The organism is Gammaproteobacteria bacterium (assembly GCA_035546635.1).
Classification (GTDB): Bacteria; Pseudomonadota; Gammaproteobacteria; order JAURND01; family JAURND01; genus DASZWJ01.
Map to the genome: position 1 here is coordinate 1 of DASZWJ010000006.1, position 57,671 is coordinate 57,671.

A 57,671-nucleotide genomic window follows, 5' to 3' on the forward strand; every position below is an offset into this window, starting at 1 on the left:
GTGCCCGCAGGGCGGATGAGAGGTAAGCTTGCAGTGGCTTTTGCGATAGTAAAGCCAACCCAAACTCACCCCTCATCCGCCCTCACGGGCACCTTCTCCCACAAGGGGAGAAGGAAAAAAGTCATGGCTGTAAGAGGTTGAAAATTTATTTATTCAACAACATCTGCTATGTGATCTATCATAACACCATATAAACCCTACCGAAACTTTCCTTTTCTTTACTAAAAAAGCCGCTATCACACCGCATAGTTAATAGCTATAATCCCTACTCAATTTCCAACTCTTTTTGGCACAGCCATGCTAAAACACCTGCATATCAAACACTTCACCATCATTACCGAACATGAATTAGAGCTATATCCAGGCCTAACCGTGCTCACCGGCGAAACCGGCGCAGGCAAATCGATTCTGCTCGATGCCTTAGGCATCGTGCTTGGTGAACGCGCAGACTCAAGACTAATCCAAAACGGCCATGAGCGCTGCGAAGTTACTGCCACTTTTGAGATCGACAACCTACCAGAAGTCCAACAATGGCTCCTTGATTCAGATTTTGATGATGAAAAAGATTGCCTGATTCGACGCATCATCAACCGCGATGGCCGCTCACGAAATATGATTAATGGACGCCCATGCACCGTTCAACAAGTACGAGAACTTGCGACACTATTAGTGCATATTCACGGTCAAAATCAACATTCTCTATTAGTAAAAACTGACTACCAACGCCAACTACTGGATCATTTTGCCGACCATGATGATTTATACCAATCCGTTCGCACGCTATATAACAACTGGCGACAACTACACCAAGAACAAAGCGCCAGCCAACAAGCCTATAGCGACCAAAGCGCACAGCTGGAATTGTTAAATTTCCAGCTGCAAGAATTTGAACAACTCGGTTTAGGCGAAGGTGAACTTGCCGCGCTCGAACAAGAGCAACAATGCCTAGCACATGCCGAACAGTGGCTGATATCCTGCCGCCAAGTAATGACTTTACTTGCAGAAGATGAACGCAGTGCCGTACTAAACGGTTTATATACCGCAAGCCAACTGTTAAAAAATTTTAATGAGGCCAATGCCAATTTAGCAGCAGCCAATGAATTGCTGCAACAAGCCATTATTCAAGCAGAAGAAGCCACTGCTCTAGTACGTCAATCTTTAAACACCATCGAGCCCGACCCAGAACGCTTAGCGGTCATTGATCAACGTCTGGCTTTAATCCAAGACTTAGCACGCAAACACCGCGTGCCACCTGAGGAGTTACTACAAAAACACCAACAACTGAACCAACAACGGCAACAATTAACTACCCAGGACGAACGCCTAGCTGCTTTAACTCAGCAAATCGCTGAGATTGCCACCCAATACAAAATTGCTGCAGAAAAACTCACCAAAAGCCGCACCAAAGCCGCCCAACAGCTCTCTACTGCAGTCACAGAACAAATGCGCTTGCTGGGGATGCAAAACGGCCAATTTAAAGTGCAGCTATCCCCCCACGATCCAAATAACCTGCACCCTCATGGTAATGAAAGCGTGGAATTTCTAGTCACCGCCAATGCCGGTCAACCCCTGCAACCCATCAACAAAGTCGCCTCCGGCGGTGAGTTGTCGCGCATTTCCCTGGCCATTCAAGTTATCACTGCCACCGCTTTAGCCTCTCCCACCTTAATTTTTGACGAAGTCGATTCCGGCGTCGGCGGCCGCACCGCAGAAATCGTCGGCCAACAATTAAAAAAACTCGGCACCAAAGCCCAAGTATTATGCGTCACCCATCTGCCCCAGGTAGCCGCACAAGCCGACCAGCATTTATACATTCAAAAACAGGAAAAAAATGGCGCGGTGGAAACCATGATTCAACCCTTAACCGCAGTGGAAAAAATCGCTGAAATTGCGCGTATGCTGGGAGGAGTAACTATCACTGAGAAGACCTTAGCCCATGCAAAGGAAATGCTGAGGTTGGAAAGTTAAGTTAAGCGAAGAATGACAGGCCTTATACACTCTTCCACAACCCTATAAAATGAGTTATCATCCCCAATCGTTTCTTGCAACACAGCTTCGTTATTCAGCCAGTTTACATCCCCAACGAACAGATAATCCCCATACCTCACGCAGCTGAATAGCTTCTGGATAATAACAATTCAACTGGATACTCCTATGCGCAAACTCCTCATCACATTTTTATGCCTCACCTGTTGTTTACTCAATGCTTGTTTTCTACGGCCCTATCAACCCAATATTCAACAAGGCAATATTCTAACCCCAAGACAAGTACAACAAGTACACCTCGGCATGAGCAAAGATAGCGTAGCAGAGCTACTAGGAACACCCGTACTCGACAACACCTTCGACGACAATCACTGGCCTTATGTCTATACCTTCCAGCGTAATGGCGGCCCTATCACAAAAAAACAACTGGATTTATATTTCCGTAATGACCGCTTAGTGCGAATAACTGGAAATTACCAATAGTTTCATAGCTACTCTCTTGTTTGAAAAACTGACATTTTTCCACCCCCTTTGAAAAAAGGGGGGCATAGGCCGGAAGCATTGTCATTCCCGCGCAGGCGCATAAGGTCCGGTAAAACTCTGTATCCCCTCTCCCCTTGTGGGAGAGGGGATATAGAGTTTTACCGAACCTAATGCGCGTAGGTGGGAATCTATTTCTTTCTGGCACAAAGCCAAAATTAGGATAGACTCCCACATGGGTTGGTCTCCTATTTAAGCTCTACTAATTAACAATGCTATTTTTGCGAGGGTTTTCTTTGTGCGGTTATTAAACCCGCATGCATGGATGTCTTACCTAATAATAAAAATTCGCAACAGGAGATACAACCATGTCAGAATCAGATAACGAAAACCCAAATTCTCAGGGTTCAGGGGATTCGAAGTCCGAAGTCCCTTCAACTCTGGAAAAACTTCGTAAAAAACCACAAGAAGTTAAGAATCTTCCTGACAAGACTACCTATGGCAAAAGAGACCGCTCAGAGTCAACCCTTTCAGCAATTACAGTTATAAGCGACGACCTTGACGATGAACAGCCCTCCACCCCAACTAGGCATAAAGAAACTACTTCCAACCAGTCTGAAGATAAGACGGATTCCAAAAAAGAAGTAACCTTTAGCACCCTACCAAACTTTTTTGCTGGTTTTACTGCCGAAGAATCTGCCGCTGAAGAAGAATTCGATCATCCCATTAGTCCCCCATCAATGGCTGATAGTCTTCACTCACCTTTACTAGCCTCTTCAACCATGGATTCTTTACCCCCTTCCAGCAGTGCAGACATAAAAACAACGAAAGACAAACCCACAACAGTTAAACAAATCCTTAACTTAACTCATGATGAAATCAATAAATTATTTTTCGATACCATCGAAGAAACCAAAGAAAACCCTAAAGCCAACAAATATTTATCGACTTTATTTGCACTTCTTATAGCTGCAGCACTCAGCGACATCAATTTTTCTCTCTGGCTGCGCGGCCATATCCAAGAAAATCTGATTTTCCTATTCTCAAAGGGCGGCAGCATTAACGACCTAGCACCGGAAGTTGTTGATGGTATTATCATTTTCTCCTGGATACTTGCGTCATTTAACTTGGCAGTAGACTTGCTGGCTGTTAATCCAGCCGAAGGCGCTTTTAAACTATTCAACAGCATATTGGATTGGTTAAATTCACCTTTTGAATTCAGCACTAGAAAGGCATGCCGCTTTATTATTGACGCCTTATTTTTTTACTCTGTCGGCACTTTTATCTCCTCTGCTGCCATGAATGGATTTCCAGAAACCGGCGTCAAACCGCTTGATACCGCTATAGAATCAGTCATTTTATTGCTGCAGATGCTTTATTTTGGCATGTTTTCCTACTTGCAATTTGGAAAACATTTAGATGCCGCAGGTGAGCTGCTTTTTTCTTTGGTCAGTCAAATTCTATCTTGTCTTGTCCGGATACCCGCCCCTGAAGCTAAAACTAAAAAAAGCCCACCAACCTTTGCAACAGCAGAAGAAAAATCAAAACCGTCGAACTTCGAAAAATTCCAGGAAATAGCAACTGTCATATCCATGTGCAGATTTCTAGGCAGTACTTACATCTTTAGAATCATGTCCGCCATGCTGCCATTTATTCAATTGCTGACGGAAAAATTTGGTATGTCAGACGGTATTACTAAAACAAGAATAGCGATTATAACAGCTGTTGTGAGTTTTATTGGGGCAGTGATGATGCGCACCAGACAACCATTACTTAAGACTTATAATAAAGAATTTTCGCAACTCAATCCTGAAGAAATTAGAAAAGCTGAAGTAGGCTGGCGCCAGCACTTTTCAAATAGCATTGTCGCCCTAAGCAGCGGCTGGTCCGTATACACGCTATTTTCTCACAACATGGATAAGAACAAAAAATATAGGATTCCTGTAGCAGTCACAGGAGGCTTGCTATCTACTGCAATCACCGGAAGCGCATTTCACAGAACCTCAAAACGCACAGCAGCATTAGAAGCCAAAAAGAAACAAGCAGCCTTGATAAACGAGTTTGCGACAAAAAATTCACGCTTACAACAGATATTGGTTATGGAGCCTGGAGAACTGTTTGATGAGGTTGTAAAAAAAGTCAAAACCGGCAGCAACTGGGCGAGTAGTTTCACAAACTTTATGGCTAGAGCTTCAAGATTTGTCGCATTTGGAAATTTTATTAATGAATCAGGAAAACCTCTTGGCATTAATATCCCCATAGATTACACCAATCAAGGAGCCGCTACAGTCTATCTTGCCACACCTATTGGCAAGAGTGATTTGGAGGCATTTGATGTAGAATTAAACGGTGAAAAACGTGAAGATGCTGACGGCCACATTCCTTATCTACAGGCAAAATATAGAATTACGGGTGGTGGACGTAATTTTTTATTACATCTTGCAACGCCTAAAGAACATTTCGAATTCCTGCCGACATTTAAAACCTATTGCGAATTAGATCCCGCGTCTCATGAAACTTATGAAAGATTCAAACAGTCCATATCTGAATTAGTACCAATCACAGAACAAAATGAAGATAATTTTATTCTTAAATTGCGAAAACACGCCAAAGCTGAATATGCCAAAACTATTCAAAGATTATCAGATTGGATCAGTCAGCCTGAAATGGACAAATTTATAAAAAGATTAAAAAGAAATCCTGAATTTTTGCCTTACATACAAACTTTTCAATCACCCTCTTCCAAACCAAATTTTGGCTTTATCGGCAAAGATTTTCCCATTTTAAAAACCCTGGAAAATAGGCTATTTCAATCCAAAATGGGTATATTGATTCAAGATAAATGGGAGGACAATCAGAAACCTGAAGATAGAAGAATGATTGATGATAATCAATACGTACAAGTTGGGGATTTTTCAATATCACAAGAAGCTTTAGATCTTATTGAAAGATTTGAAAAACGTTCTACCCTTGGGGTTCAGTCCCCTGTTTCGGAAAGGGAAAAAGACCCTCTTCTAAATAAAACATCTTCTACAATAAACGATTTATCTTCAAGTTCACAAAGATTTTTCCTCTCTTCTGAAAAAAACCAAGAGAGAAATGAAAATTCTACCCCCAACGGCATTGATGACAACTCACTGAGAAAAATGGAGGAAGGCTTAGGAGAATCTAATAACAGCCATGAAGAAGAAACACAAAAGCAAGAGAAATCTACCTCTGGAAGATCACATTGGGGGTGCATTGTCAGCTAATAACTATGCGGTTAGCAAAAGAGTCAATCTTAGCACTGTACTCCTCTTATTGAGAGAGACAGTACTTAAATTAAGATTAACACCTATAGCCAACCCAAATCACTCCACCGTCACCGATTTCGCCAGATTACGCGGTTGGTCTACATCATTGCCTTTAAGCACTGCCGCATGATATGCCAATAACTGCAATGGGATGGTATAGACAATAGGCGCAATAATGTCGCCTGATGCTGGCATAGTAAGCAGCGTCGTTGCTTCCGCTCTGGCAAATTGTTGATCTACATCACCAAAAATAATCAACTGACCACCACGCGCACGCACCTCCTGCAGATTGGATTTTAATTTCTCCAACAAACTATCCTGCGGTGCTACCGCAACCACCAACATACTTTCATCCACCAGCGCCAATGGACCATGTTTTAATTCACCCGCTGGATACGCTTCAGCGTGAATGTAAGATAATTCTTTCAGCTTAAGCGCGCCCTCCATCGCAATCGGGTATTCTATACCACGTCCCAAAAACAGCGCATGCTGTTTTTCCACAAAACGTTTCGCCAAATCAGCAATTGCCTTATCCAGCGTGAGCGCTTGTTGAATATGTACTGCTAGTGATCGCAACTCTCTGACAATTTTGGCTTCCATATCCGCACTTAGTTTGTAACGCCGCCCTAAGGCAACCGTTAACAACAATAAAGCGACTAATTGCGTAGTAAATGCTTTAGTAGATGCCACACCAATTTCCGCCCCAGCTCGGGTTAACAGCGTGAAATCCGCTTCGCGCACAAGCGAACTCTCTGCCACATTACAGATTGCCAATGTACTCGCATAGCCCATTTGTTTCGCCTGACGTAGCGCGGCTAACGTATCTGCCGTTTCTCCCGATTGCGATAACACCACAAATAAACTGTCCGGCTGTACCACAGATTGCCGATAACGAAATTCGCTGGCAATTTCCACCTGACAGGGAATTCCCGCCAATCCTTCTAACCAGTATCGACCTACCATACCCGCATGATAACTCGTGCCACAAGCAGCAATCTGCACATGTTTAATACGGTCAAAACAGGCTCGGGCGTCAATACCAAATGCTGCATCCAACACTTTGGTTTGGGTAATGCGTCCTTCCAAAGTATTATCAACCGCCGTTGGCTGTTCAAAAATTTCCTTCAACATAAAGTTTTGATAACCGCCTCTATCGATACCACTTTTATCCTGCGTAGAAATATGAATTTCGCGATCAACCGGTTGGCCTTTTTCATCGTAAATTTTGACGTTCTCTTGCTGTACATCAGCAATATCACCATCTTTTAAGAACATAAAACGCTCCGTCACCGGCAATAGCGCAAAACTATCCGAGGCTACAAAATTAGCATGTGGCGTCAAACCTACAGCTAACGGCGGTCCATTACGCACTGCGATCAAACGTCCAGGTTCACCCCGATGCAACACTACCAGCGCAAAAGCACCTTCCAATTGCTGTGCTACCAGACGCACTGCCGTTAAAAAATCATGCTGTTTTAAATAATGATGTATGAGATGCGCTGCGACTTCAGTATCAGTTTCTGAAGTGAATTGATAACCTTTTTCTAACAAAGACGATCGAAACTTATCATGATTTTCAATAATGCCATTATGTACAATGGCGATGTCGGCATGAGAAATAATCGGATGAGCATTTTTTTCCAGCGGCGCACCATGGGTTGCCCAACGCGTATGAGCAATACCGGTGTGACCGGAAATGGGATGGGCTTGTAATGCAGCCTGTAATTTAGAGACTTTTCCTTCTACACGAATGCGTTGAATCTCAGAATCCTCAGGATTCAATACTGCAACTCCCGCAGAATCGTAACCGCGATAAGCTAAGCGCTTCAATCCCTCTAAAAGAATGGGCGCCACATCCTGATTTGCTGCTGCTCCTACAATGCCACACATGGTGTTGCCTCCGTATAGTTTTCTCGTAATGGTAAGTAGTTAGTCGTTGGCGCGAAACTTAAAAAAGATATGTCATTCCCGCGAAGGCGGGAACCATCCCTATTCGGCTTTATTTATTTTAATATTAAAAAGTAAAGTTGCCTTATAAAAAAATAATTTTAAATATATACTCTGCCAAGGATCGATGGGTTCCCGCCTTCGCGGGAATGACACCCATTTTTTTGAATTTCGCGCCAGCAACTAGTTACGTTTTTTCAAAAGAAAAAAATTTCTCTTCATATGACTCAACGAGTCTAGTTAAAATTTCCAACTTATCCCCCTGTGGGGGTATTTGGTTTAGCATCAAATAATTCTTCAATTTCAGCCAATGTTTTTAAATAATCTTCGTTTGATTTAATCTGCATAATATCTACACTTCAAACTTTATTCCCTGCGCCAATGGCAATTCCCGTCCCCAATTGATGGTCGAAGTCTGACGACGCATATAAGCTTTCCAAGCATCCGAACCCGCCTCTCTGCCACCACCGGTTTCCTTTTCACCGCCAAATGCACCCCCAATTTCAGCGCCGGAAGTGCCAATATTGACATTGGCAATGCCACAATCGCTGCCTATTGCCGAGAGGAAATATTCTGCGTTTCTTAAATTTTCAGTAAAGATAGCCGAAGATAAACCTTGTGGAACAGCGTTTTGTATTCTAACGGCTTCGGTTAAATCTGCATAAGACATCACATATAAAATCGGCGCAAAGGTTTCACGCTGCACAATCTCCCAGTCAGGTTTTGCACGCACTAAAGTAGGCTCGACAAAATAACCCTCACCAGAAATAATACGACCACCATACAAAATCTCCCCGCCTTGCTCCCTTACTTTCGAAAGTGCAGATTGATAATTTTCTACTGCTGCTTGATCGATCAGCGGACCCATCAGCACATTGGGCTGTAATGGATCACCAATCGGAATTTTTTTATAAGCATGAATGAGTTTAGCGATCAAAGGTTCATATAACGATTGATGCACCAAAAGTCGCCTGAGTGAAGTACAACGCTGACCTGCCGTACCCACCGCGCCAAACACAATAGCCGGAATAGCCAGCTGCAAATCCGCCGATTCATCAATAATAACCGCATTATTCCCGCTCAATTCCAACAAGGACCTGCCCAGACGCTTGGCGACAATTTCATTGACTTTGCGACCCACCGGCACCGAACCCGTAAATGAAATCAACGGTAAACGGGAATCGGCAACAAATTCTGCAGCCAACGTATCATCCTGGGTGATAAATAACGAAAATACGCCCTCATGGCCGGCTCGCGCCATCACACGCTCGCAGATTTTCTGTACGGCAATCGCGCATAAAGGGGTTTTTGGCGACGGCTTCCAGATCACCGTATCGCCACAGATCGCAGCAATAAAAGCGTTCCACGCCCACACCGCCACCGGAAAATTAAATGCTGAAATAACGCCAATTGGGCCCAACGGCTGCCATTGTTCATACATGCGATGCAAAGCGCGCTCTGAATGCATGGTTTTGCCATACAACATCCGCGATTGGCCAACGGCAAAATCGGCCATATCGATCATTTCTTGTACTTCGCCATCACCTTCCTGTTTAATTTTACCCATTTCCAGCGCAACCAAAGAACCCAACGCATCTTTGTTAGCACGCAGTTCTTCACCAATAAGGCGCACCAGCTCACCACGCTGCGGCGCAGGCACTAAACGCCATTTTGCAAAAGCACGCACGGATTCAGCAATGACGGCCGCATAATCTTCATGGCTCGCGGTTTTTACCTTGGCAATCACTGCGCCGGTTGCAGGATTAATTGAAGATAGCATCTGTCCCGAATGCACAGGCAACCATCCAGAAATACCTGTGCTCACCCCTGAGTTTTCTGTGTCTAAATTGAGTTGTTTTAGTAAATTCATTGTGAATCCTTTACCAGTAAGCTATTTAAAAGATTACCCAACCTATAACCGGCCAATGTCAATTGTTCCGCTACAATAGCCGCTGCCTGCACACGATACTGCGCGGAGGGCTTGGTATTCGGTGCTAATTGATACACCTTTTCCTTAGCAATTGCATAGCATTGTGCTGTCCAATCACTGAGGGTCTTATCTTGTGCCTTTTCTGCAAAAACCGCCACAGGGTAGTGCTTTTGCAATTGCCGCGCCAAGCGCAGGACATTTTTATTACTTAGCGGATAGCGCTGACTCAAGGGCACAAGCCATATCGCACCTTCATCCCAAAATGCATGCAAATTGGTGACTCGGTTATCCTGAATCGGAAACAGATTACCGCCTCGGTCCCCTTGGGGAAACTGCCGACTTATCCGGTTGATGCAATGCAATGGCTGGTGAGCATCTCCAACCAAGTGTAGCACATAAGCTAAGCTTCTTGCTTTTTGCGCAGCTGAGGCTTGATCACTGCTCAAAATATTGACATTTTCTTGCAGACTGGAAAGGAGATTGGGAGTGGTTACTGTGATAACAGGGGTGGCGTCGATACGCCAAGGCGTATCAAGATAATGCCAAGAAGCAGATTCACCACCATCGCTTTGCCGCCACTTATCCGGCTCTACCGCCAAATATAAAAACCGCGACAAGGATGGGTAACCTTTATCATTGAACGCAGTTAAATGATCGACTCTACGCTTTACCTCGGGTGTCAGCTGCGAGTAGGCAATAGCGGCAATCACACGATGCCCGGTGGCATCCCAGGAAAAGGCTGGTAAAGAGATGAAAAGCAATGCGATCATGAGCCAACGCAAAAGATCGACATGGTTCTTCCAAAGTGAGCGCATGATTCGTATTTATCCAAAATCTTAATTCAGCAACGCGGCAACTTCATCCAATGATAAATCCAGCAACTTGGCAATTTCTTCTAAAGTCATGCCTTTAGACAACCACTTGCGCGCTAGTAATTGATGAGATGCATGCACACCTTCTGCTCGACCCATCGCTTCCCCGCGTCTTAGCGCATCACTGATTAAGGTTTTCTCCACACTGACTGCATCCCAATAACGATTATAGTCATCCAGTTCAACCGGCGTATAGGCAGCCTCTTCAGCCAATTCCAGTGCTTGCTTAATTTCAGCCACTTCCAACAACTCAGGCGGAACCTGATTAACCTTTTCATTTAGCTCCGAAATAAAACGCAACCATAACACCTGTAATTTTTTTTCCCGATAATTCTTCGCTCGAAATTTAGGCAGCTCGATAAAGATTAATTGTAAATCTTTAATCTCCACTTGTGGCTTCTCAACATTGACGATTTTATAGTGATGGTACCAATGATCTTCGTCAGGATCGAAACTGGTATTAATTAAGCCCAGACCATAAACCGGTTTGAGCAATTCATAATTCTCTCCCTTTTCCAGCTGGTGCACATAGGCTCTGCTGGCATTAAATAATAGACGCTGTTTAAAACTGGCAGCCCATTGAATTTGCATTTCAACGATAAATACCCGGCCTTGCTCGTCCGTGCATTTCACATCGACTACGGTGAATTTAAATGCGGGAATGACTGGAACTTGCTCATTGGCTAAATATTCCAAACTGACAATAAGACCCCCGGCCGGTAAGGGCAATACCGCGTTGAGGAAGCTTTTTAATATTTTTGGATTTTGGCCAAAGATTTTTTTAAACACGATATCTGTTTTAGGATCTAAATAGCGCGGCACAGGCGTCTCCCAGTGACTATCATTTGTTAACACTAGCAAAAAGGATTGAGTGGGGCAATACAGGGAATTTATTAATGGAAACTGGCAATGACGATAGACTGATTAAAGAAACCTTAAACAAGATATTGCTTTCAAGAAATATTAGGCCGATAATACCGCTTGCCTATTTTTTATATATAAATAGGCGCAACCCCCATGTGTTAGGGCACAGAGGGGGGTCACTTCCCGATAAACCACCTTGGAGGTTCATCAGACCATGTCATTTTACACCAAGACGCATCCGTGTCGCATTCCTTTTTGTACTCTTTGCCACTTTTCAAAAGCTATCTTTTGCCCTGGCCGGACGCCTGCAGCAAAACAACGTCGCTCCTTGAGTCAACCCTCAATGCCTGATGTATTCGGGAGGCGGGGCAACACGTTGCCGGCTTTAAAAACTGTGGGTTTAAGAACAATAGGCGGGGTAGATTGACGGAGGGTGGATTGATCGCGGGGCGTAATGCCTCAAAAGTGATACGCCTCGCTGTCGGTCTCATCCCTTGTCAGTTTACCTGCGCTAGCTGAACTTTATTTGAAGATTGTTTCTACAACTTCCGCAAATAAACCTTCTGCACTGAATGATCGCTGGCTTTTTCTAAAATGAGACGCGCACGCCGCTTAATCGGCAGTATATTTTCATGCAGATTACGCTCATTGATTTCCGTCCATATCTTGTCGCAAAACGCTAGAGCCTCTGACTCATCCCATTGCGCAAATTGATAAAAGAATGCTTCCTTGTCATCTCGCGCCTTAGCACGGAAAGTCATAAAGCGGTCTTTATACCACTGTTTAATCACTTGCGTATCGGCATCCACATAAATCGTAAAATCAAAAAAATCGGAAACAAACCACTGCGATTGGCTAGTTTTTCGCAGCTGCGGTACTTGCAGCACATTTAATCCTTCCACAATGACAATATCGGGTCTGTCTACCACCTGAAAAGTATTGGGAATAATATCGTAATGGTGATGCGAATAAACTGGCACATTTAAATTGGCTTTGCCGGCTTTTAAATCAGCAAGAAAGCTAATCAAGGCGCGCAAGTTGTAACTTTCCGGGAAACCTTTACGATTCAATAAATTATGTTTTTCCAAGGTGGCTGTGGAATAGATGAAGCCATCGGTAGTCACCAACACGACGTGCGGATGATTAGGCCAGCGCGACAACAATGCCCGCAGGATACGTGACGTCGTGCTTTTGCCTACGGCCACACTGCCAGCAATGCCGATCAGATACGGTACTTTCGGCTCAGGATGACCGAGAAAACGCGTGGTGACTTTATAAAGATCCTGGGTTGCTGCTACATATAGATTCAATAATCGTGATAATGGCAGGTAAATTTCTATCACTTCTTGTAGCGAAATCGGTTCATTTTGTCCTTTCAGCTCTTCAAGATCGGCTTCGCTCAAGGTCAATGGCGTATCTTGACGAAATTGTTGCCAGGCTTGCCGAGAGAATTGCAAATAAGGAGAATGGAGTTGGCTCATGGATTATTAAAAGTCGGTGTGCGGATTGCGGTGGCGATACTGATGCTCAGCATGGCCGAAAGCGTAAATAAAGCCAATGTGACCATGACCTGTAACTCGGAAGAGTTTGCATGAAAGAGATGAAACGGCGCCGTAATACCGCCTAAATAAATCACCGAAACCCCTAGCAACATAGTACAAGTTGCAACTTTGCCAAAATACTTAGCATAGACACAAAAAATTGCAAAAAATAGGATGGATAAAACCAAGCTGGGTATTCCCGCAGGCACAAAAAAATAAAACAAATGACAGATCACAATAACCACTGCTAAAATCGACCACAATCGCACTTTATGAAAATGACGGTACATAACATAAGGATCAAACACCAGACAAATTAAAGTAACACATAATATCCCATTAATTTGCGCTAGCCACCCCATAAATACCCAAAAGAACAAAAGACCGCTTAGACTTTTTAACACCATTAAGGTAAAAAACACATAACTGTACACAGCGCTGAGCACGGCGATTAAGGCGTAAAACTTCCATAGAACCGCATTGTTATATAGGGGTACGATTGGACCAATGGTGAGAAATGCGAGTTTACGCATCAAGTAAATGTAAATAACAAATATTAAACTTAAAAGAAGACTGATATCCCACGATAGGTGATTAGCCAAATAAGCAATTAGCGTTCCGGCGAAAATACCCAACAACAGGAAGTTCCCGCGCAGAAATATCGCCGCGAGGGCGGCTCCGGTAGTAAGCCACATGGGCGCAAAAAAAGCATTGGCAATAAGAAACTGCTGGCCACCATAAAATAGCAGGGTGCTGATAATAAATTCCAATGCGCGCCGCTTAAATATCAGACGATTGTATTCACTGCGAAATGAATGCAGGGGCAGAACGACATTTTTCTCTGCAAGAGAAGCTTTAAAAAGTGCTAAACGTTTTTCCAACAACATGGGGTTAAATATGTCCTTAATCGCGGATGATGAACTATATCAGGGGTATTTAGCAAAAGTCTATCAGGATACGCAGGCATTTTTCCCGTATTCGCATCACGAAAGGGAATCGCGCGCACAAACCGGGGTCTGCATTGTCTATGGTGAATTACTTTATTACAGCGTGAAGAAAGTTATCAAAGAAATGCAACACTCGCCCTCTGATATTTTTTTAGACTTGGGATCGGGGATTGGTAAGCTGGCTCTGCAAGTGTTTTTGGAATCAGATGTCGCAAAGGTCGTTGGCATTGAGGCGTTACCCATATTAGATGCCCAAGCGCAAAAAGTTGCACAACAGGTGGCCAGCGACTACCCGTTTTTTTGGGAAAACGGTCGAGAATTAACATTTATTTGCAGCGACTTTATGAAGACCTCTTGGATGGATGCGACGATTATTTTTGCTTGTTCGACTTGTTTCACGCCGGAATTATTAGAAATTGTCGGCAATAGAATTAACCAGGAGCCACAAGTACGTCAGGTACTGAGCTTGCGCCCGTTTCCGACGTTGAAAATGCCTTTAAGGAGGGTATTTACTGTAGAGGGTAACTGGGATACGGTTTTGTGTTTTTATTATCAGGTTTGATTGGGGGCTTTTATCTCTCTGGGCAGCACTGCAACCTCCTCTGGCACTGTATTCTCTCTACCGTCTTGACCGAGGAATCTCCTTGCAGGATGGGGGCTTTGTTGAATAAATGAGTTTTCTATAACTCCTCCTTCTCCCCTTGTGGGAGAAGGTGCCCGCTAGGGCATGAGGGGTGCGCTTAGATTGGCTTTTATAGCTACTGCAAACTTACCCCTCATCCGCCCTTCGGCACCTTCTCCCACAAGGGGAGAAGGGAATACAGCGCCTAGGAGTTTGATATCTAACCTGCACTATACTGCTGCGTATGCTTATGTGCATGCGTCAATTTAGAATGCTCCACTTTCTTTTTATGGCTCATTTTTTGATTCGCTACTGGTGTTGTTGTATTAGAGTTGGAGTCAGAGTTGGAATTCACATTGGAATGCGTAGTGGATACTGAAGAACTCGAAGAGCTTTTAGTGCCCTCATCTCCTTTATAATCATAATCCGTATGCCCTGTTGTCGTTGTTGACGTCGTGTCACTACCCGGATACTTAATCGCCGCCGGTGGAGTTTGTTGCGGTTCCCCCAAAGCATCAGGATTATAATTAGAAGGTGGTGCCGGTGTTTTTGGCAAAGTGTCAGAGGCGTATTGAATAGGTTTGGCGTTAAAATTAAATTTAGTAAAATCTATCGGCTTACCTAACCAGCCATTAACCAAATGCATATCGTTAATACTCAAAGTACCTGCCGCTTGCTTGAGAGCCAGGGTGCTGATGATATAACTATATTGATCGACAGCGTACTGTGTCTGAGCGCTGTATAAATTGAATTGCTGCTGCAACACATCCACAATCGTTGCTGTACCTACCGTGTAAGAAGCTTTGGTTGATGACAATGAACTTTCATTAGATCGAATGGATTGCAGGTCGGCATTAATTTTGCTGATGCCAGAAATAACCCCTAAAAACGATTCTCGTGTCTGTGTGGCCACATTACGGTAGGTTTGCTCACGTTGTGCAGCCGCTTCAGCATATTGCCATGCAGCTTGGTTAGTCTGTGCGGTGACAGTGCCGCCGGTAAAGACTGGCAGGGTTGCATTCACAGCAATGGTAGCAAGACGTGTCGTTTGAGGAACCAGGGTATTACCCACGCCTGTCCCAATACCCAATGGGTTGGCAGATTCATTATCATAGGCGTAACTTGCTTGCCCAGTAATGACTGGAAAATGTCCGGCGCGCTGCACTTTCACATTTTGTTGTGCGGCAATCATGGCATAAAAAGCCGACTGCAAGGTGTAATTCTGCCCCACCGCAACAGCCACCCATTCATTGATATCATTCGGTTCAGGCGTTACCAACGGTAAATTAATCTTGATCCCTGCTAAGCGCGTATAAAACACCCCAGTGATAGCACGTAATTCTTCCAGTTTATCCGCTACGGTATTCTGATTGACAATTTCCTGGGCAATCGCTAAATCATAGCTGGCTCGCACCTGCTCTACACCAGTCACGGCGATTAAACCGACTTTATACTGCTCTTGCGTTTGGTGTAATTGCTGCGCTAAAGAGCGCTTGTTAGCTTCTGTCGCCAACAACTCATCATAAGCCTGCAATACACTGAAGTACGCATTGGCTACGCGCACCATTAAATCTTGCAAAGCCGCATTATAGCTGGCAAAGGCTTGTTTAGATTGCGCCCTGGCATTTTGCAGTAATGCCCAGTCTTTATAATTAAAAAGCGCCTGATTGGCTGAGATGTTATATTGAGTTGAGGTATCGTAAAACTTTTGATTCCCTAAAAAATCGATATCTTCGTGTATGCGCGCCAAGTAACCTGTTGCCGTTATTTGCGGCAGCAGCGCACCGCGGGTAATCGGAATGAGCTCATAAGTTGCCAGATATTGTGCTTCAGCGGCCTTGAAGGTCGGGTCATAATTTAAGCCCTGCTGAAAGGCCTGCATTAAATCGACCGCGAAACCAGGCAATGACCAGGAGAATAAGCCTGTTATCAAAACAAAGCTGACTATGCGTTTATTCATAAAAACCTCATTGAACTTCCTGTCTCTTCCCCCCGCCTTTCCTTGTGGAGGGTTGTGCAGACAAATGCCACACACCTTGATAACTGCTCACCTTTGTTTAAAAGGACACGTCGTCCCGTCATCCATGACGGGACGACGTCTAAATAGGGAGTGAGCAATTACAAATTTTGTTACTATACGGTTAGGATGTTGAACTATCAATACATACAGTAGCATCACTCGCACCTGGTGCGCATATTACGACAGGAAAGAACCAAGGTAAACCTAAAGAGGCATCTATGAACAAAAATGATGTGAAAATACAGGAAGAATCGCTATTGCATAATGGCTTCATCCAGGTTAAACGTTATACTTTGCAGCATAAATTGTTTGCCGGCGGCTTAAGCGAATTATTTTCACGTGAATTGGTCATACGCCATCATGCCGCCGCCGCCCTACCTTATGATCCCATTTTAGACAAAATTGTTTTGCTGGAGCAATTTCGCGTTGGCGCGTTAGAAGATGATAATCCCTGGTTAATTGAGATTGTCGCCGGATTGCTAGAAGAAGGAGAAACACCCGAAGCGCTAGTGCACCGTGAAATGAAAGAAGAAGCGGGTTTAACCCCACGAAATATCCTACCCATTTTTAACTATTGGGCTAGCCCTGGTGCCTCGAATGAACACGTCTCTTTATTTATCGCCGAAGTTGACGCAAGGGGCGCTGGGGGCATACACGGTCTGCCTCACGAAAATGAAGATATTCGTGTATTGGTAGTTGATACCCAAGAAGCTTTAGAACGCATGCACCGCGGTGAAATTAAGAATGCTATTTGTCTAATGGCTTTATTATGGTTTCAGCTGCACAAAGACGAAGTCAGGGCTAAATGGCTAACACCAGAAAGACTCACGCCATGACCCAGCTCATTCAAATATCTGACTTACATTTATACGCCAATGCCAATAACTGTTTGGATGAAATCAACACGCAAGCTGCTCTTGAAGCAGTACTAGGACATGTCCAGCAACAGCAACCCGAATTGTTGGTGATGAGCGGTGATTTATCCCAAGATGGTTCTTTGTTGTCTTATCAGCGTTTAGCTAAAACTGTCTCGGCAATGCATTGCCCGGTTTATTGGGTTCAAGGCAATCATGATGATATCGACAATGCAAGTATTGGCTTAAAATCCACGAATTTATCTGCTGATCGCACGATTTTAATCAACGGCTGGCAAATTGTCTTATTAGACTCTACCGCACCCGGTCTAGACGATGGTTTTATCGGCAGCGTAGATTTCAAACATTTAAAGCAATGCTTGATCCGCCATCCTAACTTACCCGCCTTAATTGTTATGCATCATCCTCCAGTTGCCGTGGGTTGCTATATGGATGCCGTCAAAGTCATTAATGACCAACAATTTTTAACAAGCCTATATTCTTTCCCACAAGTGCGCCTGGTTTTATTCGGTCATATCCATCAGGAATTTCAGGCCATACATCAAGGCATTCACTTTCTAGGCGCGCCCGCCACCTCAGTACAATTTGTGCCTCAAGTCGAAAAATTCGCCATTGATACTTCTCTCACACCTGGATATCGCTGGATCAATTTACAGCCAGAAGGCAATTTTTCAACCGGCATCATTAGAATTTAGAACCATTAAAAACTTATTTAACAAAATCCTTAGTTTTTTTCTGCTCTAACTCTCAGCGATTTTCTTTTCCTACCAGGCACAGTAGAAGGATTACCCAGCACATAGCCAATCGGTTTTAAAGAGTCTATCTCATCGCAAATCACTTTCAGAATAGCTAAAATCGGCAAAGCAAATATTACACCAATCACACCCAGTAACATTCCACCAATAAACAAACCTAAAATAGCAGCGAAGGGGTTAATACTGACTTGGTTACCAATAATATTTGGCGTGATGAAATTTCCTTCTAAAAATTGCACGAACACAAATATCAATAATACGCCAATGGGGTACCACAAAGAATCCGTTGTTGCTAAAGCAAACAATATGGGCAATGTTGAACCTATCAGAATACCGACATAGGGAATAATCGTCAGCAAGGCTGCCAATACACCAAAAAATACCGCGTGTTTTATTCCCAATAACAATAAGCCAACCGTATTCAAAGTCGCCATGGTGAGAATCACTAGAAACAGACCGAGAATATATTTTCTCACCACGACTTCAACGCGGGCGACAACTGCCGTAACGCGCTTATGATGTTCTTTACGAAACAACTGATATAAAAACGATAATAAAAATGTTCGATAATAGAGGAAGAAAAATAGCGCCAACAGAAAAAGAAAAAACGCCGTAAAAAATCCCGCCGTCGCCGACAAAGTAGAGCTGAAAAAAGTCGAACTGTTTTTTAACAGTGATACCAGAGAACTTTTAATATAGGCAATCTGTTCTTGCGGCTGTATGCCAAATTGATGTGATGTCCATTGTTGTAATTTATCAAACAGGGAAGTGAATGTATTGACCAATGAATCCATATTGGAAGTGATACTGCCAACCTGGGTTGAAAAGAAAAATGATAGTCCGGCAAATAGGATTAAAACTAATAGAATAGATAATACTGTGCTCAGTGAACGGGGGATTTTCAGTCTCTCCAATCGTACACAAAATGGTCTTAGCAATAGGGCAAAAATGCAGGCAGGCAATAATGAATTAAGAATCGGTTTTGAAATGACCAATACGTAGCAAGTGAGTACTGTGCTGGCGAGGATTATGAAATACTTGATGAAATAGGGTATCTGATGGGCTGATGGTATATTTTTCATAGGCTACTCATAGGTCGAATGCTCGTTAGTTTATGGAATTCTCATCTTGTCTAGGATTGTCATCCTGAGCGTAGCGCACTAGTGTCCAGCATCCTCCTTCTCCCACAAGGGGAGAAGGAGGATGCCATCCAAAAAGTGGCTATTTCCCCAGACACTAATGGCGCGCAGCGAAGATGACAATTCTTTCTCGGGATGACAGTTTTCTCAAGCCACTGCCTGCGCCGTAATCGAATCTATCCCCACCTCAGGATCCACATCCGCATCATAATCCACAGTGCTAAAATTAAAACCAAACAAACGATAAAAATCATCGCGATAACCTGCAATATCCGTTAATTGCTCCAAATTTTCCGACGTGACCTTTGGCCATAATTGTGCAATTTCCTTTTGCACTTCCGGCGCCATTTCAAAATTATCCAAACGAATGCGCCCTTCAACATCCAATGGCTGAGATTGTGGCGCATAAAGATAATCATTAAACAGACGATGAATCTGCTCAATACAACCTTCATGTGTGCCATTTTGTTTCATGATTTTAAATAAAAGAGAAATATACAAAGGAACTACCGGTATAGCTGCACTGGCCTGTGTCACCAAAGCTTTATTGACGGATACCACCGCCCTTCCATTACGCGCGCCTAATTTCTGCTGCAGTTTTTGCGCAGTTAATTCCAAATGCTGCTTGGCTTTGCCAATCGCGCCGTCTTTATAAATGGGATGTGTCAATTCTGGTCCAATGTAAGTGTATGCTACAGTAGTCACACCATCCGCCAACAAATTCTCACGACCCAGAAAATCCATCCACATTTCCCAATCTTCACCACCCATAACTTCAATCGTTTCTGCCACTTCTTCAGGCGTTGCCGGTTCCAGTGTAATTTCCTTAACCTCACCGCGAAATGGATCAACCGTTTTACTGGTAAACGGCCGACCTATAGGCTTTAACACAGAAGAAAATACCTGACCGGTATCCGGGTGGGTACGCCTGGGAGATGCCAAACTATGAATCACCAGATCAACCTGCTTTAGATCACGACGAATCAAATCAGCTGTTTGCTGCTTTATTTCATTGGAAAAAGCATCGCCATTAATACTTTTGGCGTAATAATTATTCTGATGCGCAAGTTTTTCAAATGCAGCCGTGTTATACCAACCGGCAGTGGCTGTGCGTTTGGCATCGGCTTCACGCTCATAGAACACGCCAATTGTGTTTGCGCCTGCACCAAAAGTAGCTTGAATGCGGCTAGCCAGTCCATAGCCGGTCGATGCACCTATGACTAAGACATTCTTAGGGCCGCGCAATGCGCCCTGCGATTTAACATAATTACTTTGCTCTTCAACCGCCTTAAAACAGCCGACAGGATGCGCGGTTGTACAGATAAAGCCACGAACTTTAGGGTGTATAATCATGAGATGGATTCTCCGTTTATTCTAGGGTCTGTTGACAATTCTACTATGGCTCGCATAAACCCTAGCGAATTGTCAACAGACCCTATATTTTAGGCTGCTCTAGCCATAATAATTTTAAATAGCGATAATAACTACTTTCGGCACTGGATACTGCCACTATAAACCCGATACGACCATCCAGAAAACCACCCCGCACAAAATAGGCTTTAACAAATGCCCAGATAGCATGTGTCACGGCTTTAGTCAGGGAGGAGCGTTTTCCGTTTTGATAACGTATTTGCGCGCTCAAGGTGGTATAGGTATTCATCCGCTCCTGCAGTTCTTCTATGGTGCGGTAAGAATCATGATACAAATGGTGCTTTAGCTGACCGACGCGATTATCATCGACAACTAGATTTTCATGTACCACCTTTTCACTAAATCGTGCCTGTCCTCGACGAAATAGGCGGATAACTTTATCTCTGCCCACATCACCATGATAAACCCAATAACCTAGGTATTTGGTACGCCGCGGTATAGCAAAGGCATTAACTGATGAATCATTTGCAGAAATAGCTGCCATTATTTCAGTACACAACGCCTCATCAGCCCACTCGTCTGCATCAATTGCCAATACCCACTGACCCTGGGCTTTTTCCAGTGCACGATTTTTCTGCAGCCCAAATCCAGGCCAATCGGTCGTATACACTTTATCGGTATATTCTTGGCAAATCGCAACCGTATTATCCGTACTACCGGAATCTAAGACGATAATTTCGGAAGCAAAACGGACAGATTCAAGGCAACGCCGAATACGTGGTGCTTCATTTTTGGTAATGATAATTACACTTAAGTCGGGCGTGGCCATGAAGTTCCAGGATAGGTGACTAGCCAGCATTATTAGACAGGTTGGTAAAATTGTAAAGTTGTACCTGGAAGCGCGGACAGCTCACAGCAGGTATCGTCTTGGCATCCATGTCGGGATGACTACAAAGAGATTCTCCGCTTTTCAAGCACATGCTAAACTGTAAGTTTGCTTTATTCCCCGAGACTGATTCATGCGTGCGCTATTTATAAAACTCACTTCTATGGGCGACCTAATCCATGCGCTACCCGCCCTTACCGATGCCAGCCGCGCCATACCGGGCTTATCCTTCGATTGGGTGATTGAGAAAAGCTTTGCTGATGTCGCCAAATGGCATCCGGCGGTTAACAAAATCATTCCAACCTCCCACCGTAAATGGCGTAAAAATTTCTGGCAATCGCTTAAAAACAAGGAAATTCAAACATTCTTGAGTAGCGTGCGTGAAGAACGCTATGACCTAGTGATTGATGGGCAATCCTCCTTGAAAAGTGCTGCGGTTACACTCTTAGCCAAAGGCGTGCGTCATGGCCTTGATCGAGTATCTAGCCGAGAACGGCTGGTGTCTTTAGCTTATCAAAAGCGCCATTTTGCCCATAGAAACCTGCATGCGATTACCCGCTTGCGTTTATTATTTGCGGGAGCCTTCAATTACCCCTATCCCAATACCCCCCCAGATTATGGCATCAAGGATTACCCCTTTCCTGCCTTGTCTTTTGAGTTACCCAAACGCTACCTCGTTTTTGTACATAATGCCAGCTGGCCAACCAAAATGTGGCCAGAACAGGCTTGGCGCGAATTAGTGACTATCGCAGGAAATGCAGGTTTTAATGTGTTGCTACCCTGGGGCAATAAAGCGGAAGAAGAACGGGCGATGCATATTTGCCAAGGCTTGGCTAACGCACAAGTATTACCGTTTTGTACACTATCAGAACAGGCGCGAATTCTACTTGGTTCGGCAGGCGCGATCTGTAGCGACACGGGATTGAGTCATTTGGCTGCAGCATTAAATGTGCCAGCTATTACCTTGTACGGACCGACGAGCAAAGACTTAACTGGAACAATTGGCTTACATCAACAACACTTGGTATCCCCTTTTGTCTGCACCTTGTGCTATCGGCATCGCTGTCACTATGGCAATGAGGTACATGCTGAACCGTTATGCATGTTGGAAATTACACCGCAGCTGTTGTGGGATAGGTTTAAGGATTTACTCGCTTCTATTCAACCAAAGCCTCAGTCAAATCCCCCATATTAGCCCGCAACCCTGGCAGCGGCTCCAAACCAAAGCGCCGAGTAATCAGCTTTAAAATAGAAGTCGTATCATATTGCGTATGATCGACGAAACCTTTTTTAACATACGGTGAGATTAAAATCGCCGGAATACGTGTACCCGGTCCAAAACGATCGCCCTTGGGTGGCGGCACATGATCCCAAAAGCCGCCATTTTCATCATAGGTTATGATGATGAGTGTACTATTCCATAGCGGACTTTTCTGAATTTGCGCTACCAGATCGGCAACATGGGCATCTCCTTCCACAATGTTGTCCATTCCAGGATGTTGGCTAAATATGCCATCCGGTTTATAAAATACCACTTGCGGCAGAGTGCCTGCTTTGATTGCAGCCAGCAAATCCTGCAAATCTTTGAGATGTTCGGCACGAGCTTTGGTGCCTGGCGCATAGTTTTTAAAATAATTATACGGTAGGTGATGCGTGGAAAATTTCACCTGATGCGACGCTTTTTCTCTTACCTCTGCGGGTTGGCTATACTCCGCAACTGCCCGGTTGAAATCATTGGTATACCATGCCCAGCTGATGCCTTTCTCAGATAAAGCATCGCCAATGGTTTTAGCCGTCTGCGGTGGCAGCGGATATTGTGAAGGATCTGCAAAACGCGGGTCACCACCCGGGGCGGGCGGTATTTTACTCGGTTGATAAGGCGGTTGGACTGCATCCACCGCATACAAATCTGGCGTGATGGGTCCAGTACGACTAAAGCTCGGCGGACCATCCATCGCGCTACCATGAGAGAAAAATCCTCGCTTTAAAGTCACACCGTCATCTTCAAGCTTAGCAATTAATTTAGCAGGCGCACCTGGAAACTCTGGCGCACAAGCACAGGCTAGCCAAAAATGGTTAAGAAAAGAACCACCAAAAGCTCCCATAAAAAAATGATCCGCCAGCGTATATTGCCGCGCCAACTGCCATAATTTCATGCTGGAGCCATCATAGTAACCCATCACTAAACCACCTGCGTTTGAAGCAGCGGCAAAACGATTGTTTTTGCCATGGTTAATCTGTTCTTGATTGACATAAAATAGATGCGTCAGATCATGACTTGGCATGTTCAACGCTAAATTGTACGGCGGTGCATTCAATTGAAATGGGCGGTTGGGTAATGGTGGTTTGCCACTGAATGCTGGATCAATATCTCCCCTGCTATTCTTCCACACCGGCGGTAGCTGGCTAAATGGCTTGCCATCATTATCCACCTGCTGATATTGCGCGGGCGTTAAACCTTGTACACCCTCTGCACCAGGAAACAAGCCGTAAAGATTATCGAAACTACGATTTTCCAGATAGATAATAACAATATGATTAATTTTATCCAGCGTGTCAGCGTAGATGGTTTGAACAAAGCTGGTAAATGCTAGCAATAGCAAAAAAGATATTCTTAGCAAAGCTCACCTTGAATTTCTTAGGGGTGGGTATGGTAGCTTTTATCCATAAGATAAGCCATTTATTTCATCTCTAAAGAAGCCTCATCCCTACCAGACTGCTGAAAAGCGTATTTTTGGCTTTTGCCTGACAACCGCTAGTAAAAACAATTTTACTAAGCTAAGATTTTAATAATTATTTAATCACTGGTGTGTTTCCATGGCAGATCCAACCTCTCGCAAATATTCCGCTGAGTCTATTGAAGTCCTAAGCGGCCTCGATCCCGTCCGCGTCCGCCCGGGTATGTATACTGATACCCACAATCCCAACCATTTAGCGATGGAAGCCGTGGATAACAGCGTGGACGAAGCCGTCGCTGGTTTTGCTAAACACCTTGATGTCATTTTATACAGCGACGGTTCCCTGGAGGTGATCGATGACGGCCGCGGCATGCCCGTCGACATTCATCCCGAAGAAAAAATTTCCGGTGTGGAATTAATTTTGACGCGGCTACATGCTGGCGCAAAATTTTCCAATAAAGATTATCAGTTTTCCGGCGGCTTGCACGGTGTGGGTATATCTGTAGTCAACGCCCTATCCAAACGACTAGAGGTTAAGGTCAAACGCGATGGCAAAACCCATTTCATGTCATTCAAAGGCGGCGAACCTGATGCACCCTTAAAAGTGACGGGTACTTGTGGAAAATTTGAGACAGGCACCAGCGTCCGCTTCTGGCCAGACGCCAAATATTTTGATTCAGCCAAATTTGCTATTGCCCCTTTAAAATACCTACTACGCGCCAAAGCGGTGCTCTGCCCGGGATTAACTGTGCGCTTCACGCAAGAAGCCAATGGTGAAACTGAAACTTGGTTTTATGAAGATGGATTAAGAGATTACCTGGTAGATGCCTTAAGTGACAGCGTACGCCTGCCGGAAGAACCGTTTTTAGGCCAAGCCGCTGGCAATACCGAAAAAGTAGACTGGGCAGTCACTTGGTTGCCCGAAGATAGCGTGGTGGTCACTGAAAGTTACGTCAATCTCATCCCCACCATACAAGGCGGCACGCACGTGAACGGCTTCCGCACTGGGTTACTTGAAGCATTACGTGAATTCTGTGAAATTCGCAAATTATTGCCGCGCGGCATTAAAATATCCAGCGAAGATATCTGGGATCAATGCAATTATGTATTATCAGTCAAAATACGTGATCCACAGTTTTCCGGGCAAACCAAAGAACGTTTGACGTCAAGACAATGCGCTGCATTCGTGACCGGTGTCGTGAAAGATACTTTCAGTCTATGGCTGAATGAAAATGTGGCCGCAGGTGAGGCTTTGGCTGAGCTTGCTATTCAAAACGCACAGCAACGCAGTCGCGCCAGCAAACAAGTACTACGAAAAAAAGTTACGGCTGGACCTGCCCTTCCTGGCAAATTAGCGGATTGCACCAGCCAAGATTCATCACAGAGTGAACTATTTTTAGTAGAAGGCGACTCGGCTGGCGGCTCTGCCAAACAGGCAAGAGACCGAGAATTTCAGGCAGTTATGCCATTGCGCGGTAAAATTCTTAACTCCTGGGAGGTGGAGTCCTCACAAGTGTTGGCGTCACAAGAAATCCATGATATCGCTGTCGCCATTGGCGTTGACCCAGGCGTCGATGATCTGACCGGCTTACGCTATAATCGTATCTGCATTCTGGCCGATGCTGACTCCGATGGTATGCATATTGCGACACTCCTATGTGCATTGTTTTTCAAACACTTCTACCCTGTCGTCAACGCCGGACACCTGTATGTGGCCATGCCACCTTTGTATCGCATTGATATTGGCAAAGAGGTATTTTACGCGTTGGATAATGAGGAAAAACAGGGTATTTTAGATCGCATTGCCGCGGAGAAAAAGAAAGGTAGCGTGCACATCCAACGCTTTAAAGGTTTAGGAGAAATGAATCCCTCACAACTTCGCGAAACCACCATGTCTCCTGATACCCGCCGCTTGGTACAATTGCAGGTGAGTGACGATCAAACTCAAGACCTGATGGATATGTTATTGGCTAAGAAACGCGCCAGCGACCGGAAGCTATGGTTGGAGCAGAAAGGTAATTTGGCGGAAATTTAAGTTATATCAACCAAATAATCATGAAAAATATTTGAGCACTACTATTTTTTTGGCTAAACTCTCCTCATGTATATCAGCATATTTGAAATCTTTAAAATCGGCATAGGCCCCTCCAGCTCGCACACCGTTGGCCCCATGAAAGCAGCTCGCGAGTTTGTCGAGCAGTTAAAAAGTCAAAATATTCTGCCTCATATTACTGAAATACAAATTGCTTTATACGGCTCGTTAGCCTTAACCGGCCGCGGGCACGGCACTGACAAAGCCCTACTCATGGGATTATGCGGAGAACAACCCGATACCATAGATCCAGATACCATTCCTGAAAAATTGCAGAATATTCGCGACAGTGGCTATCTAAATTTACTTGGCAGTCACCGCATCTCTTTTTTTGAAGCAATCCATTTGCTGTATTATCGACAAGAAGTATTACCTAAGCACACCAATGGTCTTCGTTTTACTGCATTTTCCGGCAAAGATAGTATTGCCTATGCGCAAACTTATTACTCCATAGGCGGCGGTTTTATTGTAACAGAAGCACAGTTCGATCAGGCGGCCGCCCTGCAACCTGTACCTTACCCCTTCTCAACCGCTGAAGAACTGCTATCACTATGCCGTCAACACAACCTCAGCATCAGCCAATTGATGCTGGCCAATGAAGCGGTATTCCGTCCAGAAGCACAAATCCATCAAGCATTGTTAGACATTGCCAATACCATGTCAGCCTGCATCCACAAAGGCTGCTCCACAGAAGGTATTTTACCAGGCGGTTTAGAAGTGCGACGTCGCGCAGCGGCTTTGTATAAAAAACTTCTCGCACGGGGTAAACCTGGCAGCCATCACCCTGATGCGATGAATTGGCTAAATGTTTATGCCATGGCTGTCAATGAAGAAAATGCCGCCGGTGGACGCATAGTCACCGCCCCCACGAACGGCGCCGCCGGCATCGTTCCTGCAGTCTTGCAGTATTATCGAGAATTTTGTCCACAACAAAACGGCGAACAAGGCATCATAGATTTTCTTCTCACCGCCGGCGCCATCGCCATTTTATATAAATTACGCGCCTCTATTTCGGGAGCTGAAGTGGGTTGCCAAGGCGAGGTCGGTGTGGCCTGCTCTATGGCTGCAGGTGCATTGGCAGCTGTATTAAACGGTACGCTTGCGCAAGTAGAGAATGCTGCTGAAATCGGCATGGAACACAATTTAGGTTTACCTTGCGATCCACCCAAAGGTTTAGTACAGATTCCTTGCATCGAACGCAATGCCATGGGCGCAGTGAAAGCCATTAATGCAGCTTTCCTGGCACTCGCTGAGGACGGCCAGCATAAAGTTTCCCTGGATAATGTCATACAGACCATGCAACAGATTGGCAAAGATATGATGACGATTTATAAAGAAACTTCGTTGGGGGGATTGGCAGTGAATGTGCCAGAGTGTTAACCGTTTCTCACCCCTTTGAAAAAAGGGGGTGAGATCCACTTATTCCTCATCTGCTCCTTTTCCAGATTTTTTGCCATACCGGTGGCGCTTAAAACGCCATACCCAAAGCACAGGTCCTGACAGCATGAAGCCCACTGACAAGGCCAACCACACTAGCGGTGGATCAACCGAAATCAACACGAAAAATAACACCAACAGGATAATGACGATAAACGGCACACGGTTCTTGAGGTTAAAATCTTTAAAGCTGTAATAAAGCACATTGCTCACCATCAGCAATGCGGTAATGACGGTAACAATCGCCACCAATATACGCATACCGTGATTGCTTAGATCCAATTCCTGTATGCTCCACACCAAGCTGATAATTACCGCCGCCCCTGCCGGACAGGGTAGACCGCGAAAATAACGTTTATCACTGACGTTGGTTTGCGTATTAAAGCGCGCAAGACGCAAAGCCACACCTGCCGTGAAGAGAAATGCTACTAACCAGCCTGCTTTGCCTAACGTACTAAGCCCCCAGGTATAAGCCATCAACGCTGGCGCCACCCCAAACGATACCATATCCGATAAACTATCCAACTCAGCCCCAAATGCCGTCTGCGTATGTGTCAGACGCGCCACGCGACCATCCAATGTATCCATCACCATAGCAATAAATAAAGCGATGGCGGCATTATCAAAAACACCTTTCATCGCAGCCACAATGGCATAAAAACCCGCAAACAAAGCGGTCAAGGTAAACAAATTAGGCAGCAAATAGATGCCGCGCCCGCGTGGTAAGTCACCATTGTCTATACCCATGTTTAATCCTCTATTTTAGGCTTTGCCTTAATACCTCTGTTAGGGCATGGGTGTCAAGGGAGTTACAGTGCTTAACCTAAAGCCTACGCCACCACAATCACTAAGATTCTTACTCACCCACATTTAGGGTTATAATGCTAAACTGCATTTATCCACAAGGAAGAGATTTAGCCTCATGGCCAAAAGAAGGAGCAAGAAAACCAAGCAAACTGCGAAAAAAGGTTGCCTGCAAAAACCGAATTATCAGTTGCAAGATGAAAAGTTTTTAACCCGAACTGAAAATTTTGGCACCGGCTTGTGGAGTGCGTTGCGGATATTTTATGAATTTATGCGCGGCTTTTATGCCTTCAGGAAAGTAAACAACTGCATTACCCTATTTGGCTCAGCGCGTTTCCCTGAAACCCATCGCTACTATCAAACTGCCCGCACTATGGGTTATATGCTAGCCGAAGCCGGTTTAACCGTCATGACCGGCGGCGGTCCCGGCATTATGGAGGCCGCCAACCGCGGCGCCCAAGAAGCCCATGGTTTTTCCGTCAGCTGCAATATTCATCTTGCAACCCCCGAGGAAGAACTCGCCAATCCTTACGTCGATAAAAGAATCACTTTTAACCATTTTTTTGTGCGCAAAGTCATGCTGACCAAATATTCATCGGGATTTATTGCCCTACCTGGCGGCTTTGGCACACTCGATGAGTTGTTTGAGATGTCAACCTTGATTCAAACGCACAAGATAAAAAACTTTCCCTTAGTATTGATGGGATCAGACTATTGGTCACCCCTAGTCGATTACATACGCAAAACCCTATTAAAAAACGGCACAATCAATCCTGATGATTTAAAACATATTTTCCTCACTGACTCACCAGCTGATGCGTTATACCATATCATCGACACCTTAAAACGGATTACCACCCCCCCATGAAGGACCGTCACATATCAGAAACGGTTTTTTTAACCGGAGAAGCTTACTTCACAGCGCTGCTGACAGATATCGGCTTGGCTAAAACCAGCATCGATTTGGAAACCTATATTTTTGACAATGATGCCTTAGGGCAACGTGTGGCTGATGCTTTAGCTGCAGCTGCAAAAAGGGGAGTGCGTGTCAGGGTTCTCGTCGATGGCGCAGGAAGCATAGGATGGGGTGGGACATTGGCCAATGGGCTGGAAGCCGCCGGTGTTGAAGTACGGATTTTTCATCCTTTCCCATGGCACCTATGGCGATGGCCACGCATGATTACGCATCTGCCACGACTTTTTAAAAGCCTTTATTTCATTTTTCAAATAAATACTAGAAACCACCGTAAAGTCTGTATCATCGATAACAGTACAGTGTTTATCGGTAGTGCCAATATCAGTTTATGCCATTTAAGCGTTGCTGAAGGCGGCAAGAATTGGCGTGACACCGTCGTCAAACTGATTGGTGTTCGTATTGATGATTTACGCGCTGCGTTTTTAGCAGCCTGGCACCACACGGCCATTCAGGATCGGTTCCACAATATATTTCGACGTGTGGATACCCGTGCTATTATCCGCTTAAACAATACACGTCACCGGCGTCGTGTTTTATATAAAGATTTGCTACGACATTTATCTAAATGCAGAAAACGCGTTTGGATCACTAACGCCTATTTTGTGCCAGATAACCGCTTGTTAAAAACATTACTGGATCTAGCAGAGGGAAAAATCGATGTACGCATCCTGTTGCCACAAAAAAGCGATATTTTTATTATGTCCTGGGCATCATCGGCTTTTTATGAACGGCTCCTAGCCGCCGGCGTCCGAATTTTTGAATATTTTCCCGGGATGCTACATGCCAAATCATTGATTCTAGATGATTGGTTTATGGTAGGTTCCAGCAATTTAAATCATCGCAGTCTGTTACATGACCTGGAAGTTGATGTCAATGTCCGCTCACGACAATCTCGGCAAATGCTGATGGAGCAATTTATTGCAGACTTGGCGCATGCAAAAGAAATACAATTAAGCAATTGGTATAAACGCCCTTGGCATCAAAAACTGGTGGGTCGTTTGATATTGTATATAAAGTATTGGATATAACTTTATTTATGTCAGAAAACAATATATTAAAAATACTCACCTACAATATCCACAAAGGATTCAGCACGACCAGTTCGCGTTTCGTACTCCACCCTATTAAAGAAGCCATACACGAAATTAATCCACACATTGTCTTCCTGCAAGAAATACAAGGTGAACATACCAGTCATGAAATCACGGTAAAAACCTGGCCTAAACAATCACAATTTGAATTTTTAGGCGAACAACTCTGGCCTTATTTTGCCTATGGCAAAAATGCGATTTATGAAGTCGGTCATCATGGCAATGCGATTTTAAGTAAATTCCCATTTATCAGTTGGGAGAATATCGATGTCTCCCTACATGAACACGCCAGCCGCAGTGTACTCCATGGAGTATTGGAAATCCCCGGTTTTAACATACCCATTCATGCGATTTGCATCCATTTTGGACTGTTTAAGATAGAACGGGAAAAACAGTTGGATATTCTGTGCAAACGCATTGAAACGCATGTGCCCACTGGGGAACCCCTGATTCTGGCGGGTGATTTTAATGACTGGCAAAGCCATGCCAAACATTTTCTGGAAACGCATTTAAATTTACGCGAAGCATTTAAAGTATTAACGGGTAAATATGCCAGATCATTTCCGGTATGGAGCCCCGCTTTGCAGGTCGACCGTATTTATTTTCGAGGGATAGAGGTGTTAAACTGTCAACGTTTTACCAAACTTCCCTGGCGCAGGCTCTCTGACCATGCACCACTTTATGCGGAATTTGATTTGCAGCGATCGTAACAAAGTCGCCAACCTAAAATTCAAAAAATGCACATCGTCCCGGCATCTTCTCAATTTTAACCTCTCCCCTTGTGGGAGAGTTTAAAATTGGGTTAGTTGCTGGGGAGATATACTTTTTTTGAGTTTCGCGCTGCGCCAACGACTACTACACTACAGGCTTGAAGAGCTAAATTCTAGATGACGCTTTATACTCAGTTCCAGCAAACCTATTCCCGCTCACGACCCTATTTATTGTTAGCTGGGTACTTATGCCTGGTAGCATCCGCTTTTCTTTCTCCATTGACCATCAGCGGTACTGATGCCGCTATTTTGGCCGCAAGTGTTTTTTGCCTCCTTTCTGGCAAGCTTTTTATCGAATTCAAATTGATCCGCACCCATCCCATCACACTCAGCATTCTCATATTACTCGCCATTGTTTTTGCTGGCATGTTTTGGAGCATAGCCAGCTGGCACGATAGATGGGGTGCATTTCATAAATACCTGAAATTGGGCTATTTCATTTTGATATTACCGCTGTGTACAGAGCGGCGCTGGCGCGAGCACGCCATTAGTGCTTTTTTGCTGACGATTACCGTCACAGTTGCATTATCTTATTTGACCAAATATACCCCCCTACATCTGGGAAAAACCGGCTCCCCACAATTTATCTTTCACAGTCATATTGAAACCAGTTATTTTGTCGCTTTTTCTACTTATGTGCTTGTGCAACGCGCACTTTACGGTCAACATTACCGCTGGTTGTGCTGGTTGCTAGCCGCTATTTTTACCTTTCATGAATTTTTTATTAATGACGGTCGCACGGGTTGGATGGTTTATTTCGGGTTAATGATCTTATTTTTTATGCAACAAGCTTTAGCGCACCTAGATCGTGAAGCCGATCAAGATCAATATACCCAAGTCGCATTACGTAGCCTATTATTCGGAATCATCGCTATTTTGCTGTTGGGAATTCTTATCTATAATTTATCCGCATCCTTTCATAATCGTGTTAACTCCCTGCTGCCGAATTTATTGCCTAGCCATCATTCACAACAAATAAATGCAAAAGGACATGCCCTCCATAAACCTGATTTAAGGATTTCTTTTTTCAAATATTCTTTAGTACTAACTCGCGAACATCCGATCATGGGTATGGGGACAGCTTCTTTTCAAGCAACCTATAAAAAAACACCGGTTATTCCAGGCTGGGGGACTTTGAATAATCCACATAATGAATATCTGCTGATACTGGTACAAGGAGGCTTGGTTGGGTTAGGCGCATTATTGTATTTCTTTTATACTCAATGGTATGCGAGTTTTCGACTAACGGATGAACGGCACATTGCACAGGCACTTACCCTATCTGCTATGATAAGCTGCAGTTTTAATGCTTTTATCTATACCTCATCGACCGGACATTTTTATGTGTTATTTTTGGGGTTACTGTTTGCGCAATATAAACCTGCTAAAAACAAGGTGAATCTAAGTTCCTTTTTTAAGTAGTTTCTTCGCAAGGTTAGGAAAAAATTGACTCATGACCCTATCTTTAGCTTCCGTAAAATCCATTGCTTTTGTTATGTCACCCCGTTTGGGAGATGCATTGTTGGCTATGATTATAGTCAACAATTTACAACTAAACGGCTACAAGGTAACTATTTTTAGCAATTATCTTACTGGCTTACAGCGTTGGTTTCCCGGAATGCAAATAAAACCTTATCCTGATGAGAGCCAATGCCAAGCAGTGTTACAACCCTTTGATTTATTGCTGCATAGCTATCCAAGAGATGTTTTATACCAAGCCAATTCTTGGCATCCAAGGGTGGTGATCCTAGATCATTTTCCGCTCTATAGACGTCAAATCTCCATGGTTGAAATACAAGTTGCCGTATGTAAGGAATTGTTAAAACTTCCTTTGGTTGTGCGCGAAAATGGCCTAAACGCGCCTCCCGGGTTACAATTTCGAAAGAATTCACAGCGCATCATTATTCATCCTACCGCCTCTGAGTTTGCTAAATACTGGTTACTCGAGCGCTTTTGCACTATGGCCAGACGATTACAGGCTGAAGGTTATGACCCTGAATTTGTGGTCGCCCCTTCTGAAAAACCACAGGTTTCTATGCTGGAAAATCAAGGATTTCTCGTAACGGCACAACCTTCTTTAGACACCTTGGCACAATATATCTATGAGTCAGCTTGGTTTATTGGCAATGATTCCGGTATAGGTCACCTGGCATCTAACCTTGGCATACCAACGGTCTCATTAATGCAGCGGCGCAAAATTATGCAGCGCTGGCGCCCCGACTGGGCACCTGGAGAAGCTGTGCTCCCTTGGATGCCATTATTGCTGCGGCCACTTAAGGAACGCGCTTGGAAATATTTTATTTCTGTCAACCAGGTGTTGAGGGCTTTTAGACGGCTTAAAGTATCTGTAGCTGAAGAGCTTAACTCACTCTCTCACAAGAGAGGCAGTGCTGTTCTCACCCCCTTTGAAAAAGGGGGTCGAAGGCCGTAAGGCCTGAGGGGGGATTTAAAGAGTTTTGGGTGCGCAATATGGTGTGTTAGTACTCACTAGCTTTTTAAATCCCCCCGCAGGCCTTGCGGCCTACGACCCCCTTTTTCAAAGGGGGTGAGCCCCAAAACACACAAAACCACAAGAGAATCACCCATGCCCTGGCAACCCGACCCCTTAGATATTTCTGTACTCAACTTAGCTTTAGATGAAGATTTAGGCTCCCCTTGGTGTGATGTGACCACGGAGTTATTATTCCCTCTAGCCACCAACACCCAGCGCCACCAGGCAAAGATCGTATCCAAACATCCAGAACCCATCGCTATCTGCGGTATTGAATGGCTACGCCTACTCTTTACGCGGCTTTCCTCCCATTGCGATATTCAATCCAGTTATATAGATGGACAGCAATTGGTGCCCGGTGCAGAGCTCTTGACCATTACCGGAGATGCACAAACATTATTAAAAGGCGAAAGAACCGCACTCAATTATTTGCGCCATTTGTGCGCCATCGCCACCCTTACTGCTCGCTATGTAGATCGTGTTAAAGATAGCAGTTTAAAAATACTCGATACCCGCAAAACCTCGCCAGGACTCAGGCGTCTTGAAAAATATGCCGTACATTGTGGCGGCGGCGTCAATCATCGCATGGGTCTATATGACGCGATTATGGTTAAAGACACGCATGTGGACATGTCCGGGGGAATGAAACGCGTGATGGAAGTTTTACCTCGACTGAACCCCCAATCATTACCCGTCATTATAGAAGTACGCACCCGCCAAGAATTGGATGAAGTGTTTGCACTGGGACAAAAAAAAGTCAACCGAGTGCTGCTAGATAATATGCCTCTTCTGACCATGCAACATTGCGCTGCCGACTGCCGTGGTATTTTTGAAACTGAAGCCTCAGGCAACATTACTTTAAATACCATTGCCGCCGTCGCTGCTACTGGAGTTGACTATGCTTCTATCGGCGAACTAACTTATGGCGCCGGACAAGTGGACCTATCTATGCGCGGCTACCAAAATTATTCCATGAGCTAAACATGATGAACACCATTTCCCAACGCGGTGAACGCGAATTTTTTGATGCCTTAGTCATAGGCAGCGGTGTCGCAGGGCTGATATTTTGCCTGGAGCTTACCAAACTGCGTCCTAAAACCCGCATCGCATTAATCAGCAAAACCTCCTTTAATGAGTCGAATAGTTATTACGCCCAAGGCGGCATTGCCACTGTATTCAGTCAAGAAGACTCTATAGATCAGCATATCGCCGATACCTTGGCTGCTGGTGATGGATTAGGCAACCAAGAAGCCATTGCGAATATTATTGGAAAAGGTCAGCAATTTATCCAAGATTTACAGGATTACGGGGTTGGTTTTGATAAAAATGCCTTCGGCCAATCTGATCTAGCTCAGGAAGGTGGTCATTCACAACGCAGAATTTTTCATTGTGGCGATCATACTGGGCGCTCACTGATTGAAACGCTGACTACTCGTGTCAGACATCAAACTAATATTGTGATATTTGAATCACATGTAGCCGTCAATTTATTGCTTGAGAACACCAAACATCAACCTGGCGATTATGGCGAAATCGTGGGTGCTTATGTGTTGGAAGTCACTCGTGGTCTCATCCATACCTTTTTTGCACCAGTCGTGGTGCTAGCCACTGGCGGTGCAGGCAAAACTTATCGCTATACTAGCAATCCCGATGTGGCCACGGGTGATGGTGTCGCTATGGCTTACCGCGCAGGCGCTCGCGTTGGTAATATGGAATTTTATCAATTTCATCCAACACTGCTGCATCATCGACAGTGTCATAACTTTCTGATTTCAGAAGCTGTACGCGGCGAAGGTGGTTATTTACGCCTGGCGGATACGGGTGAACGCTTTATGACGCGTTATGCACCAGAACAGAAAGAACTTGCTACCCGTGATATCGTAGCACGCGCCATCTTCACAGAAATCGAGCATAGCGCCCATAATTATGTACACCTAGACATCACCCACCGCTCCCGAACGTTTTTAGAAAAACATTTCCCCAATATCTTTCATACGCTACTTAGTCTTAATATCGATATGAGCCAAGATAGAATCCCGGTAGTTCCTGCCGCGCATTATCTCTGTGGCGGCGTCTTAACCGACACGCGCGGCCGAACAGATAAACACCGGCTCTATGCCATAGGTGAAGTGGCCTTCTCTGGCCTGCACGGCGCCAACCGCTTAGCCAGCAATTCCCTGCTAGAAGCTGGCGTTATGGCGCAAGCAGCTGCCAAAGACTGCCTGACCTGGATTGAACAACCCATTGCAACTCGCACTTTGCCACGTGATTGGAACTCCCAAGGCGTCACTGATTTACGCCGCGCCAGTCAAATCAATGCGCATTGGCGCGGATTACGCGGCGAAATGACTTCCTACGCCGGTATTGTTAGAACAGAAGCCGGATTAAAGGATTTACTGCAATTAATCCTGGCACGCAGGCAAATGATTGAAGAATATTACTGGAAACATGTCATCACCCGTGACTTACTTGAATTAAGAAATATTATCTTGGTAGCCGAACTGATAGTCCGCTCCGCATTACACAGAAGAGAGAGCCGCGGTGGGCATTATCGGGAGGATTTTCCGCATAAATCAAGTTGCTTTGAGGAGACAGTTTTTCAATCTAGCGATGGGGTGTTGCTTAATATATAATTTTTGTGACTATTCAGCACATTGCTTGAAGTAGCACAAAACGGTCAGATTTTTTCCAAGATCTTCCCTAAATTTTTAGGGGCGAGGTTGGGAAAATATGGCTGTTTCAGTCCTGTGGTGAATAGTTACTAATTTTTAATATCTGTTATGGCCATGTTGGATATATTACGTGGTTTTGAGTCAAGGGACTGACAAAAACGAATCTGTTTCGGAGCGTATTTATGTCCCTTAACCCTTCCAACACTGAATTTGTTCTTCCCCAAACTCAACTCCAAGTACCAGCCGACATGGAATTATGTCAAACCGATTATCCGCTGGATTGGTACCAAAAAGAATTTATTCCTTATGCAGAGGAATATCTAGCACTGCCCAACCGGCAATTCCAAACCGTATTAGACTGGATGCAACCCTATGTCGCAGCCGCCCAACAACATTTTGGCGACTCATTGCTGCTGCTTGCGCATTATTATATGGGCGGTGAAATTGTCAAACTAATTGAACAGCTGGGAGGCTATATTGGTGATTCCTACCAGCTGTCAGTCATAGCTTCCCGCAAACCTGAAAAAACTATCATTGTTAAATCTGCCGTACACTTTATGGCAGAAGCTGTGAGCTTACTTGCGTTATCGCACCAGCAAGTTTTTATTACTAATCCTAAGGCCGGCTGCACCATGGAAATGTTTGCTAAAGATTTCATGGTGGAACCCGCATTTTTGGAATTAAACGCACGTTTCGGCGAGAAGAATATTTTACCTATCTGTTATATGAACACTTCAGGGCGCGTAAAAGCTTTAACCGGCGCACAAGGCGGCGCAGTTTGCACCAGCGGTAATGTCAGGAAAATTTTTGAATGGGCTATGACTCAACAAAAGAAAATCTTATTCATTCCAGATAAACATATGGGTGAAAACGTCGCCGGCTGGATCGGCATCACGCCGGAGAAAATCGCCTATTGGCCTTCCGGCACTGAAGGCGCGGATTACCAACTGGCAAACCAAGACCCTGCTACACAACAACGTTTTGATGAAGCACAGCTCATTTTATTTTCCAGTCAATGCGGCGTACATACTTATTATCAACCAGAAATGGTTGCTTATTGGCAAACCCAGGGCTACCACGTCATTGTACATCCCGAATGTAGGAAAACCGTGGTCGATGTCGCCGACACCCACGGTTCCACCGCGTTTATCTGGGATCATGTCATCTATGATCGAGCTGGCACAGCAAAATACGCCATTGGTACTGAAAACCACATGGTAGAAAACTTAAAACAAGCGGCCGCTGCCAAAGGCATTTCTGTCGTCAATGTAGGTAATGCGGCACTTTCGGACAGCAGTAACATGGGCTGCGGCTGCGCAACCATGTCGCGCAATGACCCGCCCCACTTGGTCGCATTACTCGATCTGCTGCGCCAGGGCAAAGCACCCGCTTACAATGAAGTCAAACCAGGTGATGTAGTCAATGAATTCACCGGCCGCCGCCAACGCTTGAGCGAAGCCGATCAGGCGCAGCTGGTTGCTCATGCAAAGCAAGCCTTACAGAATATGATTAGGATTACAGAAAACTGAAAATAGCGTCTCAGTTTTTATTTCTATTGGTATATTGACCTATAAGACTGATTAATAATGGAGACCCAAGAGCACATCCAGCAATAGTGTATCCAAACCGCTGAAGACCCAAAAATACCGACAATTGCCGCAATTACCATACCTGAAATAGCAATGCTCGCACTAAATATTTGGCCTCTTTTCTGTAGGACTTTATCTTCTTTAGCATTATTTTCCGTTAAGATATGTCTATGCTCAACTTCTTTTTCAGTCATTTTAATAATCCTGTCAGCAAAATCCGGGTGTATCTCGTTATATTTTTTTAATTCTGCTGCTGAAGGAATAGGACCGGAATATGCTGCAACCACATGCTGAGATGGTGAACAATTCCTATCTTTAGACTTTATTATATCTAGTGGAGCTTCTATATTCATATACTTCAATTTCTCTTGCCAAGGATTTTCTCATATCATTGCCAATATTTTCCCAATCTTTTTGTAGTCGTTGTAAATCAGTTTTACCTTGAAATGGATCTTCAACAGGAGGGGGTAACAAATTATAAATATTGCCCATGCCATGCATGAATGATGCCAGTTTATTGAATTTCATAATTAAATCTCCTTTTCTTTGCCAAAAATAATTGTAATATTTCCCAATAAATTCATTTATCAGTTTTAATTCGTATTTTTATGTATTTTTCAAACTATCACTTTTATCTTATACTGTCACTACCGTACACCTATATTTTTTCCATTACCTTCCCAAATCGCTTACAATACCCCAGAAACTTCCCAACGAGACTTAGATGGCCAACAAAAAATCTGATGAATTTAACTTTGAAGCCGCTTTAGCCGAGCTTAACCAACTCGTAGAGAAAATGGAGCGCGGCGGCATAAACTTAGAAGAATCGCTGCATGACTTTGAAAAAGGCATTAATCTGACTCGCCAATGCCAGCTGGCGCTAAAAACTGCAGAGCAGAAAGTTCAAATGCTGCTGGAAAAAAATGGCGAACTGATATTATCGCCTTACGAGCCCAACCTAGATGAAAACCAGTGACCACGTGGACTGAATACACCGAACAACGCCGCGAGCGAATTAACCAAGTGTTAGCGCAAGTTCTGCCACCCGCGAATCAGGAGCCCACACGTCTGCACCAGGCTATGCGCTATGCCGTATTAACTGGCGGCAAACGTTTACGCCCACTACTCGTCTATGCCACTGGAGAAACCTTGGGCGCAAGCCTAACTGAGCTTGATATCCCCGCTGCAGCTGTTGAATTAATCCATGCCTACTCCCTGGTACATGATGACCTACCCGCAATGGATGATGACGATCTTCGACGTGGCCAACCCACCTGCCACAAAGCCTTTGATGAAGCGACTGCTATTTTGACAGGCGATGCCTTACAAACGCTGGCATTTCAACTATTAGCAGACAATCAGCGCACACCCACAGAACAACGCCTCTTAATGATTAACTCACTTGCTGCAGCCTGCGGCTCGCGTGGCATGGCCGGCGGCCAGGCATTGGATTTACACGCTACAGGCAAACCTTTGACGCTAAAAGACATTGAAACACTATACCATTTAAAAACTGGCGCACTTTTTGCTGCCAGTGTGGAATTAGGTATACACGCAGCCAATCAAAAACACACTGAGTTAACTTCTTTACGAGAATATACAAAATGCCTAGGATTGGCATTCCAGATTCAAGATGACATTCTGGATATTGAAGGAGACCTCACCACTTTAGGTAAAATACCTGGAAGTGATGATAAACATGAAAAATCCACCTATCCAGTCATTTCCGGCCTAGCACCTGCTAAAGCACGTGTAGCATCTCTGCGAGCCGAAGCGCTGCGCCTGTTGGCAAACTGTAATGAAAACGCTAATATTTTGCAGGAATTAACGGTAAATATGTTGCGGGAATGATTGGGATATGGATATCTGTTAATGCCGCCACCTGCACTTCTTAAAATGACGAGACAGACTGAATGAGCACACCACCTGCCTACCCCCTCCTTGAGCAAATTGATTCCCCAGCCGACCTGCGCCAATTACCTGAAACCGAGCTACCCGCATTAGCAGCTGAATTGCGTAATTTCCTCATCAACAGCCTCAATCAATGCGGTGGCCATTTTGCCTCCAGTCTCGGCGCCTTAGAGTTAACCATCGCCTTACATTATATCTTTAACACCCCCGAAGACAGACTCATTTGGGATGTAGGCCATCAAGCCTATGCGCATAAAGTACTGTGCGGTAGACGCGATCAACTCCAGACCATCCGCCAACAAGCGGGTCTTGCACCTTTTCCAAGCCGCAGTGAAAGCGAATATGATGCTTTTGGCGTAGGACACTCCTCCACTTCCATCAGCGCGGCATTAGGCATGGCCATCGCTGCGAACCGCCTACAGCAGAACCGCCAAGCCATCGCCATCATTGGCGATGGCGGATTAACCGGCGGCATGGCATTTGAAGCGCTAAACCACGCTGGTAGTGTCGACGCTGATGTACTGGTTATCCTCAACGATAACGAGATGTCGATATCCAAAAATGTCGGCGCGTTAACAAATTACCTGGCTCGCATTTTATCTGGCAAAGTGTATAGCCATTTCCGCGAAGGCAGCAAAAAAGTATTGTCGCACCTACCATCGGTTAAAGCACTGGCCAAACGCACCGAAACGCATATGAAAGGCATGATAACCCCAGGTACTTTATTTGAAGAGCTGGGGTTCCACTATTTTGGACCCATAGACGGTCATGACCTACACATGCTGCTACCGATGCTGCGTAATCTACGCGACCTAAAAGGACCACGGTTGCTGCATGTGATTACCACCAAAGGCAAAGGTTATGCATTGGCAGAAGCTGACCCCATAGAATATCATGCCGTAAAAGCCGGTTTTAATATCGACACACCCGCAACACTTGCCCTTAAAACCACTTCCCCCCCCACTTACTCAGAAGTCTTTGGGCAGTGGCTGTGTGATATGGGCGAACAAGATCCTTGTTTAATGGCTATTACACCGGCGATGTGTGAAGGCTCCGGCATGGTGCAGTTCTCCCAGAAGTTCCCCAGACAATATTTTGATGTAGGCATTGCTGAACAGCACAGTTTGACACTGGCTGCCGGTATGGCCTGTGAAGGCTTAAAACCTGTGGTTGCGATTTATTCTACTTTTCTGCAACGCGCTTACGATCAATTAATACATGATGTCGCTCTGCAAAACTTAGATGTCACTTTAGCTATAGACCGAGGCGGCTTAGTCGGTGGAGATGGCGTAACCCATAATGGCAATTTTGACCTGACTTATCTACGTTGCATCCCCAACATGATAGTCATGGCGCCCGCCGATGAAAACGAGTGCCGACAACTGCTTTATACCGCTTACTGCTATAAAGGCCCAAGCGCAGTGCGCTATCCGCGCGGCGTAGGTCCTGGCGCACCCATTAATCCCGACATGCAGGCATTACCCATTGGTAAAGCAGAAATCCGCCGCCAAGGCGCAAAGATTGCCATTTTAGCCTTCGGCGCCATGCTAGAACCTGCACTGCAAGCAGCAGAAACTTTAAACGCAACCGTGGTGAATATGCGCTTTGTGAAGCCGCTAGATGAAGCCCTCATCAAAACCTTAGCGCTCAAATGTTCTTTATTAGTGACGGTAGAAGAAAATACGGTGTCAGGAGGAGCCGGCAGTGCCGTTAATGAATACTTAGCTGCCAATAACCTTCACACCCCCATACTCAACCTGGGACTACCTGATCGTTTTATCGAACATGGTAATCCCAAGCAACTACTCATAGATTGCGGATTGGATGCCAAAGCAATCCTTGCTGCAATTGAACAACGATTGATAACAATTCCTGCCGAAGTAATATGATTTTGCTTTTTGAAGCATAACCGCCTCCTGCACTTAATATAGTCAACGCAGGATTTTTCCTGTGACCACATCACGGATTTCTGTGGGTTGCAGTAACCCACCAACTTCACCTTGTACAATCACCTCCACTCCCATGGCAAACATCTTGTTTACCGAATCAGCATCTCTTGCGGGAGCTTGTCCTGTGATATTGGCACTGGTAGAAACCATAGGCCGAGCAAAATGGCTACATAGTGCACACGCAATAGGATGCGCGGTCACTCGCACCGCCACTGTCCTATGCTCTCCACGAATCCAATCAGGAGTTTTAGGAGATACAGGAAATAGCCAGGTAAACGGCCCAGGCCAGGTACTCAAAACTTTAGCCATAACCTCTGTTGAAACAGGTTCTACATAAGGAACTAACTGTTCCCAAGTTGCGGCGATTAAAATTAATCCTTTGGCAACAGGACGTTTTTTTAATACTAACAGGCGCAAAACTGCCTCCTGATTCAAAGGATCGCAACCCAAACCATAGACAGCTTCCGTGGGATAGGCGATGATGCCGCCATTCTGTAGAGCTTCAACAGCTGGGATAATATCAGTGGTTATTCGCATTGCTTGGTTTTTCCAAAGGATGCCAGACGGAGAGAAGAAGGAAGCACTGTAAATATCATATTAATTTTTCCAAAAACCTACATCAAATGATGAATTTAAACAGATTACACCATCTATTACAGCTACTTGGCAAAAATTATCACTTACCCGATGATTGGCTACAACAACGCCCAGAGCTTTTTGCCAGCGCCATTGTTTCTATCACTTCAGCTGAAGTCAAAGCCATGCAGAATTTGATCACTGCTATTGAAAGCGTGATTGCTTTACCCGCTTATCAGCAGCATGTGCTCTCTCTAGCTCCGGAAACAGCGATCAAGGATCCAGGTTGCCAAGGGGTATTTTTTGGTTATGATTTCCATTTAACGCCAGGAGGTCCCAAACTTATTGAAATCAACACCAATGCAGGCGGCGCCAGCTTTATCGCCCTATTGGAAATGGCACTATCGAAGGAAAACCTGCTAGCCATAGATGAGCCGCAAAAGTGGCAAGAAGATTATTTTTCCATATTCTTACAAGAGTGGCAGCATGCCCGCGGCAGTCTACCACTTACGCGGATCGCCATAGTCGATGAAAATCCAACACAACAATACTACTATCCAGAATTTGTAATTTTTCAATCATTATTCAAAACCAAAGGCATTGATGCCGTTATTACTGACCCCACTGATTTGACATTAAAAAACGGCCGCCTATGCCTTAATGATCTGGAGATTGATCTAGTTTATAACCGCCTGACTGATTTTTCCCTGTCCGAACCGGCACACGCCGTACTACGCCAAGCCTATCTGGAAGATACCGCCCTAGTCACCCCCCACCCTCACGGCCATGCTTTGTATGCAGATAAACGCAATCTGGCGATCTTATCCAATATTGATCTGTTACAAAGCTGGGGAGTCTCAAGTAATGTTATTGAACAATTGCAGCAAGGAGTGCCGCATACTTTTATTGTGGATACAAAGGCAACCGATGCCTTATGGGCGGCACGCAAAAAATTATTTTTTAAACCCATTTCCGGTTATGCTGGCAAAGGCGCCTACCGCGGTCAAAGTATTACCCGCAAAACATTTAATGAAATACTAATGAATGATTATATTGCTCAGGATATGGTTGCTCCCAGTGAACAGATGGTAACGACTGAAGAGGGCACTTCCGCCTTCAAAGTGGATATCCGCAATTATGCCTATAATGGTAAAGTGCTTAAAATAGCTGCCCGCCTTTATCGCGGTCAGGTAACAAATTTTAGAACACTGGGCGGCGGATTTGCGGCAGTGCAAATTGATCGCACTGTAATCCCCTCTCCCCTCGTGGGCTAGGTATGCACACAAGGGAGAAAGAAGCTAGCCGAAAAAAAACTCTACTTACAATCCCAATAGAAAACCCCTCACCATCTCAGTTATACTTCCAGCCCCACTCACAACCCCGAGAGCCTTATGACTCTTGCCATATCACCAGAATCCCCAGACATCAAAACCTTTCAAGGTTTAATCCTTGCTTTACAACAATACTGGGCGGAGCAAGGTTGTGTCTTACTGCAGCCTCTGGACACCGAAGTAGGCGCAGGCACCTTTCATCCTGCTACTTTTATGCGCGCCATTGGTCCTGAACCCTGGCGTGTCGCCTATATACAACCCAGCCGCCGCCCCACAGATGGGCGTTACGGCGACAACCCCAACCGTAGCCAGCATTACTATCAATTCCAAGTCATGTTAAAACCCTCACCCGACAATATTCAAGATATCTACTTGGATTCATTACGCGCATTGGGGATTGATCCATTGACGGATGATATCCGCTTTGTAGAAGACAACTGGGAGTCACCGACGCTGGGTGCTTGGGGATTGGGTTGGGAAGTCTGGCAAAACGGCATGGAAGTCACGCAATTTACCTATTTTCAACAAGCAGGAGGCCTCGAATGCAAACCGGTCACAGGTGAGCTGACCTATGGATTAGAGCGTATCGCCATGTACCTACAAGGCGTAGACAGCATGTTCGACCTGGTATGGGCACGCGGCCCACAAGGTGTCGTCACTTACGGCGATGTATTCCATCAAAACGAAGTGGAAATGTCCGCCTATAATTTTGAACAAGCCAATGTGCCTGTGTTACTTGAACACTTCAATTTTTATGAGCAAGAGTGTCAGCGCTTAATTGCCGCTAATCTACCTTTGCCTGCCTATGATATGGTACTAAAAGCTTCACATGCATTTAATCTCTTAGATGCGCGCCATGCCATTTCGGTGACGGAACGCCAAGCGTATATTCTGCGCGTACGCAAATTAGCTTTCGCGGTTGCAAACGCTTATTACCAGTCTCGTGAACAATTGGGTTTTCCCTTGCTACGAAGTAAAGGAGCATAACCGTGCGTGATTTATTAATTGAAATCGGTACTGAAGAACTACCACCTAAACAACTCAACAAACTCTGTGCCACCTTGAGCGCCAACTTACAAACCGGCTTAAAAAAAGCTGGACTAAGTTTTGGGCAAGTCAAAACATTTGCCACACCACGCCGCCTGGCCATCAGCATCGAAGATCTGCCAACGGCACAACCTAGTCATATTGTAGAAAAAAGAGGTCCTGCACTTAAAGCGGCTTTCGATGCCGAAGGACATCCGACATTAGCTTGCCTGGGTTTTGCCAACGCTTGTAACACTAGCGTCGACCAACTCTTAACCCAGGAAACCGAAAAAGGCGCATGGATTTTTTTTCGGCAAGAACAGCCTGGCGCACTGACTACCCAACTATTGCCTAATATTTTAACCCAGGCACTTCAACAACTACCCATTGCCAAACCCATGCGCTGGGGTCAGCATGACACCACTTTTATCCGGCCTGTGCATTGGATCGTCTTGTTATTGGGTCAAGAAATCATTGATACAAAGATTTTAGGGCATAAAGCTTCCAATCAAACCTATGGCCACCGCTTTCACCATCCCGAAGCCATGATTATCCCCCAACCCAAAGACTATGAAAGATTATTAAAAGAATCAGGATTTGTGTTGGCTGATTATGAGGCACGAAAACAAGCCATACGCAAACAAATCGAAAAAGTGACGGCAAATAAAGGCCAGGCCGTCATCGATGAAGACTTACTTGACGAAGTGAATAGTCTAGTAGAATGGCCGGTGGCGCTATTGGGTGAGTTTGATGCTCAATTTCTTGAGGTACCCGCCGAAGCGATTATGACCGCCATGCAAACCCATCAAAAATATTTCCCCGTGGTCGATGCTAACCAGCAGTTACTTCCGTATTTTGTCACCGTCAGTAATATTGCGAGTAAAGATCCAGCACGTGTCAAGAATGGCAATCAGCGTGTCATCCGCGCACGATTAGCAGACGCACAGTTTTTTTTCCACACCGATTTAAAGCATCGTTTAGAGTCACGCTTGGAAGCATTAAAAAAAGTGATCTTTCAGCAAAAATTGGGGACGCTGTTTGATAAATCACAGCGCATTGCTCATTTGGCGGAATATCTCGCGCAGCAATTAGGTGCCAATACCGAACAGGCGGAACGTGCCGGATTTTTAGCCAAAGCTGACCTGGTCACCGCAATGGTTGGCGAATTCCCTGAATTGCAGGGGGTGATGGGTTATTATTATGCGTTAAAGGATGGCGAGAAAGAAGCAGTAGCTTTAGCCGTGCGCGAGCATTACCAACCGCGTTTTTCTGGTGATGTGTTACCCACATCCATTATCGGCTGCCTGGTATCCATCGCCGATAAAATCGATACCATTGTTGGCTTATTTGGCATTAAACAACCGCCCAGTGGCGAAAAAGATCCTTTTGCTTTACGCCGAGCAGCCCTCGGTGTATTGCGCATATTCATTGAAAAACAATTACCTTTGGATTTACATGCATTACTGAATAAAGCCGCTCTAGGTTATGGCACTTTATTGATTAACCCATCCGTTGTGCCACAGACTTTTGATTTCATGATGGAACGCTTACGTGCCTGGTATCTTGATCGTGGTATTGCTGCAGAAGTATTTTCTGCAGTACTGGCTCGCACACCTACTTCAGCCTTGGATTTCCATCATCGCATACAAGCAGTCCAGCATTTTCAATCTCTACCGGAAGCCCAAGCACTAGCAGCAGCACATAAACGTGTCAGTAATATTTTAAAAGACCCCGATGGCGAGTGGCGTAATCACCCAATTAATCCCACGCTTTTGACGGAAGCTGCCGAACATCATTTACTCGCAGCGATGGAGCAGAAAAATAAAGAGGTTGAGCCCTTATTCCGTAAAGCACAATATACCGAAGTTTTGACGCATTTGGCTGCACTACGCGCACCCATTGATGAGTTTTTTAATAAAGTAATGGTGATGGTTGAAGATGAAAGACTCCGCAACAACCGCTTGGCTTTGCTTTATCAATTACAGCAGTTGTTTTTGCAGGTGGCGGATATTTCGCAGCTGGCACAGGGCTAGGTATTATTCTTTTCCCTCCTCGCATAGGCATTAGGCTAAAGTATGCACACACATAACCAGTGACTCAATCCTTCTCCCACAAGGGGACAAGGATTGAATTTCTGCTTATGTCATACTTTAACCGACAAGGAGAGGGGGCACAGTGCAGAAAAAAAACACTCCACTACGGTATTGCCCCCAACACCCTCATTTGCAAAAATAACTCACAAAAACCCCACAAAGATACCCATTTGATAAGCGCCTCAACCTCCCCAACACAAATTCCCAGCCCACGACCAGAGTTGCACTACTGGTTAGCGTTATGGCGAACCCCCAGCATAGGATCAATCCGCTTTTTCGAATTGCTGCAAGTCTTCCCGCAATTATCAGCTCTTTATAATGCCAAACCTGCCGAGCTGTCCGCCCTAGGCCTAAAAGCCCCGCTAATTCAAGCCATACACAACCCTGACTGGGCGGGAGTCAAAGCCGATCTGCTCTGGTCACAAACGCCCGGCAATCACCTCATCACCTGGGAAGATCCACATTATCCGCCCTTACTGAAACAAATCACTGACCCACCACCCATTCTCTTTGTCACCGGCAATCCCCAAGTATTACAAACTCCCCAATTAGCCATTGTCGGCAGCCGCAATCCAACCGCCACCGGCATAGACACCGCACGACAATTTGCCATACATTTATCACAGTTAGGATTAACCATTACCAGCGGCCTAGCTTTGGGGATAGATGCAGCGAGCCACTTAGGCGCATTAGACAACAATAAAACGACAATCGCGGTGTTAGGCTGTGGCTTAGATGAAATTTACCCAACTCGCCACCATCAACTAGCACGAAAGATTATTGAACAAGGCGCCTTAGTTTCTGAATTCCCTATTGGTATAGGCGCCAGAGCAGCACATTTCCCACGACGCAACCGCTTGGTCAGCGGTTTATCCCTAGGCGTGCTCGTGGTAGAAGCCACATTGCGTAGCGGCTCATTGATTACAGCCCGTCTTGCATCAGAGCAAGGACGCGAGGTCTTTGCAATCCCAGGCTCTGTTTACAACCCATTAGCACGCGGCTGCCATTACTTGATTCGCCAAGGCGCCAAATTAGTTGAGACCGTAACCGACATTCTGGAAGAACTCCCAATGCTGACGCCCACCACAGAAGAACCATCTCCATCTTCTTTAAAACCTATAGAAAAAAATTCCCTTGATGCGGCTGACCTGCAGCTGTTAGAGTGTGTGGGTTATGAAGCCACCTCCATTGAGCAATTGGTGGCAAGAAGTGGCATGCCGGTACAGCAAATTATCTCAAAACTTCTGCTTTTAGAGTTACAAGGTTATTTAGTTTCAATGCCGGAAGGATATATGAAATGCCCATGACGCCAAAAGCAACACCTTGAGGATTAAATACAAACCATGAATGATGTCTTACAAGTCCTGATGTATTTCTTTGACAAAATTGAAAATGATCTACCTACCACCCCAGACGACCACCATCTGCTTTCCGAATTAAAAGAACTGGGCATCCCACTTGAAAGAGTCCATCAAGTGTTAGCCTGGATGAATGATTTAATCGAGCCCAATGGTCAAATCGAAGAATACCCTTTACAACGCTCCCCCATTGGCACACGGGTTTTTTCTACCGTTGAATGCGTACACCTAAACCGCAAATGCCGAGGTTTTTTATTAACCCTCGAACAAATCGGCGTGCTATCAGCCACCACCCGCGAATTAGTCATGGATCAATTACTGCAAATCAACCCGGAAAACATCAATATTGCCAAAATCAAATGGGTGGTGTTGGGTATTTTATGTAAACAACCGGATAAAACTGCCGCAGCCTGTATGGAGCGCTATTTATTAAGTGAAGAGCCGCATCGTTTGCATTAAGGCTTTGTATAAGCAGTGTTTATCACTTTATGCACCTCTAAATCTCGGATTGAGTTGTCGTGCCTGTTCCTCTATTTCCCTATTATGGTCTCGACTCCATACTTTAGACATCATGTGACTACCTGTCAGCATCGCACCTACTCCCATCGCCATGAGTTTTATAGCAGCATCAGGTTGGAGAATGGGCGGCCTTGCATCAAGAGGAGAAGGAGGAATTCTGTCTGACTCCGCTACGAAATGCATTGTGAAACCTGCGACAGCTGAAAACACCCCTACAACCATAAGTCCAAACCCTAGAAGTTGTTCGCGGCCAGCATTACGATGTAGTTGTTCTCGCGTATTGGCAATAATTTCTTGATACTGTGTATCAGCCGATTTAGACTCTTTATGTTCTGCTTGTCTCTTCTGGTCTTCACTCATAAAATTTCTCCGGCCGGGGTAGTATTAAATATCTTTGGAATAATAAATCTACTTTATTAGGGTTATATTAAGCATTAATAACATTCACCGCTTTTTCTCTAAAGCAGCGTTCAACGTTGGTTACCACAGGTAATGCTGCACCCATCCCCTTTGAATCAACCAAACGACAATTACCGGGCTGTTCCACCTAAAAATTTTGTTTATCTTGCAACCCAACCCCATCTCATGCTAATTAGTGCACTCTTAATTTTTCACTACCGAGTAACAACATGGCTAAAAACCTGGTCGTCGTAGAGTCCCCTGCTAAAGCAAAAACCATTAAAAAATATCTGGGAAAAGATTTTGAAGTTCTGGCTTCCTATGGCCACGTACGCGATCTGATTCCCAAGGAAGGCGCTGTCGACCCTGAACATGGCTTTGCCATGCAATATGAACTGATAGAGAAAAATGCCAAACATGTCGCCGCCATCGCCAAAGCACTGAAACAAGCCGACAATCTTTACTTAGCAACCGACCCTGATCGTGAAGGGGAGGCCATTTCCTGGCACATTTTGCAATTAATGCGCGAACAAAAACCGCTAGCAAAAAAACCCGCATTTCGCATTGTATTCCACGAAATTACCCAAGCTGCCATTAACCAGGCTGTCACGCATCCCCGCGATATCGCTATGGATCTGGTCAATGCCCAACAAGCACGGCGCGCGCTAGATTTTTTGGTAGGCTTTAATCTCTCACCCCTCTTATGGCGCAAAATCCGCCCTGGACTATCCGCAGGCCGCGTACAAAGTCCGGCCTTGCGTATGATTACCGAGCGTGAAGAAGAAATTGAACGCTTCAAGACGCAGGAATATTGGACAATTGAAGCTGAAGCCAATAGCAATAACCAAACTTTTAGCGCCAGACTCATCGAATATCAAGGCGAGAAACTCGAACAATTCTCCATTACCAATGAAAAACACGCCAAAGCAGCCGAGAAGGCCTTACTCAAAGCAGCAAACGGTGAGCTGCTAGTCATTAAGGTCGAAAAGAAACAACGCAAGCGCCAACCTTCGCCACCTTTTATCACCTCTACACTGCAACAAGAAGCTGCACGCAAGCTAGGATTTACCACCGACCGCACGATGCGTATCGCACAACAACTTTATGAAGGCGTCTCTGTCGGCAGCGAAGGTTCCGTGGGTTTAATCACTTATATGCGTACCGACTCTGTCAACTTAGCGCAAGAAGCGATACAGGCTTTCCGCGAATTTATTGAAGAACGTTATGGCAAAGACAATGTTCCAGAAGCACCCCGTGTTTATCAAACTAAAGCTAAAAATGCCCAAGAAGCACATGAAGCCATACGTCCTACCGACATTACTCGCATCCCCGAACAAATCAAAGATGCACTTAGTCCAGAACAATTTAAACTGTATGATTTGATCTGGAAACGCGCCATTGCCTGCCAAATGATTCCGGCGACCATTGACACAGTGGCGGTGGATTTTAGCTGTGGTGACGGCAATCGTTTTCGCGCTAATGGTTCCGTAATTGCTAACCCTGGCTTTATGACGGTTTATCAAGAAGGTGTGGATGATAAAAAAGCCGATGATAGCGATATGCGCTTACTACCCGCCATGGAAGAAGGCGATAAAGTGCAATTGCTTTCTATACAAGGCATACAGCACTTCACCGAACCACCGCCACGCTATACAGAAGCCAGTCTGGTCAAATCTCTAGAAGAACATGGCATAGGCCGCCCTTCAACTTACTCCAGTATTATTTACACGCTCAAACACCGCGAATACGTCACCTTAGAACAAAAGCGCTTCAAACCTACCGATGTCGGCCGGATTGTCAATCGCTTTTTAACCCAGTATTTCACCCAGTATGTGGACTATGATTTTACCGCGCGCCTGGAAGACCAGTTGGATGCGATATCGCGCGGTGAAGAAGCTTGGACACCGATGTTGGAGCATTTTTGGAGCCCGTTTATACAAAAGGTGGAAGAAACACAAGAAACCGTCAAACGCAGTGATGTCACCCAGGAGCTCATGGATGAAAATTGCCCCAAATGTGGCAAACCATTAGCAACCCGTTTAGGGCGACGCGGCCGTTTTGTCGGCTGCACGGGTTACCCGGATTGTGATTACACGCGCAATATGGAAGGTGAAGAACAACCTTCAGAACCTGAGGTTGTTGAAGGCCGTACTTGCCCACTATGCCAATCGCCTTTGGTGATTAAGTTCGGACGTTATGGCAAATTCATCGGCTGTAGTGGCTATCCAAATTGCAAGCATATTGAGCCGCTGGAAAAACCCGCCGATACCGGAGTCGTGTGTCCTGAATGCAAAAAAGGCACGCTGTTGAAACGTAAGTCGCGCTACGGCAAGATTTTTTACTCTTGCTCGACTTACCCCGATTGTAAATACGCGATCTGGAACGAACCCTTAAACGAAAAATGCCCCAAATGCAGCTGGCCGCTCTTGACACTTAAAATTACTAAACGCTGGGGGACGGAGAAAGTTTGTCCGCAGAAGGAGTGTGGCTTTAAAGAAGCGGTTGAGGTTACAGAAGGTGATGAGGAAGCTTAGGCGTCAAGCTAAGCTCAGTAACTCTTTCTCCCTCGCGGGAGAAAGAGAACAGGAAGAAAATAAAAAAGTCAGCCGATAAGCCGGGTTCTGTCGTGGACAATCATCTATCTGGGATGTATGTCACCACACACCTCTAGCGACCTACCCGGATTCGAACGTGGGCCACGTCTGTTATGCAGCCAAAGACTACACAACTCGAATCCCTATTTGGTCTTGCTCCGAGCGGGGTTTACCTTGCCACGGATGTTACCACCCGCGCGGTGCGCTCTTACCGCACCATTTCACCCTTACCTGCTGCTGCACTTTCATGAAGCAGCAGGCGGTATTTTTTCTGTTGCACTTTCCGTAGACTCACGCCTCCCAGGTGTTACCTGGCGCTCTGCCCTGTGGAGCCCGGACTTTCCTCTATGTCGCTTTTATGAAGCAACACAGCGACTGCCTAGCTGACTCGTTGCGATTTTAGCATAAAAAACCAGCCAGTAGGCTACCGATTTGTTGGATTATGTTATGCAATTAAACAACTGCTTGAAGGTGATAGTGCACTTTCTATTTCTTTGAATTTGTCGTAGCGATCTCCATAAAATTTTGCAAATTTATCATATGAAAAATGCTCATCTCCGCCATTATTTCCTTTATATTTAATTGACTCAGCAACTTTTCCCAGCGATTCTAAGATTTCTTTCGCCCCTTCCGATGAATAACGATCTCTTTGATATAAATCATACAGTCTTTCAAATAATTCAAACTCAGTTTTTTCAGTTGAACTAGTTAATTTGTCAGGGATATTAAAACTAAATGTTGATTTATTTTTTTTCTCATCACTCATAAATTTTCTCCGATTATTATTTATCAGGTCATACCAGTTATATTAATACAAAGGACTAAATATCTCTCACCCCTTGATACTCAATATCATATACAACTACTTTATCCAAGGCCACATCCCAAAGTTCTGCAGAAATTTCACTGCATTGCTGAAATTGATATGCCAAACCTACTAAAGTAGGTTTATGTATCATTCGTCGCTGGTTTAAATAAGCAAAAGTTTTATCGTAATAACCTTTACCAGATCCTAGGCGATTTTTTTGGTCATCAAATGCTACTAAAGGTGTGAAAACCACATCAAGTGCGTAGGGCTTGCGCGCCAAACTCAAGTTTTTTATCGGAGATTCAAAAATGCCGTACCGATTAAGCACCAGGAGTTCACCAGGATGATGGGGCATAAACAATAAAGATTGCTGACCCAATGGGTGACATAGCGGCAGGTAGCAAGTTTTTCCCATTGACCAGGCGCGCTGCAATAATGGTAAGGGATCAATTTCACCCCGCACCGGCCAGTAAAAGGCAATATGCCGGCTGCGCTGAAACCAGGAAGAAGTGGCAATAAAACGACTGATGGATAATGAAGCTTGCTGACGGATAACTAACGGCAATTGACGCCGCTGTTGCTGCATAGCTCGCCGGATAGTTTGGCGGAAAGTCATGGGAGAAATGCGCCTCCAAAATACCGCTCGCAGGGGTTACATCTGAACCTGAAGGTTCAGGTGGGACTCTCAGGGCCGCTTCAGGCTTGCTAGAAAACTAGCCATGCTCAACGGCAGCCACAATCTGAATCCCATTGTAATGAATATTGGTTCAAGAATGACTCACCTGCTGGCGCATATTACAGAGGCATTCTTATTATAGCGCTTAATGCTGGGTTGTACAAACCTTGTCCTCTGGCACAATCATCCCGACAGAGGATGCGATTACTCAGCCCCACCCAACGTATCGTCTATTTTATCCTGCAAATCCCGTATACGGCGGCTCATAGCCTCCATATAAGTTGTCACTTGCTTCTTTTCCAGCAACAACTCATGCGAAACATTCAGTGCAGCAATAACCGCCAATCGGTCAGAGGCCATTATTTTGGCGCTATGACTCAATTTCCGCATTTTATCTTCAAGGTACTGCGCTGACTCGCGCAGCTCAGCAACCTTTTCCGGCGGACATTTCACCTTATAAACTTTACCCAGAATACTGAGGGAAACCGTATTATACGATTCGCTCATTGATTTCATCCCGTAGTTGGCTAATGACATGTTTAATTCGGGTTACTGCCAATTGATTCTTGCTGGAGAGCACACTGTGATCCTGCTTAAGCACAGTCAACTGTTCACGCAGGTATTGGTTTTCTTTGACCAACTGATGGTACTCGCGCAACAAAGCATCAAGCTTAATATCCAGGTTGTTAATTTCCAGTGTATTCATATCAATATTCAACCCTAAGGAGGCCTAGTTTGAAACTAAAGCGCTTCTTGGCCAGGCCTCAAAACAAGAATTAAGCTACCAGCTCCTTGAGTTTTTTCAGCGGACGAACCTTCAATACATTACGTGCAGGTTTAGCTGGAAAAACCGTGGGTTGTCCGGTAAAGGGATTAACACCATTTCTTGCTTTGGTGGGGGGTTTGTGGATGACGCGGCATTTTAACAGACCGACCAGATTGAATTCACCTGGACCTTTTTTGCTTAAATGCGCTTCCATTAAATCAGTCACTGCATCAAACAGCGCAGAAATATCTTTTTTCTTTAACTCAGTGGCATTACAGAGATGAGCAATAATCTGCGATTTGGTGAAGGGTTCTTTTACTGTCAGCGCGGCCTTTTTTGCAGGAGCTTTGGCTTTTACAACAGCTTTAGCCACTTTCTTAGGCGCTGGTTTTTTCGCTGCAAGGGGTTTTTTTGTAGATTTCTTGGTTATTGCCATATTAAAAGTCCTCTTTAAGTTTTTTAAGTTAAACAGGCTTATATACATAAGCTCCGCTCAAGTCCTGACACCCTGGATAAATCCAGTTTCATGGGGTGTTACTATCATCCTAAAAACGGCAGTTGAAACCTACTGCAGCAGGACATTGTAGGTTTCAACTGCCGTTTTTAGGATCATGCGCTACTACATTTCTCGCGCTGTTACAACTAAAACGACTAAAAAAACAGGGCGAACCATAGCACCATTGTCAACAAAATGCACGCAAAAGATGCTGTTTTATACGGTTTTTTAAACAAAAAAACCACTTATCTAGCGTCCCCTATTCCACTTACAGCAATTTATGCGCACTAAAGTTGTAACTTGCTAACAACTCGGGTAAGATTTACCGCCCTAACTTATAGGACATAGGCGTCCCTCCCTTTGAACGAGGGGATTTTTACGCTTAACATGGCACAGCAACTTTGATTTTTTGTAACTATTCAGCACATTGCTGTAAGTAGCACAAAACGGTCAGATTTTTCCAAGGTCGCCCCTAAAAATTTAGGAAAAAGCGCAGCATACACAGAGTATGTGAGCATTTTTCCTAAATTTTTAAGGGTGAGATTGGGAAAATATGGCCGTTTCAGTCCTGTGGTGAATAGTTACGATTTTTTTGATCTTTCCGGAGCATTTATGGGAACTTACAACGCCAATGCGGATACAGCACAAAATGACTGGTATCTGGTTGATGCCAGCAATAAAACACTAGGCCGCCTTTCAACTGAAATCGCCCGCCGTCTACGCGGCAAACACAAAGCAGAATATACACCTCATGTCGATACTGGCGATTATATTATTGTAGTTAATGTGGAAAAACTTCACGTTACCGGCAATAAAATGCAAGATAAAATTTACTATCACAACACCGGATACCCTGGTGGATTACGCGCGATTGCCCTTTCCGACTTACTGGCTAAAGACCCATCCGCTGTGCTAGAAAAAGCTGTAAAAGGCATGCTTCCTGGAGGAACCCTAGGAAAACAAATGTTTAAAAAATTAAAAGTTTACGTCGGCGGCGAGCACCCTCACCAAGCTCAAAACCCTAAAAAATTAGAAATTAAAGAGGCATAATCAATGGCAACAAGCACTGCGAATCATTATGGTACTGGCCGACGCAAAGTCGCTAGCGCTCGGGTTTTCCTTAGACCCGGCCAAGGTCGAATCACCATTAACAAACGCTCCCTAGAAGACTACTTTGGTCGTGAAACCTCACGCATGGTCGTGCGACAACCGCTAGTCGCCCTCGATATACTAAATAAATTTGACTTATATGTCACAGTTGCAGGCGGCGGAGCCAGCGGTCAGGCAGGCGCAATACGCCATGGCATTGCTCGCGCGTTAATTGATTACGATGAAGAAGATGGTCAAAGTACTACCGGCGGTGCAGTTTCTTGGCGAAAAATTTTACGACAAGCTGGCTTTGTGACCCGCGATCCCCGCGTTGTTGAGCGTAAAAAAGTAGGTTTGCATAAAGCACGTAAAGCACCGCAATACTCGAAACGTTAAAATTATCGTCTCTTTTCTTTTCAAAATTATAGTGCTTAGCTTGGCACCTATGCTAGAAGAGAGAATAAAAAGCGATAACAGACCCTAGATGGGGGATCGTCTAGCGGTAGGACTGCGGACTCTGACTCCGCCAACCTAGGTTCGAATCCTAGTCCCCCAGCCATCGTGGCATCATGAAACGGCATTTGCCAGAGTATATCCCAAAATAGCCAATGAGTTCCCATATGCCAAATAGGATACTTTAAGGAGATAAAGTGTGACAGCCGTGAGACGATCAGTGATGACCCTTTATTCAGGCGACCTGGATTTACATAGCCACCGTGTGCGCATAGTACTTGCTGAAAAAGACGTAACCGTGGATATATTAAGTGTCAGCAACCATCAACTACCTGAAGATCTGGTACATTTGAACCCCTACAATACCCTGCCAACTTTAGTTGATCGCGATCTAGTGCTATACCACTCCAGCATCATTATGGAATATCTGGATGAACGATTTCCTCACCCCCCTTTATTGCCAGTTTACCCAGTTGCTCGCGCTAAAAGTCGTCTGATGATGTATAGAATAGAACAAGACTGGTACAGTCTTGCTGAGCGCATAGAAAGCAATAACAAAAAAGACGCTGATACCGCACGCAAAGAATTACAAGAAAGTTTAATCCGGCTTGCACCCGTTTTTAACGATGCACCTTATTTTTTAAGCGACGAATTTACTTTAGTCGATTGCTGCATTGCCCCACTACTGTGGCGCCTTCCCAAGCTAGGGATTAATTTATTACCTAAAGCCAAATCCGTGGCAAACTATGCTAAGCGAATGTTTAAACGCGATTCTTTTCAAATCAGCCTTACTGAGGCGGAGCGTGAATTAAGAGCAACCAGTGATGACCTCAAATAAACCTTATTTAATCCGCGCCATTTACGAATGGTTGTCAGACAATGACCTGACACCCTACTTAGCGGTAAATACCTCACATGCTGAATGCATGGTGCCTGAAGAATATGTTAAAGACGGTCAGATCATTTTAAATATCGCCACTCAAGCTGTGCATGCGCTGTTGATGGGGAATGATGCCATTGAATTCAGCGCACGCTTTGGCGGCGTTCCACGCCAAGTGTATGTGCCAATAGATGCAGTAACTGCCATTTATGCTAAAGAAAATGGCCAGGGAATTGCTTTCCCTGAAGAGCCTCCTTCTGAGGGAGAGAGCAGTGAGTCTTCCTCAGGTGGTTCCCCTCCCAAAAAACGCGGCAAGCCTAATTTAAAAATTGTTAAGTAGTATTCTTGCGCTCATCGTCCGCTCACCTTACCCACTTTGAAAAAGGGGGTCGAAGGCCGTAGGCCTGAGGGGGATTTGAGGAGTTTTGGGTGCCTATACTGTCAAGTTAGTACTCCTCAGCTTTTCAAATCCCCCCTCAGGCCTTGCGGCCTTCGACCCCCTTTTTCAAAGTGGGTGATTTAACAACGTCCTCTACACATTAAATCTAAAATGCATCACATCTCCATCTTGCACAATATATTCTTTGCCTTCCAAACGTAATTTACCCGCTTCTTTAGC

The 57,671-nt window shown here is 44.9% G+C and carries 53 protein-coding genes, 1 tRNA gene and 2 other RNA genes (1 of these 56 running past the window's edge); 31 read left to right on the top strand and 25 right to left on the bottom strand.

The window, feature by feature from the left end; all coding sequences use genetic code 11:
• The first annotated feature begins 297 nt into the window (after nt 1-297).
• Nucleotides 298-1,968 carry a DNA repair protein RecN gene (gene recN / locus VHE99_00735; GenBank protein ID HVV67554.1) on the top strand — a complete coding sequence of 557 codons (1,671 nt, stop codon included), beginning with the start codon at nt 298-300 and terminating at the stop codon, nt 1,966-1,968.
• A 186-nt stretch (nt 1,969-2,154) separates the two neighbouring features.
• Complete coding sequence (locus VHE99_00740; protein ID HVV67555.1) at nt 2,155-2,469, top strand: outer membrane protein assembly factor BamE; 315 nt, start codon at nt 2,155-2,157, stop codon at nt 2,467-2,469.
• Nucleotides 2,470-2,550: 81 nt separating this feature from the next.
• Here the strand turns inward: VHE99_00740 and VHE99_00745 are convergent, their stop codons facing one another.
• Nucleotides 2,551-2,703 (bottom strand): hypothetical protein, encoded by a 153-nt coding sequence (locus VHE99_00745; protein HVV67556.1) that lies wholly within the window; start codon nt 2,701-2,703, stop codon nt 2,551-2,553.
• A 131-nt stretch (nt 2,704-2,834) separates the two neighbouring features.
• On the opposite strand from VHE99_00745, the gene VHE99_00750 reads away from it, so the two are divergent.
• Complete coding sequence (locus VHE99_00750) at nt 2,835-5,717, top strand: hypothetical protein (protein ID HVV67557.1); 2,883 nt, start codon at nt 2,835-2,837, stop codon at nt 5,715-5,717.
• Nucleotides 5,718-5,816: 99 nt separating this feature from the next.
• Here VHE99_00750 and glmS read toward each other — a convergent pair whose 3' ends face one another.
• From glmS to VHE99_00780, 6 genes are all read right to left on the bottom strand, one after another.
• Nucleotides 5,817-7,649 carry a glutamine--fructose-6-phosphate transaminase (isomerizing) gene (gene glmS / locus VHE99_00755; protein ID HVV67558.1) on the bottom strand — a complete coding sequence of 611 codons (1,833 nt, stop codon included), beginning with the start codon at nt 7,647-7,649 and terminating at the stop codon, nt 5,817-5,819.
• Between the two features lie 409 nt (nt 7,650-8,058).
• A complete protein-coding gene (locus VHE99_00760; protein HVV67559.1) occupies nt 8,059-9,576 on the bottom strand; it encodes an aldehyde dehydrogenase family protein in 1,518 nt (505 codons plus the stop codon).
• Nucleotides 9,573-10,451, bottom strand: coding sequence for a S1/P1 nuclease (locus VHE99_00765; GenBank protein ID HVV67560.1), 879 nt, complete (start codon nt 10,449-10,451; stop codon nt 9,573-9,575). Before VHE99_00765 ends, VHE99_00760 begins: the two co-directional genes overlap by 4 nt.
• A 21-nt stretch (nt 10,452-10,472) precedes the next feature.
• The gene (locus VHE99_00770; protein ID HVV67561.1) at nt 10,473-11,330 is read right to left on the bottom strand and encodes an Rpn family recombination-promoting nuclease/putative transposase; all 858 of its coding nucleotides are present in this window, start codon (nt 11,328-11,330) and stop codon (nt 10,473-10,475) included.
• A gap of 581 nt (nt 11,331-11,911) precedes the next feature.
• Nucleotides 11,912-12,853 (bottom strand): type I pantothenate kinase, encoded by a 942-nt coding sequence (gene coaA / locus VHE99_00775; protein HVV67562.1) that lies wholly within the window; start codon nt 12,851-12,853, stop codon nt 11,912-11,914.
• Complete coding sequence (locus tag VHE99_00780) at nt 12,850-13,800, bottom strand: hypothetical protein (protein ID HVV67563.1); 951 nt, start codon at nt 13,798-13,800, stop codon at nt 12,850-12,852. Before VHE99_00780 ends, coaA begins: the two co-directional genes overlap by 4 nt.
• A gap of 10 nt (nt 13,801-13,810) precedes the next feature.
• On the opposite strand from VHE99_00780, the gene VHE99_00785 reads away from it, so the two are divergent.
• Nucleotides 13,811-14,422, top strand: coding sequence for a hypothetical protein (locus tag VHE99_00785; protein HVV67564.1), 612 nt, complete (start codon nt 13,811-13,813; stop codon nt 14,420-14,422).
• A gap of 280 nt (nt 14,423-14,702) precedes the next feature.
• Here the strand turns inward: VHE99_00785 and VHE99_00790 are convergent, their stop codons facing one another.
• Nucleotides 14,703-16,442, bottom strand: a complete 1,740-nt coding sequence (locus VHE99_00790) for a TolC family outer membrane protein (GenBank protein ID HVV67565.1) — start codon at nt 16,440-16,442, stop codon at nt 14,703-14,705.
• A 278-nt stretch (nt 16,443-16,720) separates the two neighbouring features.
• Between VHE99_00790 and VHE99_00795 the strand changes: the two genes are divergently transcribed.
• Both VHE99_00795 and VHE99_00800 read left to right on the top strand, forming a co-directional pair.
• Nucleotides 16,721-17,338, top strand: a complete 618-nt coding sequence (locus tag VHE99_00795) for an NUDIX domain-containing protein (protein HVV67566.1) — start codon at nt 16,721-16,723, stop codon at nt 17,336-17,338.
• Nucleotides 17,335-18,072, top strand: coding sequence for a metallophosphoesterase (locus VHE99_00800; protein ID HVV67567.1), 738 nt, complete (start codon nt 17,335-17,337; stop codon nt 18,070-18,072). Before VHE99_00795 ends, VHE99_00800 begins: the two co-directional genes overlap by 4 nt.
• 29 nt (nt 18,073-18,101) lie before the next feature.
• On the opposite strand, the gene VHE99_00805 is transcribed toward VHE99_00800, so the two are convergent.
• The 3 genes from VHE99_00805 to VHE99_00815 form a co-directional block, all read right to left on the bottom strand.
• A complete protein-coding gene (locus tag VHE99_00805; GenBank protein HVV67568.1) occupies nt 18,102-19,214 on the bottom strand; it encodes an AI-2E family transporter in 1,113 nt (370 codons plus the stop codon).
• A gap of 204 nt (nt 19,215-19,418) precedes the next feature.
• Complete coding sequence (gene fabV / locus VHE99_00810; protein HVV67569.1) at nt 19,419-20,624, bottom strand: enoyl-ACP reductase FabV; 1,206 nt, start codon at nt 20,622-20,624, stop codon at nt 19,419-19,421.
• Nucleotides 20,625-20,706: 82 nt separating this feature from the next.
• Nucleotides 20,707-21,471 carry a glycosyltransferase family 2 protein gene (locus tag VHE99_00815; GenBank protein HVV67570.1) on the bottom strand — a complete coding sequence of 255 codons (765 nt, stop codon included), beginning with the start codon at nt 21,469-21,471 and terminating at the stop codon, nt 20,707-20,709.
• 190 nt (nt 21,472-21,661) lie between these two features.
• On the opposite strand from VHE99_00815, the gene waaC reads away from it, so the two are divergent.
• Entirely contained in the window at nt 21,662-22,723 is a 1,062-nt protein-coding gene (gene waaC / locus VHE99_00820; protein HVV67571.1) for a lipopolysaccharide heptosyltransferase I, read from the top strand.
• Here the strand turns inward: waaC and acpA are convergent.
• Entirely contained in the window at nt 22,686-24,149 is a 1,464-nt protein-coding gene (gene acpA / locus VHE99_00825) for an acid phosphatase (GenBank protein ID HVV67572.1), read from the bottom strand. The genes waaC and acpA overlap by 38 nt on opposite strands.
• Before the next feature lie 196 nt (nt 24,150-24,345).
• Here acpA and parE point away from each other — a divergent pair, with 196 nt between their 5' ends.
• Nucleotides 24,346-26,241: a DNA topoisomerase IV subunit B gene (gene parE / locus VHE99_00830; GenBank protein HVV67573.1), complete on the top strand. Its 1,896-nt coding sequence runs from the start codon at nt 24,346-24,348 to the stop codon at nt 26,239-26,241.
• 66 nt (nt 26,242-26,307) lie between these two features.
• The gene (locus VHE99_00835; GenBank protein HVV67574.1) at nt 26,308-27,678 is read left to right on the top strand and encodes an L-serine ammonia-lyase; all 1,371 of its coding nucleotides are present in this window, start codon (nt 26,308-26,310) and stop codon (nt 27,676-27,678) included.
• Between the two features lie 39 nt (nt 27,679-27,717).
• Here VHE99_00835 and pssA read toward each other — a convergent pair whose 3' ends face one another.
• The gene (pssA, locus tag VHE99_00840; protein ID HVV67575.1) at nt 27,718-28,482 is read right to left on the bottom strand and encodes a CDP-diacylglycerol--serine O-phosphatidyltransferase; all 765 of its coding nucleotides are present in this window, start codon (nt 28,480-28,482) and stop codon (nt 27,718-27,720) included.
• 175 nt (nt 28,483-28,657) lie between these two features.
• Between pssA and VHE99_00845 the strand changes: the two genes are divergently transcribed.
• The 8 genes from VHE99_00845 to nadA all read left to right on the top strand — a co-directional run bounded on the left by VHE99_00845 (nt 28,658) and on the right by nadA (nt 38,068).
• Entirely contained in the window at nt 28,658-29,407 is a 750-nt protein-coding gene (locus VHE99_00845; GenBank protein ID HVV67576.1) for a TIGR00730 family Rossman fold protein, read from the top strand.
• Nucleotides 29,404-30,543: a phospholipase D-like domain-containing protein gene (locus tag VHE99_00850; protein HVV67577.1), complete on the top strand. Its 1,140-nt coding sequence runs from the start codon at nt 29,404-29,406 to the stop codon at nt 30,541-30,543. Before VHE99_00845 ends, VHE99_00850 begins: the two co-directional genes overlap by 4 nt.
• 8 nt (nt 30,544-30,551) lie before the next feature.
• Nucleotides 30,552-31,316 (top strand): endonuclease/exonuclease/phosphatase family protein, encoded by a 765-nt coding sequence (locus tag VHE99_00855; protein HVV67578.1) that lies wholly within the window; start codon nt 30,552-30,554, stop codon nt 31,314-31,316.
• Between the two features lie 177 nt (nt 31,317-31,493).
• Nucleotides 31,494-32,798: an O-antigen ligase family protein gene (locus VHE99_00860; GenBank protein HVV67579.1), complete on the top strand. Its 1,305-nt coding sequence runs from the start codon at nt 31,494-31,496 to the stop codon at nt 32,796-32,798.
• A gap of 31 nt (nt 32,799-32,829) precedes the next feature.
• On the top strand, nt 32,830-33,807 hold the full coding sequence (locus VHE99_00865; protein ID HVV67580.1) for a glycosyltransferase family 9 protein: 978 nt from the start codon (nt 32,830-32,832) through the stop codon (nt 33,805-33,807).
• A gap of 153 nt (nt 33,808-33,960) precedes the next feature.
• Entirely contained in the window at nt 33,961-34,848 is an 888-nt protein-coding gene (gene nadC / locus VHE99_00870; protein HVV67581.1) for a carboxylating nicotinate-nucleotide diphosphorylase, read from the top strand.
• A gap of 2 nt (nt 34,849-34,850) precedes the next feature.
• Complete coding sequence (gene nadB, locus VHE99_00875) at nt 34,851-36,500, top strand: L-aspartate oxidase (protein HVV67582.1); 1,650 nt, start codon at nt 34,851-34,853, stop codon at nt 36,498-36,500.
• A 221-nt stretch (nt 36,501-36,721) separates the two neighbouring features.
• Entirely contained in the window at nt 36,722-38,068 is a 1,347-nt protein-coding gene (nadA, locus tag VHE99_00880) for a quinolinate synthase NadA (GenBank protein HVV67583.1), read from the top strand.
• 23 nt (nt 38,069-38,091) lie between these two features.
• Here nadA and VHE99_00885 read toward each other — a convergent pair whose 3' ends face one another.
• Together VHE99_00885 and VHE99_00890 are read right to left on the bottom strand one after the other, a co-directional pair.
• Nucleotides 38,092-38,481, bottom strand: coding sequence for a DUF2335 domain-containing protein (locus tag VHE99_00885; protein ID HVV67584.1), 390 nt, complete (start codon nt 38,479-38,481; stop codon nt 38,092-38,094).
• The gene (locus tag VHE99_00890; GenBank protein ID HVV67585.1) at nt 38,444-38,656 is read right to left on the bottom strand and encodes a hypothetical protein; all 213 of its coding nucleotides are present in this window, start codon (nt 38,654-38,656) and stop codon (nt 38,444-38,446) included. Before VHE99_00890 ends, VHE99_00885 begins: the two co-directional genes overlap by 38 nt.
• A gap of 196 nt (nt 38,657-38,852) precedes the next feature.
• Between VHE99_00890 and VHE99_00895 the strand changes: the two genes are divergently transcribed.
• The 3 genes from VHE99_00895 (at nt 38,853) to dxs (ending at nt 41,928) form a co-directional block, all read left to right on the top strand.
• Nucleotides 38,853-39,104: an exodeoxyribonuclease VII small subunit gene (locus VHE99_00895; GenBank protein HVV67586.1), complete on the top strand. Its 252-nt coding sequence runs from the start codon at nt 38,853-38,855 to the stop codon at nt 39,102-39,104.
• On the top strand, nt 39,101-39,979 hold the full coding sequence (locus VHE99_00900) for a farnesyl diphosphate synthase (GenBank protein ID HVV67587.1): 879 nt from the start codon (nt 39,101-39,103) through the stop codon (nt 39,977-39,979). Before VHE99_00895 ends, VHE99_00900 begins: the two co-directional genes overlap by 4 nt.
• Nucleotides 39,980-40,041: 62 nt before the next feature.
• The gene (dxs, locus tag VHE99_00905; GenBank protein HVV67588.1) at nt 40,042-41,928 is read left to right on the top strand and encodes a 1-deoxy-D-xylulose-5-phosphate synthase; all 1,887 of its coding nucleotides are present in this window, start codon (nt 40,042-40,044) and stop codon (nt 41,926-41,928) included.
• A 42-nt stretch (nt 41,929-41,970) separates the two neighbouring features.
• Here the strand turns inward: dxs and VHE99_00910 are convergent, their stop codons facing one another.
• The gene (locus tag VHE99_00910) at nt 41,971-42,525 is read right to left on the bottom strand and encodes an L-threonylcarbamoyladenylate synthase (GenBank protein ID HVV67589.1); all 555 of its coding nucleotides are present in this window, start codon (nt 42,523-42,525) and stop codon (nt 41,971-41,973) included.
• Nucleotides 42,526-42,611: 86 nt separating this feature from the next.
• On the opposite strand from VHE99_00910, the gene VHE99_00915 reads away from it, so the two are divergent.
• The 5 genes from VHE99_00915 to VHE99_00935 all read left to right on the top strand — a co-directional run bounded on the left by VHE99_00915 (nt 42,612) and on the right by VHE99_00935 (nt 48,831).
• Nucleotides 42,612-43,838, top strand: a complete 1,227-nt coding sequence (locus VHE99_00915) for a hypothetical protein (GenBank protein ID HVV67590.1) — start codon at nt 42,612-42,614, stop codon at nt 43,836-43,838.
• Between the two features lie 117 nt (nt 43,839-43,955).
• Complete coding sequence (gene glyQ / locus VHE99_00920) at nt 43,956-44,882, top strand: glycine--tRNA ligase subunit alpha (GenBank protein ID HVV67591.1); 927 nt, start codon at nt 43,956-43,958, stop codon at nt 44,880-44,882.
• On the top strand, nt 44,879-46,954 hold the full coding sequence (glyS, locus tag VHE99_00925) for a glycine--tRNA ligase subunit beta (protein HVV67592.1): 2,076 nt from the start codon (nt 44,879-44,881) through the stop codon (nt 46,952-46,954). Before glyQ ends, glyS begins: the two co-directional genes overlap by 4 nt.
• Before the next feature lie 107 nt (nt 46,955-47,061).
• A complete protein-coding gene (gene dprA / locus VHE99_00930) occupies nt 47,062-48,321 on the top strand; it encodes a DNA-processing protein DprA (GenBank protein ID HVV67593.1) in 1,260 nt (419 codons plus the stop codon).
• Nucleotides 48,322-48,357: 36 nt separating this feature from the next.
• Nucleotides 48,358-48,831 (top strand): DUF494 family protein, encoded by a 474-nt coding sequence (locus tag VHE99_00935; GenBank protein ID HVV67594.1) that lies wholly within the window; start codon nt 48,358-48,360, stop codon nt 48,829-48,831.
• Between the two features lie 27 nt (nt 48,832-48,858).
• On the opposite strand, the gene VHE99_00940 is transcribed toward VHE99_00935, so the two are convergent.
• Nucleotides 48,859-49,251: a hypothetical protein gene (locus tag VHE99_00940; GenBank protein HVV67595.1), complete on the bottom strand. Its 393-nt coding sequence runs from the start codon at nt 49,249-49,251 to the stop codon at nt 48,859-48,861.
• 269 nt (nt 49,252-49,520) lie between these two features.
• Between VHE99_00940 and topA the strand changes: the two genes are divergently transcribed.
• Nucleotides 49,521-51,824 (top strand): type I DNA topoisomerase, encoded by a 2,304-nt coding sequence (gene topA, locus VHE99_00945; GenBank protein HVV67596.1) that lies wholly within the window; start codon nt 49,521-49,523, stop codon nt 51,822-51,824.
• A gap of 60 nt (nt 51,825-51,884) precedes the next feature.
• On the opposite strand, the gene rnpB is transcribed toward topA, so the two are convergent.
• From rnpB to VHE99_00980, 7 genes are all read right to left on the bottom strand, one after another.
• Nucleotides 51,885-52,275, bottom strand: an RNA gene (rnpB, locus tag VHE99_00950) — RNase P RNA component class A.
• A 54-nt stretch (nt 52,276-52,329) separates the two neighbouring features.
• On the bottom strand, nt 52,330-52,650 hold the full coding sequence (locus VHE99_00955; protein ID HVV67597.1) for a hypothetical protein: 321 nt from the start codon (nt 52,648-52,650) through the stop codon (nt 52,330-52,332).
• Nucleotides 52,651-52,705: 55 nt separating this feature from the next.
• On the bottom strand, nt 52,706-53,308 hold the full coding sequence (locus VHE99_00960; protein ID HVV67598.1) for a 5-formyltetrahydrofolate cyclo-ligase: 603 nt from the start codon (nt 53,306-53,308) through the stop codon (nt 52,706-52,708).
• Nucleotides 53,309-53,316: 8 nt separating this feature from the next.
• Nucleotides 53,317-53,499: non-coding RNA, 6S RNA (gene ssrS / locus VHE99_00965), on the bottom strand.
• 73 nt (nt 53,500-53,572) lie between these two features.
• Nucleotides 53,573-53,875, bottom strand: coding sequence for a cell division protein ZapA (locus tag VHE99_00970; protein ID HVV67599.1), 303 nt, complete (start codon nt 53,873-53,875; stop codon nt 53,573-53,575).
• On the bottom strand, nt 53,859-54,074 hold the full coding sequence (locus tag VHE99_00975; GenBank protein HVV67600.1) for a hypothetical protein: 216 nt from the start codon (nt 54,072-54,074) through the stop codon (nt 53,859-53,861). Before VHE99_00975 ends, VHE99_00970 begins: the two co-directional genes overlap by 17 nt.
• Before the next feature lie 70 nt (nt 54,075-54,144).
• Entirely contained in the window at nt 54,145-54,570 is a 426-nt protein-coding gene (locus VHE99_00980) for an HU family DNA-binding protein (GenBank protein HVV67601.1), read from the bottom strand.
• Between the two features lie 672 nt (nt 54,571-55,242).
• Here VHE99_00980 and rplM point away from each other — a divergent pair.
• The 5 genes from rplM (at nt 55,243) to VHE99_01005 (ending at nt 57,392) form a co-directional block, all read left to right on the top strand.
• Nucleotides 55,243-55,680, top strand: a complete 438-nt coding sequence (rplM, locus tag VHE99_00985; protein HVV67602.1) for a 50S ribosomal protein L13 — start codon at nt 55,243-55,245, stop codon at nt 55,678-55,680.
• A gap of 3 nt (nt 55,681-55,683) precedes the next feature.
• Entirely contained in the window at nt 55,684-56,115 is a 432-nt protein-coding gene (gene rpsI, locus VHE99_00990; protein ID HVV67603.1) for a 30S ribosomal protein S9, read from the top strand.
• Nucleotides 56,116-56,204: 89 nt separating this feature from the next.
• A tRNA-Gln gene (locus VHE99_00995) sits at nt 56,205-56,278 on the top strand.
• A 93-nt stretch (nt 56,279-56,371) separates the two neighbouring features.
• Nucleotides 56,372-57,010 (top strand): stringent starvation protein SspA, encoded by a 639-nt coding sequence (gene sspA, locus VHE99_01000; GenBank protein HVV67604.1) that lies wholly within the window; start codon nt 56,372-56,374, stop codon nt 57,008-57,010.
• Nucleotides 56,997-57,392, top strand: coding sequence for a ClpXP protease specificity-enhancing factor (locus VHE99_01005; protein HVV67605.1), 396 nt, complete (start codon nt 56,997-56,999; stop codon nt 57,390-57,392). The genes sspA and VHE99_01005 overlap by 14 nt, the downstream gene beginning before the upstream one ends.
• A gap of 192 nt (nt 57,393-57,584) precedes the next feature.
• Here VHE99_01005 and ychF read toward each other — a convergent pair whose 3' ends face one another.
• Nucleotides 57,585-57,671 carry the end of a redox-regulated ATPase YchF gene (gene ychF / locus VHE99_01010; protein ID HVV67606.1) on the bottom strand. The gene runs 1,005 nt beyond the window's last position, so the window shows 87 of its 1,092 coding nt (coding positions 1,006-1,092); its start codon lies off the right edge, out of view; it ends in the stop codon at nt 57,585-57,587.

What these genes read in the sequence shown, in the direction of transcription:
- recN (HVV67554.1), top strand. Translation starts at nt 298, where the DNA reads ATGCTAAAACACCTGCATATCAAACACTTCACCATCATTACCGAACAT.
- VHE99_00740 (HVV67555.1), top strand. Translation starts at nt 2,155, where the DNA reads ATGCGCAAACTCCTCATCACATTTTTATGCCTCACCTGTTGTTTACTC.
- VHE99_00745 (HVV67556.1), bottom strand. Translation starts at nt 2,703, where the DNA reads ATGTGGGAGTCTATCCTAATTTTGGCTTTGTGCCAGAAAGAAATAGAT.
- VHE99_00750 (HVV67557.1), top strand. Translation starts at nt 2,835, where the DNA reads ATGTCAGAATCAGATAACGAAAACCCAAATTCTCAGGGTTCAGGGGAT.
- glmS (HVV67558.1), bottom strand. Translation starts at nt 7,649, where the DNA reads ATGTGTGGCATTGTAGGAGCAGCAGCAAATCAGGATGTGGCGCCCATT.
- VHE99_00760 (HVV67559.1), bottom strand. Translation starts at nt 9,576, where the DNA reads ATGAATTTACTAAAACAACTCAATTTAGACACAGAAAACTCAGGGGTG.
- VHE99_00765 (HVV67560.1), bottom strand. Translation starts at nt 10,451, where the DNA reads ATGCGCTCACTTTGGAAGAACCATGTCGATCTTTTGCGTTGGCTCATG.
- coaA (HVV67562.1), bottom strand. Translation starts at nt 12,853, where the DNA reads ATGAGCCAACTCCATTCTCCTTATTTGCAATTCTCTCGGCAAGCCTGG.
- VHE99_00780 (HVV67563.1), bottom strand. Translation starts at nt 13,800, where the DNA reads ATGTTGTTGGAAAAACGTTTAGCACTTTTTAAAGCTTCTCTTGCAGAG.
- VHE99_00785 (HVV67564.1), top strand. Translation starts at nt 13,811, where the DNA reads ATGTCCTTAATCGCGGATGATGAACTATATCAGGGGTATTTAGCAAAA.
- VHE99_00790 (HVV67565.1), bottom strand. Translation starts at nt 16,442, where the DNA reads ATGAATAAACGCATAGTCAGCTTTGTTTTGATAACAGGCTTATTCTCC.
- VHE99_00795 (HVV67566.1), top strand. Translation starts at nt 16,721, where the DNA reads ATGAACAAAAATGATGTGAAAATACAGGAAGAATCGCTATTGCATAAT.
- VHE99_00800 (HVV67567.1), top strand. Translation starts at nt 17,335, where the DNA reads ATGACCCAGCTCATTCAAATATCTGACTTACATTTATACGCCAATGCC.
- VHE99_00805 (HVV67568.1), bottom strand. Translation starts at nt 19,214, where the DNA reads ATGAAAAATATACCATCAGCCCATCAGATACCCTATTTCATCAAGTAT.
- fabV (HVV67569.1), bottom strand. Translation starts at nt 20,624, where the DNA reads ATGATTATACACCCTAAAGTTCGTGGCTTTATCTGTACAACCGCGCAT.
- VHE99_00815 (HVV67570.1), bottom strand. Translation starts at nt 21,471, where the DNA reads ATGGCCACGCCCGACTTAAGTGTAATTATCATTACCAAAAATGAAGCA.
- waaC (HVV67571.1), top strand. Translation starts at nt 21,662, where the DNA reads ATGCGTGCGCTATTTATAAAACTCACTTCTATGGGCGACCTAATCCAT.
- parE (HVV67573.1), top strand. Translation starts at nt 24,346, where the DNA reads ATGGCAGATCCAACCTCTCGCAAATATTCCGCTGAGTCTATTGAAGTC.
- VHE99_00835 (HVV67574.1), top strand. Translation starts at nt 26,308, where the DNA reads ATGTATATCAGCATATTTGAAATCTTTAAAATCGGCATAGGCCCCTCC.
- pssA (HVV67575.1), bottom strand. Translation starts at nt 28,482, where the DNA reads ATGGGTATAGACAATGGTGACTTACCACGCGGGCGCGGCATCTATTTG.
- VHE99_00845 (HVV67576.1), top strand. Translation starts at nt 28,658, where the DNA reads ATGGCCAAAAGAAGGAGCAAGAAAACCAAGCAAACTGCGAAAAAAGGT.
- VHE99_00850 (HVV67577.1), top strand. Translation starts at nt 29,404, where the DNA reads ATGAAGGACCGTCACATATCAGAAACGGTTTTTTTAACCGGAGAAGCT.
- VHE99_00855 (HVV67578.1), top strand. Translation starts at nt 30,552, where the DNA reads ATGTCAGAAAACAATATATTAAAAATACTCACCTACAATATCCACAAA.
- VHE99_00860 (HVV67579.1), top strand. Translation starts at nt 31,494, where the DNA reads ATGACGCTTTATACTCAGTTCCAGCAAACCTATTCCCGCTCACGACCC.
- VHE99_00865 (HVV67580.1), top strand. Translation starts at nt 32,830, where the DNA reads ATGACCCTATCTTTAGCTTCCGTAAAATCCATTGCTTTTGTTATGTCA.
- nadC (HVV67581.1), top strand. Translation starts at nt 33,961, where the DNA reads ATGCCCTGGCAACCCGACCCCTTAGATATTTCTGTACTCAACTTAGCT.
- nadB (HVV67582.1), top strand. Translation starts at nt 34,851, where the DNA reads ATGATGAACACCATTTCCCAACGCGGTGAACGCGAATTTTTTGATGCC.
- nadA (HVV67583.1), top strand. Translation starts at nt 36,722, where the DNA reads ATGTCCCTTAACCCTTCCAACACTGAATTTGTTCTTCCCCAAACTCAA.
- VHE99_00885 (HVV67584.1), bottom strand. Translation starts at nt 38,481, where the DNA reads ATGAATATAGAAGCTCCACTAGATATAATAAAGTCTAAAGATAGGAAT.
- VHE99_00890 (HVV67585.1), bottom strand. Translation starts at nt 38,656, where the DNA reads ATGAAATTCAATAAACTGGCATCATTCATGCATGGCATGGGCAATATT.
- VHE99_00895 (HVV67586.1), top strand. Translation starts at nt 38,853, where the DNA reads ATGGCCAACAAAAAATCTGATGAATTTAACTTTGAAGCCGCTTTAGCC.
- dxs (HVV67588.1), top strand. Translation starts at nt 40,042, where the DNA reads ATGAGCACACCACCTGCCTACCCCCTCCTTGAGCAAATTGATTCCCCA.
- VHE99_00910 (HVV67589.1), bottom strand. Translation starts at nt 42,525, where the DNA reads ATGCGAATAACCACTGATATTATCCCAGCTGTTGAAGCTCTACAGAAT.
- VHE99_00915 (HVV67590.1), top strand. Translation starts at nt 42,612, where the DNA reads ATGATGAATTTAAACAGATTACACCATCTATTACAGCTACTTGGCAAA.
- glyQ (HVV67591.1), top strand. Translation starts at nt 43,956, where the DNA reads ATGACTCTTGCCATATCACCAGAATCCCCAGACATCAAAACCTTTCAA.
- dprA (HVV67593.1), top strand. Translation starts at nt 47,062, where the DNA reads ATGTCATACTTTAACCGACAAGGAGAGGGGGCACAGTGCAGAAAAAAA.
- VHE99_00935 (HVV67594.1), top strand. Translation starts at nt 48,358, where the DNA reads ATGAATGATGTCTTACAAGTCCTGATGTATTTCTTTGACAAAATTGAA.
- VHE99_00940 (HVV67595.1), bottom strand. Translation starts at nt 49,251, where the DNA reads ATGAGTGAAGACCAGAAGAGACAAGCAGAACATAAAGAGTCTAAATCG.
- topA (HVV67596.1), top strand. Translation starts at nt 49,521, where the DNA reads ATGGCTAAAAACCTGGTCGTCGTAGAGTCCCCTGCTAAAGCAAAAACC.
- VHE99_00955 (HVV67597.1), bottom strand. Translation starts at nt 52,650, where the DNA reads ATGAGTGATGAGAAAAAAAATAAATCAACATTTAGTTTTAATATCCCT.
- VHE99_00960 (HVV67598.1), bottom strand. Translation starts at nt 53,308, where the DNA reads ATGACTTTCCGCCAAACTATCCGGCGAGCTATGCAGCAACAGCGGCGT.
- VHE99_00970 (HVV67599.1), bottom strand. Translation starts at nt 53,875, where the DNA reads ATGAGCGAATCGTATAATACGGTTTCCCTCAGTATTCTGGGTAAAGTT.
- VHE99_00975 (HVV67600.1), bottom strand. Translation starts at nt 54,074, where the DNA reads ATGAATACACTGGAAATTAACAACCTGGATATTAAGCTTGATGCTTTG.
- VHE99_00980 (HVV67601.1), bottom strand. Translation starts at nt 54,570, where the DNA reads ATGGCAATAACCAAGAAATCTACAAAAAAACCCCTTGCAGCGAAAAAA.
- rplM (HVV67602.1), top strand. Translation starts at nt 55,243, where the DNA reads ATGGGAACTTACAACGCCAATGCGGATACAGCACAAAATGACTGGTAT.
- rpsI (HVV67603.1), top strand. Translation starts at nt 55,684, where the DNA reads ATGGCAACAAGCACTGCGAATCATTATGGTACTGGCCGACGCAAAGTC.
- VHE99_01005 (HVV67605.1), top strand. Translation starts at nt 56,997, where the DNA reads ATGACCTCAAATAAACCTTATTTAATCCGCGCCATTTACGAATGGTTG.